The organism is Segatella copri, from assembly GCF_026015465.1.
Taxonomy (GTDB): domain Bacteria; phylum Bacteroidota; class Bacteroidia; order Bacteroidales; family Bacteroidaceae; genus Prevotella; species Prevotella copri_E.
Genome location: NZ_JAPDUQ010000006.1, coordinates 57,672 through 115,342 on the forward strand (window position 1 = coordinate 57,672; position 57,671 = coordinate 115,342).

The 57,671-nt window shown below is 44.8% G+C and carries 51 protein-coding genes (2 of these 51 cut by a window edge); 26 read left to right on the forward strand and 25 right to left on the reverse strand.

All coding sequences use genetic code 11. The features are described from left to right. The 5 genes from ONT08_RS15760 to ONT08_RS15780 form a co-directional block, all read left to right on the forward strand. A protein-coding gene (locus ONT08_RS15760) for an amidophosphoribosyltransferase (RefSeq protein ID WP_153082001.1) crosses the window boundary here: on the forward strand, nt 1–1,164 show its 3' portion. 276 nt of this gene lie to the left of the window's left edge; 1,164 of the gene's 1,440 nt are visible here — the last part of the coding sequence; its start codon lies beyond the left edge, outside the window; the stop codon is at nt 1,162–1,164. Between the two features lie 324 nt (nt 1,165–1,488). Then, nucleotides 1,489–2,031, forward strand: coding sequence for a hypothetical protein (locus ONT08_RS15765; RefSeq protein ID WP_153137666.1), 543 nt, complete (start codon nt 1,489–1,491; stop codon nt 2,029–2,031). Beyond that, nucleotides 2,024–2,467, forward strand: a complete 444-nt coding sequence (locus ONT08_RS15770) for a hypothetical protein (RefSeq protein WP_118141808.1) — start codon at nt 2,024–2,026, stop codon at nt 2,465–2,467. Before ONT08_RS15765 ends, ONT08_RS15770 begins: the two co-directional genes overlap by 8 nt. Nucleotides 2,468–2,828: 361 nt before the next feature. Beyond that, the gene (locus tag ONT08_RS15775) at nt 2,829–3,119 is read left to right on the forward strand and encodes a hypothetical protein (RefSeq protein WP_264960422.1); all 291 of its coding nucleotides are present in this window, start codon (nt 2,829–2,831) and stop codon (nt 3,117–3,119) included. Nucleotides 3,120–3,168: 49 nt separating this feature from the next. Beyond that, complete coding sequence (locus tag ONT08_RS15780) at nt 3,169–3,387, forward strand: hypothetical protein (RefSeq protein WP_117587204.1); 219 nt, start codon at nt 3,169–3,171, stop codon at nt 3,385–3,387. 54 nt (nt 3,388–3,441) lie between these two features. Here the strand turns inward: ONT08_RS15780 and ONT08_RS15785 are convergent, their stop codons facing one another. Further along, nucleotides 3,442–3,918, reverse strand: a complete 477-nt coding sequence (locus tag ONT08_RS15785; RefSeq protein ID WP_264960423.1) for a hypothetical protein — start codon at nt 3,916–3,918, stop codon at nt 3,442–3,444. 288 nt (nt 3,919–4,206) lie between these two features. Between ONT08_RS15785 and ONT08_RS15790 the strand changes: the two genes are divergently transcribed. From ONT08_RS15790 to istB, 3 genes are all read left to right on the forward strand, one after another. After that, nucleotides 4,207–5,124, forward strand: a complete 918-nt coding sequence (locus ONT08_RS15790; protein WP_118142112.1) for an IS982 family transposase — start codon at nt 4,207–4,209, stop codon at nt 5,122–5,124. 136 nt (nt 5,125–5,260) lie between these two features. Beyond that, nucleotides 5,261–6,796 carry an IS21 family transposase gene (istA, locus tag ONT08_RS15795; protein WP_264960424.1) on the forward strand — a complete coding sequence of 512 codons (1,536 nt, stop codon included), beginning with the start codon at nt 5,261–5,263 and terminating at the stop codon, nt 6,794–6,796. A gap of 14 nt (nt 6,797–6,810) precedes the next feature. After that, nucleotides 6,811–7,542 carry an IS21-like element helper ATPase IstB gene (istB, locus tag ONT08_RS15800; RefSeq protein WP_264959427.1) on the forward strand — a complete coding sequence of 244 codons (732 nt, stop codon included), beginning with the start codon at nt 6,811–6,813 and terminating at the stop codon, nt 7,540–7,542. Between the two features lie 100 nt (nt 7,543–7,642). On the opposite strand, the gene ONT08_RS15805 is transcribed toward istB, so the two are convergent. Both ONT08_RS15805 and ONT08_RS15810 read right to left on the reverse strand, forming a co-directional pair. Further along, the gene (locus ONT08_RS15805) at nt 7,643–9,139 is read right to left on the reverse strand and encodes a hypothetical protein (RefSeq protein ID WP_264960425.1); all 1,497 of its coding nucleotides are present in this window, start codon (nt 9,137–9,139) and stop codon (nt 7,643–7,645) included. Between the two features lie 27 nt (nt 9,140–9,166). Next, the gene (locus tag ONT08_RS15810) at nt 9,167–10,474 is read right to left on the reverse strand and encodes a carcinine hydrolase/isopenicillin-N N-acyltransferase family protein (RefSeq protein WP_264960426.1); all 1,308 of its coding nucleotides are present in this window, start codon (nt 10,472–10,474) and stop codon (nt 9,167–9,169) included. Nucleotides 10,475–10,746: 272 nt separating this feature from the next. Here ONT08_RS15810 and ONT08_RS15815 point away from each other — a divergent pair, with 272 nt between their 5' ends. The 5 genes from ONT08_RS15815 (at nt 10,747) to ONT08_RS15835 (ending at nt 17,144) form a co-directional block, all read left to right on the forward strand. Continuing rightward, nucleotides 10,747–11,760 carry a helix-turn-helix transcriptional regulator gene (locus ONT08_RS15815; protein ID WP_147337020.1) on the forward strand — a complete coding sequence of 338 codons (1,014 nt, stop codon included), beginning with the start codon at nt 10,747–10,749 and terminating at the stop codon, nt 11,758–11,760. Nucleotides 11,761–11,913: 153 nt separating this feature from the next. Then, the gene (locus ONT08_RS15820) at nt 11,914–13,242 is read left to right on the forward strand and encodes a TolC family protein (RefSeq protein WP_022120934.1); all 1,329 of its coding nucleotides are present in this window, start codon (nt 11,914–11,916) and stop codon (nt 13,240–13,242) included. A gap of 98 nt (nt 13,243–13,340) precedes the next feature. Beyond that, nucleotides 13,341–14,453, forward strand: coding sequence for an HlyD family secretion protein (locus ONT08_RS15825; RefSeq protein ID WP_118200689.1), 1,113 nt, complete (start codon nt 13,341–13,343; stop codon nt 14,451–14,453). Nucleotides 14,454–14,482: 29 nt separating this feature from the next. After that, a complete protein-coding gene (locus tag ONT08_RS15830) occupies nt 14,483–16,177 on the forward strand; it encodes an MFS transporter (RefSeq protein WP_264960427.1) in 1,695 nt (564 codons plus the stop codon). A 103-nt stretch (nt 16,178–16,280) separates the two neighbouring features. Further along, nucleotides 16,281–17,144, forward strand: coding sequence for a helix-turn-helix domain-containing protein (locus ONT08_RS15835; protein ID WP_181985822.1), 864 nt, complete (start codon nt 16,281–16,283; stop codon nt 17,142–17,144). 76 nt (nt 17,145–17,220) lie between these two features. On the opposite strand, the gene ONT08_RS15840 is transcribed toward ONT08_RS15835, so the two are convergent. The 3 genes from ONT08_RS15840 to proS all read right to left on the reverse strand — a co-directional run bounded on the left by ONT08_RS15840 (nt 17,221) and on the right by proS (nt 19,721). Beyond that, nucleotides 17,221–17,613 carry a hypothetical protein gene (locus ONT08_RS15840; RefSeq protein WP_254973816.1) on the reverse strand — a complete coding sequence of 131 codons (393 nt, stop codon included), beginning with the start codon at nt 17,611–17,613 and terminating at the stop codon, nt 17,221–17,223. 156 nt (nt 17,614–17,769) lie between these two features. Next, nucleotides 17,770–18,192, reverse strand: coding sequence for a hypothetical protein (locus tag ONT08_RS15845; RefSeq protein ID WP_151200591.1), 423 nt, complete (start codon nt 18,190–18,192; stop codon nt 17,770–17,772). 47 nt (nt 18,193–18,239) lie between these two features. Next, nucleotides 18,240–19,721, reverse strand: a complete 1,482-nt coding sequence (gene proS / locus ONT08_RS15850) for a proline--tRNA ligase (protein WP_118085547.1) — start codon at nt 19,719–19,721, stop codon at nt 18,240–18,242. Between the two features lie 284 nt (nt 19,722–20,005). On the opposite strand from proS, the gene ONT08_RS15855 reads away from it, so the two are divergent. The 4 genes from ONT08_RS15855 (at nt 20,006) to ONT08_RS15870 (ending at nt 25,100) form a co-directional block, all read left to right on the forward strand. Beyond that, nucleotides 20,006–20,695: an OmpA family protein gene (locus tag ONT08_RS15855; protein ID WP_117587216.1), complete on the forward strand. Its 690-nt coding sequence runs from the start codon at nt 20,006–20,008 to the stop codon at nt 20,693–20,695. 36 nt (nt 20,696–20,731) lie between these two features. Further along, nucleotides 20,732–21,466, forward strand: coding sequence for a monofunctional biosynthetic peptidoglycan transglycosylase (gene mtgA, locus ONT08_RS15860; protein WP_022120926.1), 735 nt, complete (start codon nt 20,732–20,734; stop codon nt 21,464–21,466). Nucleotides 21,467–21,516: 50 nt separating this feature from the next. Further along, entirely contained in the window at nt 21,517–24,054 is a 2,538-nt protein-coding gene (locus ONT08_RS15865) for an ATP-dependent helicase (protein ID WP_264960428.1), read from the forward strand. 248 nt (nt 24,055–24,302) lie between these two features. Further along, nucleotides 24,303–25,100 carry a hypothetical protein gene (locus ONT08_RS15870; protein WP_264960429.1) on the forward strand — a complete coding sequence of 266 codons (798 nt, stop codon included), beginning with the start codon at nt 24,303–24,305 and terminating at the stop codon, nt 25,098–25,100. Nucleotides 25,101–25,654: 554 nt separating this feature from the next. Here the strand turns inward: ONT08_RS15870 and ONT08_RS15875 are convergent. Genes ONT08_RS15875 through ONT08_RS15885 form a run of 3 tightly spaced genes read right to left on the reverse strand, consistent with a single transcriptional unit; the run spans nt 25,655 to nt 28,199 of the window. Then, complete coding sequence (locus ONT08_RS15875; protein WP_117586251.1) at nt 25,655–25,801, reverse strand: dehydrogenase; 147 nt, start codon at nt 25,799–25,801, stop codon at nt 25,655–25,657. Between the two features lie 35 nt (nt 25,802–25,836). After that, nucleotides 25,837–27,351 (reverse strand): DUF4270 domain-containing protein, encoded by a 1,515-nt coding sequence (locus ONT08_RS15880; protein WP_264960430.1) that lies wholly within the window; start codon nt 27,349–27,351, stop codon nt 25,837–25,839. Between the two features lie 35 nt (nt 27,352–27,386). After that, nucleotides 27,387–28,199, reverse strand: a complete 813-nt coding sequence (locus ONT08_RS15885; RefSeq protein WP_118200680.1) for a glycogen/starch synthase — start codon at nt 28,197–28,199, stop codon at nt 27,387–27,389. 174 nt (nt 28,200–28,373) lie between these two features. Here ONT08_RS15885 and panC point away from each other — a divergent pair, with 174 nt between their 5' ends. Further along, on the forward strand, nt 28,374–29,225 hold the full coding sequence (panC, locus tag ONT08_RS15890; RefSeq protein WP_022120920.1) for a pantoate--beta-alanine ligase: 852 nt from the start codon (nt 28,374–28,376) through the stop codon (nt 29,223–29,225). Nucleotides 29,226–29,285: 60 nt separating this feature from the next. Beyond that, nucleotides 29,286–29,630 (forward strand): aspartate 1-decarboxylase, encoded by a 345-nt coding sequence (gene panD, locus ONT08_RS15895; protein ID WP_117692769.1) that lies wholly within the window; start codon nt 29,286–29,288, stop codon nt 29,628–29,630. A gap of 251 nt (nt 29,631–29,881) precedes the next feature. Here the strand turns inward: panD and ONT08_RS15900 are convergent, their stop codons facing one another. Further along, the gene (locus tag ONT08_RS15900) at nt 29,882–33,337 is read right to left on the reverse strand and encodes an AAA family ATPase (RefSeq protein ID WP_264960431.1); all 3,456 of its coding nucleotides are present in this window, start codon (nt 33,335–33,337) and stop codon (nt 29,882–29,884) included. Then, nucleotides 33,334–34,680 (reverse strand): exonuclease SbcCD subunit D, encoded by a 1,347-nt coding sequence (locus ONT08_RS15905; protein WP_264960432.1) that lies wholly within the window; start codon nt 34,678–34,680, stop codon nt 33,334–33,336. Before ONT08_RS15905 ends, ONT08_RS15900 begins: the two co-directional genes overlap by 4 nt. A gap of 504 nt (nt 34,681–35,184) precedes the next feature. Between ONT08_RS15905 and ONT08_RS15910 the strand changes: the two genes are divergently transcribed. After that, nucleotides 35,185–35,823, forward strand: a complete 639-nt coding sequence (locus ONT08_RS15910) for an HU family DNA-binding protein (protein ID WP_234563753.1) — start codon at nt 35,185–35,187, stop codon at nt 35,821–35,823. A gap of 578 nt (nt 35,824–36,401) precedes the next feature. Here the strand turns inward: ONT08_RS15910 and ONT08_RS15915 are convergent. Continuing rightward, a complete protein-coding gene (locus ONT08_RS15915; protein ID WP_264960433.1) occupies nt 36,402–36,731 on the reverse strand; it encodes a hypothetical protein in 330 nt (109 codons plus the stop codon). A 372-nt stretch (nt 36,732–37,103) separates the two neighbouring features. Here ONT08_RS15915 and ONT08_RS15920 point away from each other — a divergent pair, with 372 nt between their 5' ends. Beyond that, a complete protein-coding gene (locus ONT08_RS15920) occupies nt 37,104–40,436 on the forward strand; it encodes a helicase-related protein (protein ID WP_264960434.1) in 3,333 nt (1,110 codons plus the stop codon). 47 nt (nt 40,437–40,483) lie between these two features. Next, the gene (locus tag ONT08_RS15925) at nt 40,484–43,789 is read left to right on the forward strand and encodes an Eco57I restriction-modification methylase domain-containing protein (protein ID WP_264960435.1); all 3,306 of its coding nucleotides are present in this window, start codon (nt 40,484–40,486) and stop codon (nt 43,787–43,789) included. A gap of 246 nt (nt 43,790–44,035) precedes the next feature. Here the strand turns inward: ONT08_RS15925 and ONT08_RS15930 are convergent, their stop codons facing one another. The 10 genes from ONT08_RS15930 to pheS all read right to left on the reverse strand — a co-directional run bounded on the left by ONT08_RS15930 (nt 44,036) and on the right by pheS (nt 53,134). Continuing rightward, a complete protein-coding gene (locus ONT08_RS15930) occupies nt 44,036–44,158 on the reverse strand; it encodes a hypothetical protein (protein WP_264960436.1) in 123 nt (40 codons plus the stop codon). 12 nt (nt 44,159–44,170) lie between these two features. Beyond that, nucleotides 44,171–44,500: a type II toxin-antitoxin system RelE/ParE family toxin gene (locus tag ONT08_RS15935; protein ID WP_117692777.1), complete on the reverse strand. Its 330-nt coding sequence runs from the start codon at nt 44,498–44,500 to the stop codon at nt 44,171–44,173. Beyond that, complete coding sequence (locus ONT08_RS15940; RefSeq protein ID WP_264911934.1) at nt 44,488–44,775, reverse strand: hypothetical protein; 288 nt, start codon at nt 44,773–44,775, stop codon at nt 44,488–44,490. The genes ONT08_RS15935 and ONT08_RS15940 overlap by 13 nt, the downstream gene beginning before the upstream one ends. Nucleotides 44,776–44,978: 203 nt before the next feature. After that, complete coding sequence (locus ONT08_RS15945; RefSeq protein WP_264960437.1) at nt 44,979–45,746, reverse strand: HesA/MoeB/ThiF family protein; 768 nt, start codon at nt 45,744–45,746, stop codon at nt 44,979–44,981. Nucleotides 45,747–45,932: 186 nt separating this feature from the next. Continuing rightward, the gene (locus tag ONT08_RS15950) at nt 45,933–46,358 is read right to left on the reverse strand and encodes a biotin/lipoyl-containing protein (RefSeq protein ID WP_022120280.1); all 426 of its coding nucleotides are present in this window, start codon (nt 46,356–46,358) and stop codon (nt 45,933–45,935) included. A gap of 10 nt (nt 46,359–46,368) precedes the next feature. Further along, nucleotides 46,369–46,518 (reverse strand): hypothetical protein, encoded by a 150-nt coding sequence (locus ONT08_RS15955; protein ID WP_176425588.1) that lies wholly within the window; start codon nt 46,516–46,518, stop codon nt 46,369–46,371. A 24-nt stretch (nt 46,519–46,542) separates the two neighbouring features. Continuing rightward, the gene (locus tag ONT08_RS15960; RefSeq protein WP_117586267.1) at nt 46,543–48,108 is read right to left on the reverse strand and encodes an acyl-CoA carboxylase subunit beta; all 1,566 of its coding nucleotides are present in this window, start codon (nt 48,106–48,108) and stop codon (nt 46,543–46,545) included. A 177-nt stretch (nt 48,109–48,285) separates the two neighbouring features. Continuing rightward, a complete protein-coding gene (locus tag ONT08_RS15965; RefSeq protein ID WP_118140723.1) occupies nt 48,286–50,697 on the reverse strand; it encodes a TonB-dependent receptor in 2,412 nt (803 codons plus the stop codon). Between the two features lie 812 nt (nt 50,698–51,509). Beyond that, nucleotides 51,510–52,061 (reverse strand): DUF3332 domain-containing protein, encoded by a 552-nt coding sequence (locus ONT08_RS15970; RefSeq protein WP_371833717.1) that lies wholly within the window; start codon nt 52,059–52,061, stop codon nt 51,510–51,512. 32 nt (nt 52,062–52,093) lie between these two features. Beyond that, the gene (gene pheS / locus ONT08_RS15975; RefSeq protein WP_117586270.1) at nt 52,094–53,134 is read right to left on the reverse strand and encodes a phenylalanine--tRNA ligase subunit alpha; all 1,041 of its coding nucleotides are present in this window, start codon (nt 53,132–53,134) and stop codon (nt 52,094–52,096) included. Between the two features lie 114 nt (nt 53,135–53,248). On the opposite strand from pheS, the gene ONT08_RS15980 reads away from it, so the two are divergent. From ONT08_RS15980 to ONT08_RS15990, 3 genes are all read left to right on the forward strand, one after another. Then, on the forward strand, nt 53,249–54,106 hold the full coding sequence (locus tag ONT08_RS15980) for a DUF4348 domain-containing protein (protein ID WP_119236505.1): 858 nt from the start codon (nt 53,249–53,251) through the stop codon (nt 54,104–54,106). 32 nt (nt 54,107–54,138) lie between these two features. Beyond that, nucleotides 54,139–55,194, forward strand: a complete 1,056-nt coding sequence (murB, locus tag ONT08_RS15985; RefSeq protein WP_119236504.1) for a UDP-N-acetylmuramate dehydrogenase — start codon at nt 54,139–54,141, stop codon at nt 55,192–55,194. Nucleotides 55,195–55,321: 127 nt separating this feature from the next. Next, the gene (locus ONT08_RS15990) at nt 55,322–56,104 is read left to right on the forward strand and encodes an MBL fold metallo-hydrolase (protein WP_118085539.1); all 783 of its coding nucleotides are present in this window, start codon (nt 55,322–55,324) and stop codon (nt 56,102–56,104) included. A 256-nt stretch (nt 56,105–56,360) separates the two neighbouring features. On the opposite strand, the gene ONT08_RS15995 is transcribed toward ONT08_RS15990, so the two are convergent. Genes ONT08_RS15995 through ONT08_RS16005 form a run of 3 tightly spaced genes read right to left on the reverse strand, consistent with a single transcriptional unit; the run spans nt 56,361 to nt 57,221 of the window. Further along, nucleotides 56,361–56,624 carry a hypothetical protein gene (locus ONT08_RS15995; RefSeq protein ID WP_022121618.1) on the reverse strand — a complete coding sequence of 88 codons (264 nt, stop codon included), beginning with the start codon at nt 56,622–56,624 and terminating at the stop codon, nt 56,361–56,363. A 15-nt stretch (nt 56,625–56,639) separates the two neighbouring features. Then, nucleotides 56,640–56,993 (reverse strand): phage holin family protein, encoded by a 354-nt coding sequence (locus ONT08_RS16000; RefSeq protein ID WP_118065445.1) that lies wholly within the window; start codon nt 56,991–56,993, stop codon nt 56,640–56,642. 15 nt (nt 56,994–57,008) lie between these two features. After that, complete coding sequence (locus tag ONT08_RS16005; protein ID WP_006846877.1) at nt 57,009–57,221, reverse strand: YtxH domain-containing protein; 213 nt, start codon at nt 57,219–57,221, stop codon at nt 57,009–57,011. A gap of 263 nt (nt 57,222–57,484) precedes the next feature. Here ONT08_RS16005 and ONT08_RS16010 point away from each other — a divergent pair, with 263 nt between their 5' ends. Next, on the forward strand, nt 57,485–57,671 hold the beginning of the coding sequence (locus ONT08_RS16010) for an SPOR domain-containing protein (protein WP_006846876.1). Its footprint extends 299 nt past the window's final position; only the first 187 of its 486 coding nucleotides appear in the window; the start codon lies at nt 57,485–57,487; its stop codon lies beyond the right edge, outside the window.

Sequence of the window (57,671 nt, forward strand, 5' to 3'; positions counted from 1 at the left end):
TTTGCCATTTGCACTGTAGCTAAGATAGTAAACAAGGATGAACTTACTCAGCTTCTGCTCGAGAAGAACATGCACTTTGCAGAGATGTCTTCGGGTAGTACCAATCCTACTGAGTTGGTGGCTCTGCTCATTATTCAGGGTAAAACCTTCAGAGAAGGTATCGAAAACGTTTTCCATCACATCAAAGGTTCCTGCACCATGATGATCCTTACCGAGGATGGCATCATCTGTGCGCGTGACAGTTGGGGACGTACTCCAATCATCATCGGCAAGAAGGAAGGTGCTTATGCAGCTTCCAGCGAAACCACCTCGTTCCCTAACCTTGATTATGAAACAGCATATGAGGTAGGACCAGGCGAAATCGTGAAGATTAAAGCTGATGGCATGGAGCAAATCCGTCCTGCCAACAAGAAGATGCAGGTTTGCTCTTTCCTCTGGGTTTACTACGGATTCCCTACATCTACCTACGAGGGCAAGAATGTAGAGGAGGCGCGTTTTACCAACGGCTTTAATCTCGCCAAGACCGATGATGTGGAGGTAGACTGCTGCAGCGGTATTCCTGATTCGGGTACGGGTATGGCGATGGGTTATGCTGCCGGAAAGGGTGTACCTTACCAGCGCTGCATTGCCAAGTATACGCCTACATGGCCTCGCAGTTTTACTCCTAGCAACCAGAGCATGCGTTCACTGGTAGCTAAGATGAAGCTGATTCCTAACAAGGCGATGTTGAAGGGCAAGCGGGTATTGTTCTGCGATGACAGTATCGTGCGTGGTACCCAGCTTCGTGACAATGTGAAGGTGCTTTTCGACCAGGCTGGCTTGAAGGAGTGCCACATGCGCATAGCGTGTCCTCCATTGGTATACGGCTGTCCGTTCATCAACTTCACTTCTTCAAAGAGTGATATGGAGCTGATTACCCGTCGCATCATCGAGAAGTTTGAGGGCGATGCCAACAAGAATCTTGAGAAATACGCTACCACCGGTTCTCCTGAGTATCAGAAGATGGTAGATGAGATTGCCAGCCAGTTGGGCTTGACTTCCCTGAAGTTCAATACCATCGAGCAGCTGGTAGAGGCCATCGGTCTTCCAAAGTGTCAGGTATGTACCCATTGTTTCGATGGCAGCAGCGCATATACTCTGAATGAGTTTGCTGATGAAGACTAAAATAAGAATATAAGTTCTTGATAGATAAGAAGATAGGTCTAGCGGACCCGTGAAACGCGGTGTAGCCAGACCTATTTTATTTTCCTTTTATATGGTATCGTAATACCCCCTGCGAAATAAAACTGTCACAACTGTCATGTAACGCTTCTGGGGGGTAGGAATCGTGAGGGCTAGAATATATAGCTTTCAATCACTTGTGATATGATACGAATACAGACAGAATCGGAAAATAATGTGGTTTATATTGTTTTCTTCTCGAAAAATTTGGTAGTTACGAAAAAGCAACGTATCTTTGCAGCACATGTTTAGTAAAAAGAAAAAAGTATGAGTGAAGTAAAGCCATATAAATTACCCGAAGAAAAAACAAGTATAGTTTCTGATTCCATGGCAGTCCGTATTACTCCTGATACGGATATTGTTACTTTGCGCCATAATGTGATGGATGCGGTGTATGCTACAACAGATCAGAATGCTTTGTATAGTTGTTTGGTTTTCTTGTCAAGTCAAAAGCAAACTTTACAATCTTCAGTAAAGAAAGAACTTTTGAATCGTTTAGATGAATTGTCAAAGCTTCCAGATGGTTGGGATGGTGAAGGTAGTCTTGCCCTCTCAAGAAATATCGTGGATTTTGTGAAGCGAATTATTCTGCTAGCTGCTGATACTAGTCTGCAAAATTGGGTAGCTTTTCCTGATGCACGAGGTTGTATATATTTAGATTACACGGAAGACAATAATATAGCAGGTGTTACTATAACCAATCATCAGGTTGTAGCATTTATCAAACGGGATGGTCATTTGTCAAAATTCAGTTTTGATAAGTTGGATGAAAAGGAAGTATTGTCATTATTAGAAAAAGCTCATGGATAAACTGATTTCTGAAATAGCAGACGATGAAAAGGTTGCAAGAATCCTGTTCTCGCCTTCTCATATCTATAAAGGGCGTGTTTCGCCGAAGGCTTTTAAACTTGAAAAGTTGAAGAGTGGTGCTGAAGACTATATTTCTGTATTAAGATATAATGCAGATCAATTAGATTCTGTATCAGCTGTTTTTCGTCCTAGAACGAAAGGAGACTCTCGATATGGATTTACATTTTTAAATGTTTTGGATGTTCGAAACCTGGATTATGAATTTAACAACAGAAGAGTGGAGCTATTGCCAAAACCAAGCAAGCGATTACCGTTACATGCTGGAATCTTTTTATCAATTGATGGAAGATTGCAGACTGCCGATGATGTTTCTCCTGATATAGATTTTTTCCAAAAAGAACTTGCCATGCTTTGTGATGGGGTGCATAAATTTTAATCTGCCCCGAACGTTGGAAAAGCAGCCTAGTTTTTCATCCGGGTGAAATCTTTACATCTTCGCCTTTTGAGGCTATCGGTCTTCCAAAGTGCCAGGTATGTACCCATTGTTTCGATGGCAGCAGCGCCTACACTCTTGATGAGTTTGCTGATGAAGACTAATTCATCTTTTTGCGAGATAAATAAATATGTAAGTGGCGAAATGAGTAGGCTGACAGTCTGCTGGTTTCGCCATTCTTTGTTTGTCCTCTTCTGTTAAGCAAATACTTTGTGATACATTTTTGTGTTAAAATATCGAATATTCTTTGAATTATCAGATAATTACCGTATTTTTGCAGAAAGGTTTTAAAATAGAGATGATTATGAAACTATCAGATTATAGCAATATAACATCGACTCCTGTTTGGAATGAAGTGAAAAACTGGAGTGACGATGACAAGAATGAGCTTATCACATTGCTTTATACAACAATGGATAAGGTAAATCCTTATGTCGTTCCTGAGTCTGATGAGATAGAAGCTTTTGTGAACGAGATTCCTCGTGAAGCCTTGGCAGCTAGTGTGGAGATGGCATTAAAGGATCATGAAAATGGTAAAACCATTTCCCATTCAGAATTAATGAGTCGTATAAAAGCGGAACGAGGATGGAAATAGAATGGTCACTGCTTGCCATTAAATTTGTTGAATCAGAAATCATACAGTTATGAGTGCAAAAATAACACAAGACAATCTTTATATGTTGTTGCCATTGAAGATTGGATGGCTTGCTCCTTGGCTCTCGGAAGACAAGGGTATAAGTCTTACAGATGCCATCAATCGTATATATCATTCACAACTATATAAAAAGCTGTCTACAGAAAGTACCAAATATTGGCACTTAGGTCCTGTGGACTTGTATAATGAACTGAAGAAAGAACTATAAGAAGATAGGTCTAGCGACCCCGCTTAGCGCGGTGTAGCTAGACCTGTTTTTATATTATTTCTCGGCAAAATCTTCTTTTGCATAAATCTTGTTACAATCGATGTTGGAGATATCCCACTGGAGAGACAATACCTGATTGTACTTCTTGTATTTATAGGTTTTGTCATTTACTGTGGTAAACTCAACCTCGTAATTATCTGCTATTCTCAATGGTGGAGTTGTAATGCTGGAACCATTCTGCAGGGTAGATTTATAGCTCCAGATAGCTTTCTGTTCTCCCTTCTTGTAAATCTCAACCTTTGAGATGGCAACTTTGTCGTTCAGATTGTTTGTGAACTGAAGCGGTGCATAGCGATCTCGTGTGAAAGGTTGCAGGTCGAAGATGTGATTAACATTTCCTATGTCTGTAAAGGTTAATGTATGAAGATCTGCTCCTGTTGAGATAAAACTCATGGCACCATAGGTTGGCCTAGCGATAAACCTGATGGCTATAGGTGACAGTATCGGCGAATCGGTACCACTATAGCGCATGAATCGGTACCATCATAGCACTGCATTCGGTACCATCGTATCACTTGAATCGGTACCATCATAGCGCCCCAATCGGTACCAAAAAGATGTAAAGTTCTGCTCATGTATAATAATAACCGCCTATCTTTGCAGAAGAATTTTTAAATCTGTATAGATATGGCACAAAGTAATGTAAACATACCTCAGTTCGGGATAAGAAATAGTGCCTAAAAAAGTTGGTAATCTCCGATATTTTTTGTATCTTTGTAGTTGAAATCCAATTAGTTACAAACATAAAAAGATATCATTATGGAGATTACCAAGGACAAAGTTACAGAATTATTTTGTATTATTGATGAATTTTACAAAGTTTTTGATGCTGAAAATGCAGGAAAATTGCTTTTGGGTGAAGATGGAGTAAAGCGCAGACGACGTAAAGCCTCTTTATCTGATAGTGAAATCATGACGATTTTGCTGTATTTCCATTTCGGCTCGTTCCGAAACTTCAAGCATTATTACCTATTCTTTATTAGAGGAACTTTGAAGTCATATTTTCCAAATGCGGTGTCTTATAACCGTTTTGTAGAACTTGAAAGTCGCGTATTCTTCCCTCTCATGTTCTTCCTGAATCTCCGTGCTTTTGGCAGATGTACAGGTATAACCTTTGTTGATTCAACCATGATACCAATATGCCACAATCTCAGGCGTTATGCCAACAAAGTGTTCAAAGGCATTGCCACAAACGGAAAGGGAACAATGGGATGGTGTCATGGGTTCAAGCTACATCTGGCTTGTAATGATAGAGGTGAGATAATTGCTTTTGTTCTCACTGGTGCAAACGTTAGCGACAAAGATCCAACGGTATTCGATGTGTTGGCTAAACGTCTGTATGGCAAGCTGTTTGCAGATAAAGGCTATATCTCGCAAAAACTCTTCGATTCGCTTTTTGAGGAAGGCATCCAGTTGGTAACAGGACTGAGAGTGAACATGAAGAACAAACTAATGCCGTTCTATGACAAGATGATGCTACGCAAAAGATACATCATTGAAACGATTAATGACCTGTTGAAAAATACGGCTCAGATAGTACATTCACGTCACAGGTCTGTTGCGAATTTCATCATAAATATTATTTCTGCATTAGGGGCATACTGTTTCTTTGACAACAAGCCCAAGGCACTTACTGGATACGTTATCGAAGATACGAAACAGCTTAGTCTTTTCTAACATTGCATATTTTACAGGAGGATTTTGTCTCAGCAACCATCCAAGATATATAGATGGTTGCCAAGCCTCTGTATCCCTTATATAAAAACATTATAAAGCCTTTAGATAGAGTTCATTATCCCGAACTGAGGTAAACATGAGCAAATTAAAACGTTCATTTCAAATGCTAGCGGCAAAAATACCGCAACGCACCATTTGCGAGCAACTACACATGGGACGTGGCGTACTGAACCGTTACAAGACCTTGGCGGATTCCCAAGGTTTGTCCTATGGCGTGATAGGCCGCATGAGTGACGGGGAAATAGAATCTTTCCTCCAGTTGTCCAAACCCACAGCAGCCCCATCTTCCCAACGTCAGGTGCTGGATGGGCTGTTGCCTGAATATGTGTCAGACTTGTCGCATAACCGCTACCTCACCATTCAAGCCCTGCACGAGTCATACAAGAAGGAGCATCCCGACGGATATGGATACACCCAGTTCAAGAAGTCAATCCGTGAGTATCAGTACTCACACAACCTCAGCTTCCATAACACCTATATTCCTGGGGAAGAGATGCAGATTGACTTCGCCGGCGATGCCCTGTGGCTTACCGACCCGAAGACAGGTAAACTAACCAAGGTTGTCGTTTTGGTCTGTATCCTGCCATACAGCGGCTTGGGATTTGCCAAGGCTATGTACAACGCTTCCATGGAGAACTTCTTCGGCGGTATATCCGATGCCTTCTCTTACTTCGGCGGAACAACTCGCATAGCCAAGAGTGACAACATGAAGCAGTGGGTGAAGAAATACGACCGCTACGAGCCAGCGTTCAATGATGCTGCCGTGGAATGGGCTGCCTACTACGATACATCCCTCCAAACCTGCAGGGTTCGCACTCCCAGGGACAAAGGTCCAGTCGAGGGACTCGTCCAAAAGACATACAATGCCGTCTACGCTCTGCTACATGACGAGGTGTTTTACAATCTTCTGAGTATGAATACCCGTATCTATGAGTTGATGGACGGCTTCAATGAAAAGCCGTCCAGAACGACAGGGAGAAGCAGACGTGACATCTTCGAGGCGGAAGAGCAACCAACGTTGGGTAAGCTGCCCATGACTCCATACCGCTTCAGATATCGCAAGGAGGTGAAACTGTCCGGTACCTATCACGTCATGGTTGATAAGCACAACTATAGCGTGCCATACCAGTATGTCGGGCAAAAGGTGAGCGTACTGTGGGACTTAGATACCGTGGAGGTTTACTCCGGGAGTTCTCGCATAGCCATCCATCAGCGTCGCCAAGGATCTGGATACAGCACGCATGACGAGCATATGCCAGACAAACATCTTGCCTACAAGCACGGACAGGGATATAACGCCGCCTATTTTCTGGAGGAGGCGGCATTGGTTGGCAGCAACACCACTTCCGCAGTCCAATCCATCCTCAATCGCACGAAGCATGTCGAGCAGTCGTACAAGTCTTGCCAAGGAGTCCTGTCTCTCAAGCGCAAGTATGGCAAGGAGCGTCTGGAGAAGGCCTGTAAGCGTCTAGCAGGTTGTTCATCCATCACCTACACGACCATCCGCAACGTGTTGGAAAAGAACCTTGACCAAGTTGACGGGGAAGAAACAGTCTCAAACGTGCCACAGAACGACTATGTGAGAGGCGCGGAGGCATTTATGAACATTTAAATATGCATAGTAACATGAACTTACAAGAAACCATCATACAACTCAACGAGTTGAAACTCAGAGGTATGTCATCCTCCTTCGAGGCCATGACCAGCCTTCCTGTACAGAACCGCCCATCCCTGGAAGTCGCCATCTCCAAGATGGTGGATGCAGAGGTGCAGGACAGACGAGATCGAAAGACCGCCATGTATCTAAAAATCAGCAAGCTTAGATATACGGCACTCTTAGAGGATGTCATCTGTGGAACAGACCGCAACTTCACCAAGGATGACTTTGCCGCCATTGCTGACTGTGCCTTTATACGCAGGCATGAGAACTTGCTCATACAAGGAAAGTGTGGCTGCGGAAAATCCTTTCTTGCCTGTGCCCTTGGAAGACAGGCTTGCATGCTAGGCTATAGAACTCTCTATCTCAACATGAACAGCTTTGTGGAGAAAGTTGCACTCAGCAAGCTGGATGGGTCGTACCTAAAGATGATAACCAATCTAGAAAAGTATGACTTGCTCATATGGGATGACTTCGGGTTGCAGCCAATGGATGACAAGACCAGACTCGCAATGCTCCAAATCCTAGAAGAGAGATACGAGAGAAAGTCCGTCATTATCGCCTCACAGCTTCCTATTGCCAAATGGTATGATTATATAGGTGATCCTACCTTGGCAGATGCCATTATGGACCGTTTGGTGGCAAATGCAAGTAAAATAGAGTTAAAAGGCGATTCTATGCGCCAGAAATTGAAAAAATAAATTACCTTTGCAAATTGAAAAGCAGAACTGAAATCTTGGTACCGCTTGCAGCGATACAAGCGGTACCGATTGCAGTGATAGCATGGTACCGATTACACCGCTACGCTTGGTACCGATACAGCGCTATCGTCACTATAGGCGATTCATCCGAATTGTCTGCCATTTTAGGCATATACCATGCCCATGCAGCATTCACTTCGGCAGTAGCTTTATATATGTTGGAATTTCCTTCCTCAAATCCATTCTTACTTTTCCATCTGAAATATGGCAGGTTCTTGAATACCAGCTCATAGGCTGCAATGTTCTTCCTCTGCGTATTCTTGATGTCCATGTCGTTAATGGTATAGGTCTTGGAGTGAGTCCATGACCATCCAGCCTTCATGGTGTATTTTGCTTCAGCATATGGGATGTCTCCCTTGGCTCCTGCTGCTACGGATAGCCCAGCTTCTACACCATGAGTATGAGAAGAGGTATAGGTAACCTGGTTAATCGTTGTTTGTGGACTAGGTGTTCCGCTCGCTGTAAAAAATATATCGTCTGTACCCAATTCCGTATATACCTTTTTGCCATCCTTTGTCTCACATTTCAACGGGATACATTCCATGGCGAATGCTTTGCCGTAGAAACCGCAAATACGTACATACGTACCTCCGTGTCTGTTCGACCATCTACCCTTGTACATGTCATTATTGCTTACGCTTGACGACATGTTCACTATATAGTAATCGCCCGAACCTGCCTGTCCCTCATAGCAATGAACCTGATAGATGTCAAACGAAACATTGATGGCTCCGCTGCCTTCGATATAATCCCGTTTCGACAATGCCAGATGGCGAACTTCCTTTTTGTCATTATAAGTAAAAGTCTTACCATAATGGTACTGGGTAAAATCCTTGCTGAGGTCATCATCACCATTTGAATTTTCTACTTTCTTTTCTTCGTATTTGTTCATATCTGCTACCCATCCGTTCAGATAGGTATAGATGTCGTTGTCACCAAGTTCTGGATCTACAGCATCCAGGTCGGCCATCTCATCACCGGAGCCGTCATTATTCAGGTTTTCTTCCTGCAGTTCTGGCTGATTCCATTCCACGTCATCAAACAGATTGGTATATGATTGGGTTTCAGCCGCTTCCTGGCTATTGTCAACGAATACCTCGTCCAGGCTAGGTTCATATACCTTGTAGCTATACCCCTGACCGTCCGTAGCCGATAGCAGAATATCATCAGAAGGCTGGTAGGTTGCTACAATTCCACCCTGCTCCATAACTTGCTCAGCTTCCTTCTGGTATTTATCCCCGGCAGGGATAATCAGCAGGTCGGTTGATTCCGAAACCGTAGCTTGTCTGTTAGGGAAGAGGAGTTCACAGGCTTTCGTCATTTCAGCCTTTTCGCCCAATCCCAGCATTACAGTATTGCCCTTATATTGAACACCAGTTATAGCGCTGTTGAAATGGGTTTCTTCATCTGATGGTGGAAAGTTTTCCGCTGAAGACGTTTTGTCATCATCCGAACAGCCTGTAAACATAGTCAGCGAAGCTATGAGAAGCATCACCAAGTAAGTAGCCTTGTTTAAAAATAATGTTACTTTTTTCATAATCTTGTCCATTTTTCAGTTAATGTATTATTTTGCATAGAACGTAAACTTGTTCTTGTAATCTCTGTTCACGCAGACGGTTGCCTTGCGCTGGGAGAGATTGTATACCACCGACCACTGGGTATGGCTCGTAGGATTGCCCGGAGTTTCTGCCTGACTCACACCATTGAGCAGATTCATGGCTCCTTCCTCTGACAACCGGTTACTGTTCTGCTTGATGACGAATTCCATCATGTCGTAGCGGGTCTTGCCGTGATTCGAGAGTTTCGGTCCTTTGTCAGAACATGCCATGGTTTCAGATACATAGAAGTTGCTGGCATAGCGCTTTTCTATCACCTCGCGGGTGTTTGGCAATACGTCAGGATATTTGAAATGAGTCTTTCCGTCTTCACCCGTATATTCATCGTCGATGTAAATCTTGCTTTGGTGATCCTTGTCATATACGAATTCTACGATGGCATAACGGCCCGTGGCATCTGCCATGTAGAAATGATAGTTGCCGTCGCCGTCCGGTATCCAGAGATCATATCCGTCCAGAATCTTGAGAGCTTCATCTACCGTCTTGGCATGATCCAGCATCATACGTAAGGCAACTGTTGTTGTCAACTTCTTTCCTGTGCTAGCCTGCTGGGTTGGTTTGCCGTCAAGATGAAGAACGGAAACGGCAAAGCCTGCCTCGTTCATGCCGTCCATCAGAAGATATGGGAATGCCATGATATAGGAAAGGTCTTGCGTCTTATGTTTCTCAAACTGTTCCTTGTTATATAGGATGTAATGCCAGAGATCCTGCCGGTAACCTATCCAGTAGGCATCCACCATGCTGATGGATTTCAGTCCACCTTCTGGAGCCGTGCGAACCAGGGCTGCTGCAATCGGTTCATTATCGTGAGAGTAGTCAAAGTTGCGCCCCATCAGATAATCACCAGTATCTGGTGTCGTAACAGCAAAGGCACTGCAGCCGGCATCCAGCTTGACTCTTGCCTTGAGCCAGGATGGTGTTTTGTCGCAGAGGGTTTTCAATACGGCACCAATCAGTTGGGTGTTGTCGGTAAGATTATAGCCTGATATGGTAGAGAGTTTGTAATCCTCCGTATAGTCAAGATAGAAGAATCTTCCGTCTTTCAAGTCCTGGATGGACCGGACCATCTCCAGTTTCTTGGCATCGGTCAGCAGACTGGCTGGTACGTCCTGATAGTGTGCCTGATTGTTTACTTCTTCATGGTCATCATCGCTGCATGAAGATAGCAGAAACATACAGAATGTGATGCTGAAACTTAAGCATAAAAACAGAAACCATTGTATGTGCTTACTGTTGAAAGTGATATTCTTTTTCATACGTAATTAGTATTAAATGATTGATAAATGATTTGAATTTTCAAATGCAAAAGTAATGGAAAACCATTCTCGGTAGGGAGAAAAGTACACTGAAAAATGCTGATTTTTCTGAAATTATAAAAAAATATCCCTCAAAATACATCAAAAGCAATCTTTTTTATTATTTTTGCAAGAAGAAAAAGCGATTCGTCTGTCTGTGCAAAATGATTCGTCAGTCAGGGCAAACCTGCCTCATCTGTTAATACGAAATAATTTATCTATCCATTATGAATATGAAAGAAAAGAACGCAAAGAAATCTAAGATACATCAGTTAGGGTTCTCTTTCCTGAAGAGAGAATCTAATTACTTGGACCGCCAACGTCAAGCTATCCTTGTGTGTTTCTCCGTGATGCTCTCTTTGGGCATCCTGTCAAATATCCTAGGCTTTTCTGGAGCCTTTGATCCGTTTTTTACCGTGTCTAACATCGTTTTTCTGATTGTCGTGTTATCCTCCTTCATGGCTTATCTCTTCGGGAAAATCCCAATGGTGAGGGCAATCGTTTGTATCGCTATCGCCACCCAGTGCTTTATCGGAGCTGATATCCTCTACAGTGCCTTTATGCCTACGCTGAAAGATAACAGAATGGTGATTCTCATCAATATGCTTATCCTTTCAGGCAACATGTTTTTCTCGCTGGCGGCTTATCAGGCGCGTCTCACACGCTGGCTGGTGGGAATAGCTTTGGGGGTTTATATATTGAGTGTGATTGTAACGGGGGATGAATCGCTCATGGATTATTTCTTCATGATGATGCTCATATTGCTTTTTATCAGCGTGCTGAGTCTGGCTGTTGCCAGAAACGGTGAGTATCTTGTCAATGCGAACAGAACGTTGCAGCGTGATGAGGAAGAACTGCTCCAGGTGCTGAAGATAAACAAAAAGCAGATTAAGGCATACGTGGCTCTGGTGAAGGAAAGGCATGATGTTAAACTTACCGCGCATTTGCTGGATCTTCTGGGTGAGGCTTCGCAGAAGAATGTCATAGACAATGTGATGCAATATCTCCAGACCCGCGAATTGAGCAAACAGAACATAGAACGCGTCTTTCCCGAGTTGAGTGCCTCTGAACAGGAAATCTGTTACCTTATCCTGCAGAACAGAAAGCTGAGTGAGATTTGCATGCTGCTCAACAAGTCGGAATCGAACATCACTACCCAGCGGGCCAACATCAGAAAGAAGTTGGGAATGGGCTCTGCTGATAACCTGAAGAAGGTTCTGGAGAAGCGCATAGCTGAAAGCCTGTAGGCCGATGAGGCTGATACTGAACCATATCCTGTTATTTTCGGAAATTTTGAACATATTGTGATAAGATGTGAATAGTCTTTTATCACCGAAAAGCCGTACCTTTGCACCCAGATAATAAATGAAACGTAAATCAATAGAAATCATTAAGAAGAAATGAAGAAAATAATCATCTTATGTTTTGCGCTCGGAGCTTTCCATACACTTGGCGCACAGGAGACGCTTACGCTCAGCCAGTGCCTGCAGATGGCAGTGGATAACAACCTGTCGCTCCAGAGCAGCCGAAACGAAATAGCTAAGGGAAAGTACGCTATCAGCGAAAATCAGGCTAAACTCTATCCGCAGATCAATGCGGTGGCACAGCTCAACGATAACTTTACGCCACCTGTTTCGGTTACCGACGGCTCGGCTTACGGCAAGCCTTATAATGTAACCAAGACGTTGCAGTATAATGCATCGGCGGGTGTACAATTGCAGATGCCACTGTATAACCAGATGATTCTTACCGCCATCGACATCACCAAGATTGCCGATAAACTCAACCAACTCTCTTATGAGAAGGCGCGTGAAGATCTCATCGTGCAGACTGCCAAGATGTATTACATGGCGCAGAACACATCTGAGCAGATTCGTCTGACGGATGACAATATCAAGCGACTGGTAGAACTCAGAAACATTACCCAGGCTTTCTATGACAACCAGATGAGTCTGGAGGTAGATCTGAAGCGAGTGAATCTCAATATCGAGAACCTCACCGTGCAGCGCGATAACGCCATCGCCATGCTCGAACAGCAGTATACCATGCTCAAGTATGTGATAGATTATCCTGCCGAGAAGGAGATGAAGGTGACAGCCGTAGATCCGGGAAAGATTGAGATGGTGAAGGCTGACGGATTGGATACGGGACTCTACGAACTCCAGTTGCTGGAACAGAAGAAACTGCTCACCCAGAAGCAGACCAAACTTGCCAAGGACGGCTATCTGCCATCGCTCTCGCTGACCGGAAACCTGATGTATTCTGCCTTTACCGATAGGATAGATCACTGGATTCATTCGGGCGAATCAAACCACTGGTATGGTTCCAACGGTCTGGGCATTCAGCTGCGAGTGCCTGTATTCGATGGTTTTGAAAAGCGTTCTAAAATCAGAAAGGCGAAGATAGAGGAGGAGAATGCACGCATCGGTTACGAGGACGCCCTGAAGGGACTGCAGGCAAACTATATGAATGCGGTGAGCGAGGTGAATAACAGTCAGCGCAACTACAAGAAGCAGTTTGATAATTATACCATGGCTCAGGATGTTTACAACGTAACAGCCGACCAGTATAAGGAGGGTGTGGCTTCGATGACAGCGGTGCTGCAGGACGAGATGCGTATGAGCGAGGCAATGAACAATTATCTCACAGCCTACTATCGCTACAAGGTTGCCAATCTCTCGCTGCTCAAGTTGACTGGACAGCTCAACCAGATTTCGGTTGCTAAATAACGGAGAAGAATAAATCATTAAAAAATAAAACATAAACAGGAAAACGGGATGTAAAAAACTTTACTTCATATTCCCTGATTCCAAATTACAATAAAACTATGGAACAGAACGAAAATAAAAATGTAGAAACAGCAGAGGCTACACAGGTATCTCACGAAGAAACCAGGAAAAAACTCAAGAAACAGCGCGTAAGACAGATTATCGCCAGTCTGATAGGTGTTGCTATCCTGGCTTTCGGACTCTGGAAGATCGTTTGCCTCTTCCTCGATTATAGCTCTAACGAAACGAGCAATGATGCTCAGATAGAGCAATATATCTCACCGGTTAATCTCCGTGCATCCGGCTATATCGCCAAGGTATGCTTCAGAGAACATCAGGAAGTACACAAGGGAGATACCCTCCTTGTGCTCGACGACCGGGAGTATCGCATCCGTCTGATGGAGGCTGAAGCAGCCCTCAAGGATGCCAAGGCAGGAGCCAATGTTATCAACGCTACAGAGCAGACCACCGAGACATCAGCTTCTATCTATCAGGCATCCATCGATGAAATAAATGTACGACTTGCCAAACTTGCCAAGGACTGCGAACGCTATCGCAACCTGGTAGAAAAGAAGGCGGCTACTCCTATCCAGCTCGAACAGTTGGAGGTGGAATATGCTGCTACCAGGAAGAAACTCGAAGGGGTAAAGAAGCAGCAGGCTGCTGCCTATAAGGGAGTAAACGAGGTAACTACCCGCAAGCAGAATGTGGCTGCCTCCATCGAGCGTGCCGAGGCTGCCGTAGAGATGGCAAAGCTGAATCTCTCTTACTGTGTGGTTGTGGCCCCTTGTGATGGTAAACTGGGTCGCCGCTCTATCGAGGAGGGACAGATGGTAAATGCAGGAACCACCATTACCTATATCATCCCAACCAACAACAAATGGGTGATTGCCAACTATAAGGAAACCCAGATAGAGAATCTCTATGTTGGACAGAAGGTGCGTATGACCGTAGATGCCATCAGCAACAAGGAGTTTGAGGGTACGGTGACTGCCATTTCTGGTGCTACCGGTTCGAAATATTCGCTGGTACCTACCGACAATTCTGCTGGCAACTTTGTCAAGATTCAGCAGCGTGTGCCTGTAAGAATCGATTTCAACAACCTCAGCAAAGAGGATAATGAGCATCTTGCTGCCGGCATGATGGTGGTTGTCAAGGCTGAGAGAAAGTAAAAAACAGCTAGATGGAAATGAAGTAATATATGGAAGAAGAATATAAGAATTATCCGTTTTATGATTGGGTGCCCAAACCGCTCGGAATCATCTTCATGATCATCCTCTTCGTGCCGATGATTACGATGAGTGGTGTCTATTCTGCCAACAGCGGCGAGATGATGAGCGGGCTTGGCATCCAGTCGGAATACATCGCCTTTGCGGGTTTCTGCACCTCGATAGGAATGGCGGCTTTCTCGCCGTTCTTCTATGAACTGGTGTGCATCCGTAGAGAGAAGATGATGTGTATCGTGGGCTTCTCCATTCTCTTTATCCTCAGTTTCGTGTGTGCCCAGACCGACTCGCTGTTCATACTCGGACTGTGCAGTCTGCTGATGGGTTTTGTCCGTCAGACGCTGCTGATGGCGCATCTCTTCGTGCTCATCAGATACGGTTTCGGAATAGAGGCTACGAGGAATATCACGCCGGGATGCGAGCCTACTACCGAGGAAGCATGGGATGCGGTAGATTCGGAGAAGATGGTTTCGCAGCCGGTCATCTATCTCTTCTTCATGATTATCGGACAGTTGGGAACCTGGCTAACGGCATGGCTTGCCTATGCCTATGAGTGGCAGTATGTTTATCATTTCATGATGGCATTCATGCTGGCAGGCATCATCATCGTGTTCTTCACCATGCCTTATCATAAGTATCCGATGCCTAAGTTCCCGATAACGCTGTCGAAGTTTGGCAATGTTACGGTGTTCAGTATCATGCTCTGTTCGTTTGCTTACGTCATGGTTTTCGGTAAGACGCTCGACTGGTTTGATGATCCAATCATCCGTTTCTCTTCGGTGGTCTGTCTTATCTTTACCGCTCTGTTCATCTATCTGGAGAAGACGCGGCGTTCACCTTATTTCATCATGGAGGTGTTCCAGCTCAGGGTCATCAACTACGGCATCCTGCTCTTCTTCCTGCTGATGGTTTGCAATTCGAGTGCCATGTTTGTCAACGTGTTCACCAATGTGAGCATGAAGATAGACAACTGGCAGAACGCCACCTTGGGCAACTGGGTGATGGTGGGCTACACCGTGGGACTGATATTCGCCGTCATCGCCCGAGCCAAGAATATTCACCTGAAGTGGATGTACTGTCTGGGCTTCCTCTTTATCGGAGCCTATGCGCTGTACATGTATTTCGAAGTACAGAACGACGGCATGTATGAACGTATGAAATGGCCTATCATCATCCGTTCTACGGGAATGATGCTGCTCTATTCGCTCATCTCCACGATAGCCAACCAGCGCATGCCTTACCGCTTCATGTCAACCTGGGTTTGCATCATGCTTACCGTTCGTATGGTCATTGCCCCTTGCATCGGCTCTGCGCTCTATACCAATGTGCTGCAGCACAGGCAGCAGTATTATGTAACCCGCTTTGCCCAGGATTACGACCGCACGAGCATCGAGACGGCGAAGACTTACGACCAGACGGTGAGAGGCATGCAATATCAGGGCAAGAGTGTAACCGAGGCACAGAACATGGCTGCCATGAGTACGAAGGGAAAGGTACAGGTACAGGCCACGCTGGTGAGCATCAAGGAGATGGCAGGCTGGACCTTCTACGGCTGTCTGCTGTGTGCCGGACTGATGCTCGTTCTCCCTTGGCGCAAGCGCAATATCGGGGAACTGACGCGTGAGTATCTGCTGAAGAATGTAGATGTGAAATCTCTGGGAAGAAGGTAGTGGAGTGCTAAAATATCATAAAAGATACAGGCTGCTCATCTGATGAATGGATATTTTTGTTATCTTCGCAGTTAAATCTGAAGATAACAGACCCATATTCATCATGAAAATAACAGATAATATCATCATATACGAGGCTCATGAGTTTCCTCAGCTGTTGATGCAGCCTTTCTACTCCGACTATGTCGGAATCGTAATCTGTCATCAGGGGATGTTCCGTTTCTGTGTAGACGGAACATCCTTTGTTGCATCTGAGGGTGAAACCGTTTTCCTCTCCAAAGGAGTGATGTTTCATGTGCAGGAAGCGGGCAAGAACCTTAAATATACCCTTCTTTTTTACCGTGCTGAACAGATTCGTCACATGTTGGGCAATACCGTGGTTACCATGCGTCTCTATGCTACGATTTATCCCAAACCCTGCCATGTCAGGACGACGGGCTATGAGGATATGCTTACTTCTTATGCCCTGATGCTGAGGAAACTGGAGTTGGAAAAAGAGAAGAGTGGTGAACTAGATGCCTATTGTGTGCATGAGCAGAAACTGTTGCTGATGGCTGTTACGTATCGGTTGTGCAGCATCTTCTCGGCATCGTTCAAGGCTGCCGGCAAGGAGATGGAACGGAAGATTGCCATCTTTGAGTCGCTGGTGCTGCTGATAGAGAAGAACTATATGCGTGAGCGCAGTGTGGCTTTCTATGCAGACGAACTCTGTCTTACACCGAAATACTTGTCGGTACTGGTCAAGTCGGTTTGCGGTCAGACGGTCCAGCAGTTGCTTTTCAAGGCGATGATCCGTCGCAGTATCTATCTGATGAAGAACACCACGAAGACGATACAGCAGATAGCCAATGAACTCAGTTTTCCCAATGCTTCAGCCTTCGGAACCTTCTTCAAGAAACATACCGGTCTGTCGCCTAAGCATTACCGTAATTGGGAAGAGGGGAATGAACCGCCTTCTTTCAAATAAAGATTTCATCCTATACCATAAAATAAAAAAGGGACAGAGGAATTGTGCTGTCCCCTGTCCCGAAACTGTGATATAACTAAAACAACTGAGCGAAAGCTTCGGCTGTCTTTCCTGTATAGGTCTTCATCTCTGTAACCGGCTTGTAACCGAAATCCTTGAAAGCAAGGAGCTGTGTGGCAACAAACTGGTGGTCGTCAGAGATGCAAGCCTGTAACTTCATATTACCCATGCTGATGGCAGAAACAGGGAATTTGCTGATCGCTGTTTCTACATCTTTAGGGGCTGCACTGAGGATATTCTCAAGCTTTCTTCCATCTTCTGCAGAATATTCCTTCTCTTTTATCTTAATCACGCTGTTGGTAGGTTGATAGATGAGCTTGACAGTCAAACCCATGAAACCTTTCTTTACCTGTACATCCTGGAGTGCCAAAACATCAGCACCCATCTCTAAATGATTAATCTTTGCCATAATTTTATACTGTTATTTGCTTATTCTTAATTCTTGAAAAATAATATATATTGAACTGTTTTTTGTTTTGAATAGGGGTGTAACCAGTCTTATCGCAAATCTTAGGAAAGATGCGATAAACCTATATGATATTTTAAAAAGAGAAAAGAATAAGCACTAACAGAGCAGACGCCGCAGGCAAATGACATAATACTTGCTGGCGACATCAAAGTGGATTGGGGCAGTTTCCTGTCGGAAAGGCTCCATGCCACCTTCTATAGCTGATAAAAGGGATGATAAATAACGGATTCTATTTGTAAGCAATCTACTGGCAGTCTGACTGTTGTGCATGTTGCCACTTGGCAATAAGCGCTGCGGACGGCTGCTACAGATGCGGTAAGCAAGCTGTGAGGCGTTTTCAAGTTGTGCCTCAGGCTGGCTCTTGTCATACTCAACCTTCGCCAAACCATCTTTCTTATGGCTTGCATCTTCGGTATAAGAATCCTCGGGTGTAAAAGAAATAGAGGCAGCAGATACCTCTCCATAGCCTGAGAAGACCATGGACACCAGAAAAAGGATGTATAGTATCAACTGCCTCATATTAAATATATTATGGTATCAGGAGAATTTCCTGACACCGGGGATGATTAATAACTTCTTGCGATGATGACACGGGCTACGGCTGGCTTGCCGCTTACCATATCTACACCTGGAGTCTGCTCGTAAGCGAAAGGCACGCAGCGGATGGTAGCCTGAGTCTCTTCCTTAATCTTAGCCTCGGTCTCGGCTGTACCGTCCCAATGGCAGAGGAAGAAACCACCGTCCTTCACACGCTCCTTGAACTCCTCGTAGTTGTCGCACTCGTAAACGTGAGCATCACGGTAAGCACGAGCCTTCTCGAAGATATTCTTCTGGATGTCTTCCAACATATCCTTTACGCGCTCAACGATACCGTCGAAGCTTACGTTCTCCTTCTCCAAGGTATCACGACGCATAATCTCGATGGTGTTGTTCTCCAAGTCACGGCCACCCATAGCGAGACGTACAGGAACACCCTTCAACTCATAGTCAGCGAACTTGAAGCCAGGACGCTTTGCAGGGTTATCATCATACTTTACGGTGATGCCCAACTCGCGGAGCTGGTCAATGACAGGCTGCAACTTAGCAGTAATCTGAGCCAACTGCTCGTCGCCCTTGTTGATAGGAACGATAACCACCTGGATAGGAGCCAGCTTTGGAGGCAATACCAGACCGTTGTCATCGCTGTGAACCATGATGAGGGCACCCATCAGTCGGGTAGAAACACCCCATGAAGTAGCCCATACGTACTCAGGCTTGTTCTCCTTGTTCAAGTAGGTTACATCGAAACTCTTTGCGAAGTTCTGACCCAGGAAGTGAGAAGTACCGCTCTGGAGAGCCTTGCCATCCTGCATCATTGCCTCGATGGTATAAGTGTTGAGAGCACCTGCGAAACGCTCAGTCTCACTCTTCACACCCTGCAATACAGGAACACCCATGTAGTTCTCTGCAAACTCAGCGTAAACCTTGAGCATCTCCTGAGCCTTTGCCTCTGCCTCTTCCTTGGTAGCGTGGGCTGTATGACCCTCCTGCCAGAGGAACTCAGAAGTACGGAGGAACGGACGGGTACGCATCTCCCAACGCATTACGTTGCACCACTGGTTGCAGAGGATAGGGAGATCACGCCATGAATGAATCCAGTTCTTATATGTGTTCCAGATGATAGTCTCAGAAGTAGGACGGATGATGAGTTCCTCATCGAGCTTTGCATTAGGATCCACCTCAACCTCTGTACCATCCTCTGTAGAACGGAGACGGTAGTGGGTAACAACGGCACACTCCTTGGCGAAACCTGCCACGTGCTCAGCCTCACGAGAGAAGAAACTCTTCGGGATGAGGAGAGGGAAGTATGCGTTCTGTACACCTGTCTGCTTAAACATCTTGTCGAGCTGCTGCTGCATCTTCTCCCAGATAGCGTAACCGTATGGTTTGATAATCATACAACCACGAACTGGTGACAACTCAGCGAGATCAGCCTTTACTACCAAATCATTGTACCACTGACTGTAGTTGTCAGCGCGCTTGGTTAAATTCTTGAGTTCTTTAGCCATATTGCTTTTTTCTATTTATTTTGTTTTTTATTTCTTCTGTTATATATATTAAGGTATAAGCTTGAACCTTCATCATCTGCTGCCGGCAGTTCATCGGCCAACAGGTGTCTGAAATTCTATTTTTAGGGATTTTCCACCCCCAAATAGGTGATTTCCTAGCTCTATTTCGACAAATACCCTTAAATTTGCATGCAAAAATACAAAAAAATATTAGAAAACTCTCCATTATGGAGAAAAAAGAGTTATCTTTGCAATTAAATAACATAAATATAGGAGATTTTAAAATGAAAAAGACTAATTTTGCTGTTGCAGGCCTCTCTTTGTGCTTGCTTTTCTCTAGTTGTGGAACCAATCAGAAAACTGGTACAGCAGTAGGTGCCGGTTCTGGTGCAGCTCTGGGTGCTCTCGTTGGTGGATTGCTCAATAATAGCCATCGTGGTACAGGTGCTCTCGTAGGTGCTGCTATCGGTGCAGCTGTTGGTGGCGGTGCTGGTAACCTCATAGGAAAGCACATGGATAAGGTAAAGGCTGAGGCTGAACAGGTGAAGAATGCACAGGTTGAGACTGTAACAGATGCCAATGGCTTGTCTGCCGTTAAGGTAACATTTGCTTCTGGTATCCTCTTCCCAACTAACGGTTCTACTCTCAGCAGCAGCGCAAAGACTGATTTGGCTCAGTTTGCCGGTGTATTGAAGAACAATACCGACTGCGAGGTTTCTATCCAGGGTTATACCGATGCTACAGGTAATGATGGTATCAACTTGCCTTTGAGCCAGAAGCGTGCTGAGGCAGTTTACAACTATCTTGCTTCTTGCGGTGTTACCAGTCGTCAGGTAAAGAATGTTCAGGGTTTTGGTTCTGCTAACCCTGTAGTGAATACTACTGCTGCTTGTGCCCAGAATCGTCGTGTAGAGGTTTACATGTATGCTAGCCAGGCTATGATTAACGCAGCCAACAACGGTACATTGAAGTAATAACTTTCATGATCCTGGAAGGGAAAAAGCAAATAGATGATTTTGAAGAAAATCAAGAATATAGTAAAATGGGTGGTGGTGCTGTTTTTCAGTACCACCATTCTTGCTGTAGTGGCATATAGGTTCATTCCTGTATATGTCACTCCTCTGATGTTTATCCGATGCTTCCAGCAAGTAGCTGATGGAGAGAGTATTACCCTGCATCATCATTGGGTTTCGATGGATAAGATTTCGCCTCACATGCCTGTGGCGGTGATGGCGAGCGAAGATGCGAGATTCCTGAAGCATCACGGTTTCGACTTCAATGCCATCGAGAGTGCGGCGAAGAATAATGCACGTGGCGGAAAGGTGCATGGAGCAAGTACCATCAGTCAGCAGACCGCTAAGAATGTCTTCCTGTGGCCTGGCCGTTCATGGACCCGCAAGGGATTTGAGGTCTACTTTACCTTCCTCATCGAAATGATGTGGAGCAAGCAGCGCATCATGGAGGTTTATCTCAACAGCATTGAGATGGGACCGGGTATCTATGGTGTGGATGCGGTTGCAGAATATCATTTCGACAAGAAAGCGAAAGATCTGTTTCGTGGCGAGTGTGCGCTGATAGCAGCTACACTTCCTAATCCGCGCAAATTCAGTTCGCTGCATCCTAGCGCTTATATGAAGAAGCGCCAGCGACAGATAGAACATCAGATGAGATTTATCCCTACCTTCCCTCGTGAGGGCGAAGATTTCGACCCGGGCACGGCTGTGGGAGGATATAGGGGGAAGTGAAGAATGAAGAGTGAAGAATGAAGAGTGAAAAATCTGGTAAATATTGATTAATGGATTTACTGAACGACTTGAACGAAGCGCAGCGTGCTGCGGTAGAATATATTGACGGACCTTCGCTGGTGATAGCCGGTGCAGGTTCGGGTAAAACGCGTGTGCTTACTTATAAGATAGCTTATCTCCTTAGCCAGGGCATGAAACCCTGGAGCATCATGGCGCTCACCTTTACCAACAAGGCGGCAAGGGAGATGAAGGAACGTATCGGAAAATTGGTGGGAAATGATCTTGCCCAGCATCTCTATATGGGTACCTTCCACAGCATCTTCTCCCGAATCCTGAGAGCGGAGGCTGAGCATATCGGCTTCAACAACAACTTTACCATTTATGATGAAAGTGACTCGCGCTCGCAGATCAAGGCGATTGTGAAGGAGATGGGACTGGATGATAAGAAGTATAAGCCTGCTGCCGTTCATGCCAAGATTTCGATGGCGAAGAACAACCTGATGAGTGCTGCGGCTTATGAGAGCGATGCGGCTATCTTCGAGCAGAACAAGCGTGCGCAGATCCCTGAGGTTGGTAAGATTTTCGTGGCTTACGTGCAGCGCTGCAAGCAGGCCAATGCCATGGATTTCGATGATTTGCTGACGCTTACCTATCAGCTCTTCAGGGAACATGAGGATATTCGCCACAAATATGCCGCCCGCTTCGATTATGTCCTGGTGGATGAGTATCAGGATACCAACCACGTTCAGATGTCTATCGTCATGCAACTCTGTCAGGAGAAGCAGCGTGTTTGTGCCGTGGGTGATGACTCGCAGAGTATCTATAGCTTCCGTGGTGCCAATATTGATAATATTCTCAACTATCAGCGCCAGTTTCAGGGTACGCGTCTCTTCAAACTGGAACAGAACTACCGCTCTACCCAGACCATCGTTGAGGCGGCTAACAGTCTGATCAAGCATAACCGCAACCAGATTCCTAAGGATGTGTTCAGCGAGAATGCGAAGGGTGAGAAGATTCAGTATAAGCCTGCTTACAGCGACAAGGAAGAGGCGGCGATTGTGGCGAAGGACGTGAAGCGTATCCGGCGCGAGGATGGCTGCCAGTATAGTGATTTTGCCATTCTCTATCGTACCAATGCCCAGAGCCGCAGCTTCGAGGAGGAGTTCAGAAAGCAGGGTATTCCTTATCGCATCTATGGCGGACTGAGTTTCTACCAGCGCAAGGAAATCAAGGACATCATAGCCTATTTCCGTCTGGTGGCGAATCCGGATGATGAAGAGGCTATCAAGCGTATCATCAACTATCCGGCACGAGGAATAGGGGCTACTACGGTGCTGAAGATTGCTGACTGTGCCCATCAGAACCAGGTGAGTTTCTGGGCGGTAATCGGTACCCCTGAGCAGTATGGACTGGCGGTTAACAAGGGTACGATGAACAAGCTGGAAACCTTCAGATTGCTGATTTCTTCGTTTATCGAACGGGCTCAAACTACGGATGTCTATGAATTGGGTGATGCCATTATCAAGGAGAGTGGTATCAGTCAGGATATCATGTCGGGCAAGGATGCCGATGATCTGGCACGTCAGGAGAACCTGGAGGAATTCTTGAGCGGTATGTTGGCTTTTGTGGAGGAACGCCGTGAAGAGGGTAGGTTTGATGAACTCTTCCTGCAGGATTATCTGCAGGATGTGGCGCTGCTTACCGATGCTGACAGCGATGGTGATAAGGATGAACCTCGTGTTTCTCTGATGACGGTTCATGCTGCCAAGGGTTTGGAGTTTCCTACGGTCTTCGTGGTAGGATTGGAAGAGAATATCTTCCCGAGTCCGCTTTCTGCTGCTTCGCTCAGAGAACTGGAGGAAGAACGGAGATTGCTTTATGTAGCCATTACGCGAGCTGAGAAACATTGTATTCTGACGAACGCCAAGAACCGCTGGAGATATGGCAAGATGGAGTTTGATAATCCGAGTCGGTTTATCGATGAGATTGACGGCAAGTTGATAGATAGTCAGGATGAGGCTGGTGGAAACTTGTTTGGCTTTAGAGCAGAATCAAGACTTGGTTCAAGGTCTGGTTCAAGAGCTGATTCGATGTCTGACCAGCCGGAGTGGGCGAGAGCGCAACGTCCTCGCAGACCGTGGGAGGATGCTGAGCAGCCTAGATACAGTAGCAGGTATCAGAATTCCAAACCGGTAGCATCGCAGTTTGTAGCAGATCCTAAGCCTTCTCTCTTTGATGATGAACCAGAGACTTTACGTACTTCCGGACGCCCATCTCTCTCTGAAGGTAATTTCAAGTCTGTTAGGGCGCTGAATGCAGCTAAGCGTTATATGGAGACGCATTCCTCTCATCCTGCTTCTCGCGGTACTGGATTTTCTACAGCATCCGTTTCTTCTACAGCTTCATCTGCTGGCAGTTCTTCTTGTGGTTTGCAGGAGGGAATGAAGATTGAGCATCAGCGTTTTGGACGGGGAACGGTATTGAAGATTGAGGGAACTGGTGAGAATACGAAGGCTACAGTAGAGTTCGTTCATTCTGGTACCAAACAGCTTCTGCTGAAATATGCCAAGTTTACGGTTGTAGATTAAGCCTCGTATTTTACATTAGTAAGTACGAAATACAGACATCTATTCTTATTTGCAACGAGTATGTCTTTTGTCTGTAATTTTAGTTTTTTTACAAGATGTTAGGCTCTTTAGTACGTAAAAGTATTAAAGAGCCTTAATTTTTGCCACTATTATTCGTTTTTCTTATAACTTTTCTTTACTTTTGCACTTGTGTTTAAGAACGATATGAAAAAAATAATTTGATATAAGAACTAAGAAACAGAACGATTATGAAAAAAATAATGATGGTGGCAGTAATTCTGCTTACTAGTGTAGGGAGTGTAATGGCGCAGAGCGATTACAAGCGCGGTATCTTTAACCATGTAGGTCTTAACGTGGGTGCAGGTACCGAGGGTATTAGTGTAGGTGTGGCTGCTCCTGTTACTAACTTCCTTGAGGTAGAAGCAGGTGTGAACATCATGCCATCTTTTAAACTGTCTGGCGATTTGGATGTAGATATCAATATGCCTCAAGAATCTGATATTCAGTACCCAACCAGTGGAACCGTTCATGCAGAAGGCTCATTCGACCGTACCACCTTTAATGTAAAGGCTAATCTGTATCCATTCGGTGGTGGCAGCAAGTTCTTTATTGCTGCTGGTTTGTCTATTGGTGGTGAGAAGATTGCTGAGGTTACCGGTTCTTGTGATGAACTTCGTAAGTTCTCTGAGAACAACTTGCATACTCCTGAATTGAAGGATCAGTTCCGTAAGGCTATATCAGCCAACTTGGGTGGTTATAACCTGGAGCTCGATGAGAACTATAACCTTCAGGGCGATATCCGTTGCAAGAATGTTCGTCCATACCTTGGTTTAGGTTTCGGTCGTCTGGTTCCTAAGAACCGTATCGGTTGCCGCTTAGAGTTGGGTTGCCAGTTCATGGGCAAGCTCAAGGTTTACCAGAATGGTAACGAGATAGATATCAATAAGGCATTGGAAGATGCTGGCGAGGATGATCTCTCTAAGTTCGTAAAAGACTTGAAGGTTTATCCTGTTTTGAAGTTCTCTCTTACAGGTAGAATCTTATAATATAGATAAAGAGTTATAAAAATAGATTGGGCAAGGCCAGAGATGGCCTTGCCCTTTTTGTTTCTATATACTATAAATTGAAAAAGCGTCCCCGCAGTAGCCTCACGGTCACTACGGGGACTTATATTACTAACATCTAACTTTAATTTAAAACAAATTCTTTAAGAGAGAGTATAGTCTCCATTATCTATAAACATAAACCAAGTATCTCATATATTGCAAGTAACTTGTATCCTGCAAATATCTTGTATCCTTAAATGCAAGTTCTTAGAAAAGTTAAACCCATAGACCAGTATCTCTACTAATATCTCGATTATTTTTATTTTATTGCTTTTTGTCTGTTTAATATTTAATACTTTTAAGTTCACAATGCAAAGATATATAAAAAATGGGTAAACTCCAAATTAATTTTGCTTGATTTTGTAATAAATGGCTTTTATTGTATTTATGCGGTGGTTTTTAAGAGTTAACCGGTAAAGCTAAGAGGGTGTATCATAAACATTCAAATGCTTTATGATACACCCTCTTTCTCAGGATTCTGAATATTTTCTTGTTTATAACGCTTCGTCTTCAGGACGTGGCATCTGTGTCTGGGGTTTCTGGTTCTTGCCTGACTTCATGAATAGTTTCTTTTTCTTGAGCCATGCAGCCTTTCGTATTTCGTATTCTTCGCGATGACGCTCCAAAAAATTATCTGCCATGTTTCGTTTCCTTTTTTACTTTGCGTTATGAATGCTTATTCTTCTTTAAACTTACTGTAAATCACCTTGATTCGGATCGGACCAGATGCTACCTTCTTACCAGTCTTCTCGTCTTTGGTATAATCCTTGTCAGGATCATTCGTACCCACGATGAGTCGGGTAGAAGCGAGTGACATATCGTGATTAATCTTGGAGATGACGGTAGTATATCCCTGTGTGGTTGTGATGACGTTTACAGGAACCAGCACTACTATATTCCAGTTAGGATGCTCATTCATCCAGTTGGCATTCTTCTTCTCGCCCTCAGCCTTGTTCTTATACATGGCAGAAACCAGGTTGGCGATATTCTGGAATGTATAGGCATTCTTGTAGGTGCCGGTTCTGCTGTAGCTTGCCGTATAAGAAGTACGATTGTCTGCCAACTTGCTCTTTTCGAAGAACGACTGCAAACTGTCTTTCTGTACCATCAGGATGGTGCTTGGTGTAGCAAAGTTATATGCGTTGTCTTCGTCTGCATTGTTGAGTCGTGGGAAGGAGATGGATGCTGTATTGAGCGTATCCTTCTCATGACCTCTCATGATGTCTTCGATAGGGAGGGTAACCTCGGTGAAGATACCTGCTGGTGACTTGAGGTAAGTACAGTTCGGCTGACTTGCCAACTGCTCCAGGTTTTTGGTATCATTCTCAATCTTGTTGAGCTGCAATACCTCTTCTGTACCATCAAAACGGTTGTATCCGATGCCTACAGCTGTACTGTCTGTAACGCCGTCCATTGCCTTGATGGTCTTGTGGCGGGTCCAGTAGAAGATAAGCTCTGTATTCCAGATTTTAGCCATGTTACCCGTACCGCCTACATTCTTGATGAAGAAGCCAGGGCAGACGTTGTGCAGGAACTTGTAATTGGTCTTGAAGTACTCAGGATGTTCTGCGTATGTTTGCATGATGTAAGAACCATAGTTCTTGTATCTCTTACCATCTTTCTTGTACTCCTTATTCAAGTAAATCTTGAAGTTCTTGACATCTGATGTATTGCTCAAGTTGTAATTACTGCTCCAATGCTGGTTGTTTTCGCTTACCCAGCCTTCCTTGAAGGCATCATAATCAGAGTAATACTCCTGATCTTCTGCCATCGGCTCTGTCATCTCATAAGCTGTCACCTTCATTGGGGCGATGGTATCACCATAGCTGGCATTGTATGAAATCAGGAGGTAGCATGAGTCTGCTTCGATAGAACCGTTGTTTGCCTGCTTGATGTAATCGAGTGTATCTACATCGAAAGTAGGCAATACGCTCAACTGGGTCATGTAGTCGCCCTTTACATAGTTGCCGGTTTCCGGGTCTTTCATCTTTCCGATGAGCCCCGTGTTGTTGCGGCTCAATACGGCACCTGCTACTATAGACTTTGTGGTAACATTGAACGCTGAGTCAGAAATGTTAATGTTGTCTATCTTATTAGTGATGCTACCACCGATTTCCTCGGTGGTATCATCACATGCAGCGAAAGTAAGCGCTGCTATTACTAATACTGTTAAGAGTCTAAAAATTTTCATTATCCTTGTATGTATGTGTCTCTGTTGTCGGAATTTTATTCTGCGTCAGGACAAACCTTGTTGATGAAGTCTGTGTATGGCTCCTGGATATCTTCTCCCGGATAAGCCAGTACAGGTTTGTTCTTCTCCTTCGCATAATCAAAGAGAATCTGGTTAGCTTCTTCTTCACCTTCTACCACACCGTCGCTATAGTCGATGGCGAGTTTGCCGAGCTCAATGAAGTCGAAGTCGTCCTGATAGCCGTCGAGCAGTTCAGACTTGGCATCGCGGAAGGCAACGCAACGTTTGAAGTTGGTACCCAGTTCACCCTTGAGTTCGTTGGTATAGAGAGCGGTAATTACCTTTGATTCTGCAAATGAAGGCTCTTCGCTGTAGGCTGTCTTTACATAGAATGGTACTACTGCGCTAGCCCAACCCTGGCAGACGATTACGTCAGGCTGCCAGCGGAGTTTCTTTACGGTTTCCAATACACCACGTGCAAAGAAGATAGCTCTTTCGCCGTTGTCGGCATATTCCTTTCCGTTTTCATCGGTGCCCATCTGACGGCTCTTGAAATAGTCATCATTATCGATGAAATAAATCTGCTGTCGTGTTGTTGGTATAGATGCAACCTTGATGATCAGCGGATGGTCTGTATCATCGATGATAAGGTTCATACCAGACAGGCGAATGACCTCGTGCAATTGTCCGCGACGTTCGTTGATGGTGCCCCACTTAGGCATGAAGGTGCGGATCTCAAAACCTGCTTCCTGCATCTTCTGAGGCAGTTCGCGTCCCATGATTGACATGTGAGACTCGGCTACGTATGGGTCGATCTCCTGATTGATAAATAATACTTTTTTTGCCATAAAATTTAAATTTTATTCTTACGAATTACGTGCAAAGGTACAAAAAAAACTTCAAATAGGGGCATTTTTTCTCCGAAATTCATTATTTTCGGCAATAATTCGCATATTTTTAGGTTTTTTCTTTCTCATTTGAGAAAAAAGTTGTTATTTTGCACCCGAAAACAGATTATGACGATGAAAGTATTCAATAAGATTGTTGACCTCCAGAACGAACTCTTCATGTGTCGTAAGGAGGGAAAGGAAATCGGCCTTGTGCCAACTATGGGTGCGCTGCATGAGGGTCACGCCTCTCTTGTTAAGCGCAGTGTGAAGGAAAATGGCGTGACTGTGGTTTCTGTGTTCCTGAATCCTACACAGTTTAATGATCAGGGTGACTTGGATCGCTATCCTCGTACCCTCGATGCTGACTGCAAGCTCTTGGAGGCTTGTGGTGCTGACTATGTGTTTGCACCATCGGTGAAGGAGATGTATCCTACACCAGATACACGCCACTTTGAGTTTCCACCTGTTTCTACCGTGATGGAGGGTGCCAAGCGCCCGGGTCATTTCAATGGTGTATGTCAGGTAGTGAGCCGTCTTTTCTATATCGTTCGACCAACCCGTGCTTATTTCGGTGAGAAGGATTGGCAGCAGATTGCTGTCATCAAGCAGCTCGTGAAGTACATCAACAGCGATGTGCAGATTGTGGAGTGTCCTATTGTCCGTGATGAGGATGGTTTGGCTAAGAGCAGCCGTAATACTTTGCTAGCTCCTGATGAGCGTGCCATTGCGCCAAACATCTATAAGGCCCTGAAGGAGAGTGTGGAGTATGCCAAGACTCATACCGTACAGGAAACTCACGATAAGGTGGTTGCCGACATCAATGCTGTAGAGGGTCTGGAGGTAGAGTATTTCCAGATTGTGGATGGCGACAGCCTGCAGGATGTTTCTTCATGGGAGGATAGTGCATACGTGGTAGGTTGCATCACCGTTTATTGCGGTAAGACTCCTATCCGTCTCATCGACCATATCAAGTATAAAGGATAATTCCTCGATAGATATTCTTTATTAAGTTTAATCCGTAACAGATCAAGTAATAACAGAACAATGCAGATAGAAGTATTGAAGAGTAAGCTCCATTGTGTGACCGTAACTGAGGCTAACCTGAATTATATGGGTAGCATCACCATCGATGAGGACTTGATGGACGCTGCTAATCTGATAGCAGGCGAGAAGGTTCAGATTGTAGACAACAACAATGGTGAGCGCTTGGAGACCTATATTATCAAGGGTGAGCGTGGCAGCGGTTGTATCTGCCTGAATGGTGCTGCAGCCCGCAAGGTGCAGGTGGGCGATACCGTCATCATCATCGCTTATGCCCTGATGGACTTTGAGGAGGCTAAGACCTTCAAGCCTACCGTGGTTTTCCCAAAAGAAGGAAATAAGGTTTAAATATCGTATGATGATATAGAATTGTATAAAGAATGATTATCTCGTATGATAAAATAAAGAATATGCGTTCCTGTGGATAGATGAATCCGTAGGAACGCATATTTGTTTTGTGACGATAAACTTGCGTTTCGGTGTGGCGAAATAGCGGTAAGCCACATCGATGGTGATGCCCTGTTCACGGATGGATAATGTATGTGTACCCTATATATAATGGTGTAATTACTATTTTATGAAGGTGTAATTACGATGGGTTAAGGATAGATCTCGATATGGCTGCTGCCGGAGTTGCCATTCTTGATAATCCTTATCTGAGTGGTGATGCGCTCGCTCATCGTGTCGGTATGACTGATGACGCCCACCTTCTTGCCTTGCGAACTTTGCAGCATGGCGAGGGAGTCGATGACGGTGGCTAGGGTATCGGGGTCGAGGGTTCCGAAGCCTTCATCGATGAACAGGTTCTCGAAGGAGATGTTGCGGGAAGACAATGCCGACAGGCCCAAGGCGAGACCCAGACTCACGATGAAGGTTTCGCCACCTGATAGGGAGGTGGTGTCTCGGATATCGTCGGCACGGTCGTGGTCGATGAGTCGGATGCCCAGCGAATGCTTTACCTGCTGCAGTTCGTAACGGCTGTTGAACTTTTTGATTTCCTGGTTGGCGTGCGCTATCAGGAAACTGAGCGTATAGCATTGGGCTATCTTGCGCAGCGTCTTGCCGTCTGCTCCGATGGCATCTGTGATGGCTGTCCAGTCGTCCTTTTCCTGTGTTACGAGATTCAGAGCCTCAGCCTTGTCGCCCAACAGTTTTACGGCTTCCTGATGGTTCTGCATCCTGGCGTTGGCAGCAATCAGTTCGTTGCGCTGGCTTCTTTCCTGATACTCCTGCTGAATGGCTAAGAGAGCATCACGGGTTTGGGCAGGCTGATGTTCCATGTGCTGCTGATGCGCCTTTTCTGCACTCTGGTAAAGAGCAGTTGTTGAAGCCACGGCTTTCTCCTTTTCGTCCTTTTCCCGTCGGATAGCATTCCAGTCTTCGGCAGAGTGAAGCATCTCTCGGATGATATTTCGGTTGATAAGGCTTGGTTCGATACTTCTTTCCTCGATGCCTTCCTCTTCGGAGACTTTTCCTTCGATACTCTTTTCTTCAAGCTGCTTGTTATATTCCTCAATCCAAAGGTCGAGTTCCTTTTCCTTCTCTTGCAGATTCTCTTTCATCGTTTTGTTCTGAGACAGCATGGTTTGATGCGAACCTTTACTGTTGGCGAGTTCAGCCTTCAGTTTGTTAATATTCTCGTTCTGAGTATCAGCTGCTTTCGTTGCCTCATCCTTTGCTGCTGTCAGTCTTTGTTCAGCCGCGTCTGGTTCTTCGCCATTCAGAATTTGCTTATATTTCTCCTGCCATTCCTCCATTTCCTTCTTGGTACTATTCCATGTCTGATGGGCTTTCCCGTAAGCCTCCTCCTTACTCTTCTGCTGTGAGGTGAGGTTGGTTGTAAGTGCTTTTTGGTCAGCTAGTTTTGTTGCGCAGGTTGAAGTGTTTTCTTGGGCTTTGTTCTGTATAGTAGAAGCCTTGCTTTCATACGCAGCTTCATCCTTTACAGCCTTATCCTTGAGTTGGGTCAGCCGTTCTATCTCTTTCTGAATCTTGTTAAAGAGGCTCAGTTTGCTGCTCGCATCTTTCGCCTTGTTTTCATAGATAGGCAAGAGCGATTTCAGTTCTGCCTCTGCCTTCGGAATCTTTGGATACTGGGCGATGAGCGCCTTCCAATCCTCTTCGTAAGTTGCGATTTCACCCGAGAGCTTTTCCTGTTGTTTCTGGAGCGTCTGTACTTCGCCGTCGTTCTGTTTTCTCTCGCCGGAAAGATCCTTCTCCTGTTTCTGCTGCAGTTTCAGCAGATCCTCCTTGACTTTCAGAAGTTGCGAGAGTTCCGTGGTGGCTTCCTCAAACTGTCTGTTGTCGGTATGATAAGGATGGGTCGTGCTGCCACAGAGCGGACAAGGTTTGCCTTCGGTCAGGTTGGCACGATGAATCTCCCATTTCTCACTCACCATGAGGGTATAGGCATTTCTCAGCGTCAGGGTCTCTTGGGTCAGCGCCTCGATGGTTAATTTGCCCAGCGCCTCATCTATCTCTGCGTTTCTCTTGCCCAAGACCAGGATGCGCTCCTCATTCTTCTGCTTTTCTGTTGTGGCAGTATCGAGATGAGCCACAACCTTGATGGCTTGCTGGACATCCTGCAGTTTCTTTTCGGCTGCCGATTTATGGCTCTGCAGTTCCTCTATATTCTGTCCGGCAGTCTTATTTCTTTCCTTCTCCCAAGCCTGTTCAGCGGCTTGCGTCGCTTCGTGCAGAACCTGTTTCTGCTTGGCAATCTCTTCTTGTGTCGTTTTGAGGGCAAGGTTCGCTTTCTCCGTTTCAGCTTCCCATTTTTGGATGTTTCGGGCGTTTTCCTCCACGTCTTTCTGGGCAGATTGATTCTCTTTCTGAGCCAACTCTAATGCCTCTTTCTTTTCTTTCAGATTCGGCATAGCCGCTTCCATTTTTGTTTTCAGCGCCCTTGCTTCAGCGATGACCGGCAGCGCCTTTTCCTGCTGTTCCTGTGCCTTGCTTACTGCTTCCTTCAGACTGGCGAGAGCTTTCTCGCTTTCGCTGATGGCAGACTCTTGACTTTTGATGTTTCCTTCCGCTTTCAGGATGTTTTCTTCCTGTTCGTGGATGCTTTGCGTCTGTCGCTCTACTTCCTGCAGCTGGTTGACGGCTGGCTGTACTTCATCGTGCAGCTGCAGATGGAGAATCTGGGCTTGCATCGCTTTAATGGCATCTGCTGCTTGTTTCATATCTGACTGGCAGATAGCGATTTGTTTGATTTGCTTATCGTTTTCCTTAAACCATTGCAGGTCTTTCGAGATGGCTTGCAACTGGCTGTCGAGTTCCTTCTCAGCCTTTTCCAGGCGGTCGATTTCCTCCTTCAGTTGGGTAAGTTCTTCATCGTTCAGCAGGTTCTGTTTTACGGCTTCCACCGATGCTGCCATCTGGTTGTAGGCATCCGTCGCCTGGTCTTTCGCCTTCTTGATTTCAGTAGCGATGTTCGTATAAGTTTCCTCACATCCGATGAGTTTTTCCAGGAGTTCGTACCGCTCGTTTTCCTTCGCCGTCAGGAAGTTGGCAAACGAGCCTTGGGCGATGAGTACGGTACGGAGAAACTGGTCGTAGTCGAGTCCGATGATGTTCGGCAGCTCATTCCAGTCGGCAGCTTCCTCTGTTATCTCTTCTCCGTTTCTCGTGATTTTATAAAGCGCAGTCTTGGCGTTCTCGTAGCGCACCCTTTGGAATCTGACGTGCCATTCTGCGCGGTAGATGCTGCCGTTGTTGGCAAGGAAGGTGAGTTTGCTGTAGCCCTCTTTCTTGCCACGTGTCAGGATGTTTCTACTGTCGGTAGGTGCCAGACGGTTGTTTTCGCTGGCATCGGCAGCTCCGAAAATCTCGATGCTCTGGTTCTTGTCTCCTTTCTTCCTGGGGTAGCGAGGGGCGCGGTTGTAGAGAGCCAGACAGATAGCATCGAGTAGGGTAGACTTGCCACTTCCCGTCGGCCCTACGATGCTGAAGATGGTGCTCTCGCCTAAGGCACCTTCTTCAAAGTTGATGACCTCGCCTCCCTGTTTGTCAAGCGAAGCGAGGTTGAGTATTTCGAGTTGTAGGAATTTCATAATGATGATGTCGTTAATAAATCGGATAACATTTTCTCCTGTCTTTCGTTCATCGGAGCGTTGTGTCTGATGGCGAAGGCTTCCTTCAGCGTATCGAGCGGAGGACGGTTGATGATGTCTTCTATGCTGGTGATGTGCTGGGAACCCTGGATGGTGGAGAGGTCCAGTTGTGGGATGATGCGCTGGATTTTGCAGAGCACGGCATCCTTTTCGTTGACGAGTTTCTCCAGTTCCTTGATGTCATCGCTGGTCAGTTTCTCCTGTTTCACTTTCAGCATCACGTAGTCGAAATGGTCGCTCAGTTCGCCGTCTGTTCTCTCTGAGAGTTCAGAATTGATGAGCTTCTGCCATTTCTTGAAGGTCAGCTCATCCTCATCTTCGGGCAGGATGCGGAGGGCGTGCTGAGGCTTGTATTCCAGGAAATCTACTTTCCATTCCTTGCTCTTGCCGGTTTCCTTTCCTTCCTCCTCTTCTCCGTGTTCTATGGTGATGAGGTCGATGCCGTGAGTGTAGTCTTTCTCGGCAAACGACATCGGGAGGATACTTCCCGTGTATCTTGCCCAGTCGGTGTTCCAGATATGTTGCCGTTTGTGGATGTGTCCGCAAGTCATATAGTCAGGATGGTCGTTCCATCCTTCCAGGTCCACTTCCTCCTGTCCGCCGATGATGATTTTCTCGCTCGCATCCTTTTTGGCGATATCCGAACCCTTGGCGTACATGTGTGCCATCATGATGCACTTCCTGCCCGGGTATTTCTGTCGAGCCTCAGCCGTCAGTTCTCTCAGAAAGTCGTTGACTCCCTGCGAGTAACTGGCGTTCTGCACCACATCGCTTCTTAGGAAAGGTACGGCGAGGATGATGACTTCTTCTCCTGCCTCGTTGGTTACGGGGATGATGAGGTCATCGAAGGAATAGATCCAATGTCCGCCGGTCTCATTGTTTCCTGCTTTCATTCCATTCTCCTCTTCTCCATTTCCGTCATTTCTGCTTTCTCCCTGCTGCCAGATTTTCCTTACGTTTCCTCTTATTTCCACGTGGTATCGGGTGAGCAGCGGACGGGGAGCCTCCAGTCGGCTGGCGGAATCGTGGTTGCCGGCGGTAATGATGACCTGCATGTTCGGGCACAGTTGGGTAGCATCGGCAAGAAACTCGTAATAAACGGTCTGTGCCGCTGCCGATGGATTTCCGTTATCAAAGATGTCTCCTGCGATGAGGAGAGCATCAGGTTTTTGTTCAGCGATTTGTTCCAGGAGCCATTTCAGGAAATGCTTGTGTTCTGGCAGACGGTCGTTGCCGTGAAACAGGTTGCCCAGGTGCCAGTCGCTGGTTGCTAATATCTTCATACTCATAAGAATGTCTAATCTTAGTCTTTTGCTTTGTCATTGGCTTGCAATCCTTTGACCTTTGGTTTGCAATCCTTTGACCTTTGGTTTGCAATCCTTTAGTCTTTGGTTTGCAATCCTTTAGTCTTTGGTTTGCAATCTGACTACAAAGTTAATACAATTATTTGGGATACGCAAAGAAATAAGCTCAAAAAACGAAGAATTATGGCCGGAAAAGTAAAGATATTCAGGAAAAGTCTTGTTTTATATCTGATAAAGTTGTATCTTTGCATAGTAGAAATCTTCGTTCATAAACATTGAATGTCCGTTCAGTGTCTTTGAACGGCGGTTCATAAACTTTGAATGTCGGTTCAGTGTCTATGAACGGAGATTTCTCCTAGGATTAAATACTTTTCTTCCTAGGTTTGTGGTCTTTTCTTCTTAAGTATAACAATAAATACTATAGGATGTAAAGGCTGTTGCAATAAGAAATACTAATAAACTAAAATAGGAAAGGAAACTGATATGGCTAAGTACAAATTGCAGGAAATGGGGGATATGCGCTATGATGGCAAGCGCAGAGTTTATCCCAAGATGGTGACCAACCGTACTCTATCCCGAAAAGAGTTCGTCAAGATGATGCAGAACTACCATCGCGGTATTTCGGAAAGTACCACGGAGGCTGTATTGACCGATGTGGTTGATATGCTGACAGACATGCTCTCCATGGGTTACAACGTGAATCTGGAAGGTTTCGGCACCTTCTCCCTCTCCCTCGCTTTCGAGGATGAGAAGCCTAGGGAAATTCTGAATCCAGATGATAAGATGACGTACCGCAAGGTGGGAGTGAAAGACATCAACTTCAAGGCGTCTCCTGAGTTTATCAAGGAGGTGAAGCGTGAAACCGACCGTGACCTGGAGCGTGATATGGGTGGTGTAAAGGTTATCCGTAAGCAGCTCTATTCCAAGGAAGAGCGCATCGCCCGAGCCCTGGAGGTGATAGAGAAGAACGGAGTCCTCACCCTAGGCGATTATGCCTCCATCAACAACCTGAGCCGTACTGCTGCCTCTATGGAACTGAAGGAGCTGACAAATGACAAGACTTCGCCGATAGATTCACTAGGCCGCGGCAGCCATAAGGTTTGGGTGAAGAGGAAAGAATAAAATACTAGAGTGTGGCAATAGGTGGCAATAGGTGATAATAAAAAATGCCCTTATTGCCACGCTTAAAACGCTAAATACCAGAGTGTTATCAGGAAGTGTGGCAATAGTGACATTAGTTTAGAGAAAAAAGATTTTTTCTTTATATAAAAAAATGACTCGCTTGCAGTTCTAATGGGATGCAAACGAGTTCTGTTGCTGCAAAGATACAAAGATTCTTTGATAAAACAAACTTTTTGAAAAGAAAAATCACAAAAAGTAGCTTCATTTATATAATTGAAGGGCATTTGCCGAAGGTGAGTCAAGTTTCGCATGTGGTTCAAGCACGGGCTGAAGCCCCAAAGCTCCTAGCCACCACACGCCCTGAACCAACGGTCACCGGCGCGTAGCGGAAAGGTAAAGGGTAGAAGCTCCTAGCCCAGGGCAACACCCCTGGGTATTAGGGTGTTGTAACCCTGCGCCCTGTAAGGGCAAAAGCCTTGAATATATGCTGCTTTATAACCAATTTTATTTGGGATTTGCAAGAAACTATTTCTCTTTTAAATCATTTGCCGACTTTTCGAAATCAGCTTTGATTTCATCTAATAGTGGATTTCTGTTTTAGCATAAATGTCAATGCCATCATATTGTTTTGCTCTTTCGAGCATCTCCTCTTTATGTTTTAGGAGTTGTTTAAACTTTCTGATGTTTTCCTCCTTTGTATTGTTCTTTGTTGCTTGCATAATAACCTCCTTTTTAATGTTATTGTTATTAATTTGGTGGCAAAGATAAGAAAAGTAAATGAGATATGCAAGAAAAAAGACCCAAAATTTTGTGAACCCAATTCTTTTTCGTACTTTTGCAGTTGTCTTGCCGTGGATGGCTGGCGATGAGTCGCTGGCTAGGTAAAAATCCATGGCTTGGCCTATCATAATTAAGAAAGACGTGTACTACGTTTTCTTCTGATTCGATTGAAACCTAGGAAATTTCAAAAGAGGCATTCAGATGAAGACAGCGGTAGGCGCCTTCGCTTTATGTGTGTATGTACACAGGCATAGGTGTGCCCTTTCCATTCGTTTGGATAGGGTACATCCTGTGCTATTATATATGCAAGTTTGGCGTAGGTTTCTGTTGCTTCTTACTCTTGTTGCCAAAGGTTTTCCTAGGACCTCAATCGAGCAAGGGTAATGCGAGTGATAGATTCCCTACGCCATTTCTGTTTTGGTAGCAACTATACAAACTAACAAGAATGTTTCTGCTTAGGGGAATGGCGGAAGTGCTAATACCCCTAGGAGATACAACAGATGAGCACTAAGTTTTTCAATAATACTCCAGATAATTCCTTGTTCGAGAAGTTCAAGGGAATAGCCCACAACATGCTTGATTTTCATACCTTTCAGGCAGTAGTAGGATATTTCCGAAGTTCGGGCTATTTCAAACTTCGTGAGGAATTTGAACAGGTAAAAAAGATACAGATATTGGTAGGTATCAATATCGACAACCTATTCCGTAAGCAATCCAAACTCTTTTTCGGACAGATTGATGAACAAGCCGTCATCGATGCCTATTCTCACGATTTCGTTGAGGAGGTGAAGAATGCAGGCTATGATGAGCAGACGGAGAGAGGTATCCTTCAGTTTTGCCAGGACATCATCGACAAAAAACTGGAGATGCGTATCCATCGAAGCAAAAACCTCCATGCCAAATTCTATCTTCTTCTCCCGGAAAACCATAATCCAAACTCTGATGGCTGGGTTATCATGGGGTCCTCTAATCTATCCGATTCCGGTATGGGAACCATGCCTAGCAACCAGTATGAGTTGAACGTGGCGATGAAAGATTATGATGATGTGGAATATTGCAAGCAGGAATTTGAGCAGCTTTGGGAGCAGGCCGTTCCTCTGAATCTGCAAGACATCGAACAGATGAAGGCGAAGACTCATCTTGCCCAGTTGCCTACACCATACGAACTCTACATGAAGGTGCTGATAGATACTTTCGGTTCGCAGGTGGAGGATGACTTTACGATGGAAATGCCTGAGGGTGTGAAGGATATCCGCTATCAGCACGATGCCGTGATTCAGGGTTATCAGATGCTGATGCAGCACAATGGCTTCTTCCTTGCCGATGTGGTGGGTTTGGGTAAGACCATTGTTGCCACGATGATTGCCAAGCGATTTGTAGAAGCAAATGGAAGATACACCAATATCCTGGTGGTTTATCCGCCAGCCTTGGAAAAGAACTGGACTGATACTTTCAAGCTTTTCGGTATCAAGCGCTACGCCCAGTTTGTGAGCAATGGCAGTCTGAATAAAATCATAGAGGGCGAGGGCAACTTCCGTGAAAAGGGAGAGTATGACCTGGTGATTGTTGATGAGGCGCATAACTTCCGTGGAGCCACCGCTGGCAGATACGATGATTTGCAGTTAATCTGCAAGACTCCTCGCATAAACGAAGGTTTGGTAAAAGGCCATCACAAGAAGGTGATGCTGCTTTCGGCTACTCCGCTCAATAATCGTCCAACCGATCTTCTGAATCTCTTGCTTCTCTTCCAGAATGCCCGCTATTCCACCATCGAAGGCATCCAGAATCTGCCTGTAACCTTCTCTCCATGGATAGAAGAATATGATAAGCTGATGCGTGAGCGTAAGTTAGACAAGAAGAACGAAAGAAATGCAGAATTTGCCAAGCGTACCGATGACCTCTACGAGAAGATAAGAACGCAAGTGATTGATAAGGTGACGGTTAGACGAACTAGAAACAATATCAAGAATGTGCCTGCCTACAAGAAAGATTTGGATGACCAGCACATCGTATTCCCGGATATTCTGCCTCCTAACGAATTGATGTATGAATTAAATGGCGGTTTGAACGATCTCTTCTATAGTACGATGGCGATTCTTACCGATACGCCTCATCCCGAAGATAATCCCACAGGCAAGGGCTTGCACTATGCCCGCTATCGTGCCGTGGAGTTCTTGCAGGGCGAGGCGCGCAAGAAGTATCCTACTGCCCTTCATATTTCCACCATGCTGACAGGTATCTATCGTGTTCACATGGTCAAGCGATTGGAGAGCAGTTTCTATGCCTTCCGCCGTTCGCTCCACACCTTCCTCCGCATTACCGAGGATATGATTAAGATGTTTGACCAGAACAAGGTGAATATTGCTCCCGATATCAACGTGAAGGATAAGCAAGCCAAGGGCTGGGAACTGGACCGCATCATAGAATATGCCGTAGAAAAAGGATTGAAAGAGGAAGATACGGTCTTTAAAGGTGAGGATTTCAGCGAGCGGTTCCTGGAGATGCTGAAAGAAGATGCTGAGAATTTGAAGGCGCTTTGCAGAAAATGGGATGAGATAAGCGAAGACCCAAAGCTGGAACTGTTTATCGATAAACTGAAACATGAATTCTTTGATAAGGAGATAAATCCTACAGGCAAACTAGTCATCTTCTCAGAGAGCGTAGATACCGTGAATTATCTGACGGAGCAGCTGCAGAATCGTCTGCATCGTCACGACATTCTGGATGTCTGTGCCAGCAATCGTACCAACAGGCAGGATGTTCTCCGTAAGTGCTTTGATGCCAACTATGCCGAGCAATCGGATGAATTTAACATCGTGATTACTTCTGATGTGCTTGCCGAAGGTGTCAATCTGCATCGTGCCAACGTCATCATCAACTACGATTCGCCATGGAATGCTACCCGATTGATGCAGCGCATCGGTCGTGTCAACCGTATCGGTTCGGTGGCAGACAAGATATACAACTACATGTTCTATCCGTCGATGCAGGGCAACCAGGAGATTCATCTCTATAGCAACGCCCTCATCAAGTTGCAGGGCTTCCATTCAGCCTTTGGCGAGGATGCGCAGATTTACTCTAGAGAGGAAATTGTGAAAGAGTTCCAGATGTTTAATCCTGATATTCAGGATGCAGTGGATAGAAACCTGAAGTTCCTGGAAGAAGCCCGTGAACTTTATCGCACCCATCGCAAGCTCTACAACAGCATCAAGGCTTTGCCGATGAAGAGCCGAACGGTAAGGGAAATCGGAAAACATCCTCATTCTACCATCGTCTATCTTTCTTCGCCTCAGAAGGTGGAGTATTATTGGGTTAAGACTGACGGCAAGGCTTTGTCTATCCCATTCTTGGATGCGATGGACATCATGAAGGCTGAGATGGAGGAGAAGCCGGGTGACTTTGCAAAGGTGATGGATTTCCATTACGAGCAGGTGAAACTGGCATTGGAATCCTACCAGAAGGTGGTAAGAAAGGTGGTGGATGCCGAAAGCATGGAGAACAGGAAGAAAGATAAATCGACCAATGCCGTGCTGAGCATTCTCCGTACGATGAACCGAGCCTTGAATGCTGTGAATGCGGAGAAGACTGTGGCGCAAATCAAGAAGTTGGAGCAGATTGTGGAACTGGGTGTCTTCATCGGACTCAATTCCAGCATCAACAGTTTCAATCGCCAGGTAAAGAAGCAGAAACCATCCACCGAAGACCTCGTAGCGCAAATCATAGACAAGATAGATGAACTCTTTGATCGCTACAACATTCCGCTGGATACCGATGAGGAAAGAAACGAGGAAATCTTGGAACCGCAGATTGTGGTATCTGAGTCATTCATCTAAGTCTCTCTATATAATAAGGTGTAAGAACAGAAAAAATAAAGATAGTTATGGCAACATATAATAAAGAAACATTTAAGCGACTCTTTCAGTCGAAGTTCAATCTTTCAAAGTGGCAGATGTTGCTGCAGGATTACTTTCATGCCGACAAGGTGCGTGTGAATGCTGAGGTTTTGGACGAGGATGCCGAAGACCGCAAGGGATATTTCCTGGGCAGCATGACAACGCAAGATAATTATGAGTTAGGATTCTTCTATTATGAAATGGAGGATGGTTCGGTGCTGCGCCGCAAGGTGGGGCTTCGCAATCTGATTCGTCCTTATCTGGGCTATGGCTTTGATGCTGCCTTGGCGGTATTTAATGATGGAACCAACTGGCGTCTGTCTTTGATTTGCGACTTGAAGGAAGATGCTACTAGCACCAAGCGGTTCACCTATGTGTTTGGTGATGAGAAGGCGTATTATAAGACCCCTGTTTCGCGTTTTGTGGATTTACAGAAGAAGGCAAATGAGTTTTTGGAAATCAAGAAGGCCTTCTCTGTTGAGGCTCTTTCAGATGATTTCTTTGCTGCTTACCGCAAGCAGTATGCTGAATTTGTGAAGTTCCTCACAGGTAAGGAATACGTAAAGAAGGGAAACAAATGGGTGGAGCAGGAAACAGGAGAGCCAGATGTTCAATACTTTACATCCTTTAAGGAAGATGATAAACTGGTGCGCGATTATATCAAGAAGATGATGGGTCGTATCGTGTTCCTTTATTTCCTGCAGAGTAAGGGATGGCTTGCTGGCAATCTGCATTACATGCACGATTTGTTCTATGATGCCTCTGATGAGGTAAAGGAAGATTTCCTGGACAAGGTGCTTGAACCGATGTTCTTTGGCTTGCTCAATACCAAGCCAGAGGACCGAAGTAGTGCGCCTTTGGTTAACGGAGTAGGGGTGAAGTATATTCCGAATGCCGATGAAATTCCTTATCTTAATGGTGGACTTTTCCAGCAGGAGAAGATAGATGAAGTAGAATCAGTTTTCCCTGCCGGAATGTTCCAGTCGCTTTTTGATTTCTTTGATAGTTACAACTTTACGATTGATGAGAACGATCCGAATGATGCCGAGGTGGGAGTTGATCCGGAGATGCTTGGCAAGATTTTCGAGAATCTTTTGGAGGACAACAAGGACAAGGGAGCCTTCTATACCCCAAAGGAAATCGTTCGTTACATGTGTCAGGAGTCGTTGACGGCGTATCTGCAAACTGGCATAGATGGTGCAGAGGTTAAGGAACATATTGCTAACTTTGTGAAAACTAATGATGTGGAGGAGCTGGGTGGAGCTTCTTCAGAACTTGCCATGTCTATCGACCGGAAGTTGATAAACGTGAAGATTTGTGACCCTGCCATCGGTTCGGGAGCTTTCCCTATGGGCTTACTCCGTGAACTCTATGCATGCCGCAAGTCTCTCGAAATCTTCGAGGAGGATAATGCTGCCGACATCAAGCGCCATATCATTCAGAACAACATTTATGGTGTTGATATAGAGAAGGGAGCCGTAGATATCGCCCGTCTCCGTTTCTGGCTTGCTCTTATCATCGATGAAAAGGAGCCGATGCCTTTGCCTAATCTCGACTTTAAGATTATGCAGGGCAACTCGTTGCTGGAGAGTTATAAAGGGGTAGACTTGGATGTTACTTCCAAGAAGCTGAAGACAGGTAAGGATACCAAGAAAACTCGTGGTGTTCTCTCGTTGGGTTTTGAGGAAACAGATGTACAGAAAATCATCCAGGATTTAGTAAAATCATATTTTAGTATCACCGATCATACCTTGCGTGCTCAGCGTCGCCAGCAAATAGATAAGTATGTGAAGGATTACATCAAGGTTTGTGCCGAGGGAAACCATGAAGTGCAGGATGCTGTAGATGAATTGGAGATTCCAAATGACCAGTTCTTCCTTTGGCATACATATTTTGCGGATGTATTCGAGCAGGGCGGATTTGATATTGTGATTGGTAATCCGCCGTATGTTGAAGCGAAGAAATTAAAGAATATTGCTAGTACTTTGAAAAAGGATTATACTGTGTATAGTGGTACTGCGGATTTGAGTATATACTTTATAGAACATGGTATGAATTTGTTGGCAAAAGATGGAATCCTTAGTTACATAACAACTAACAAGTTCTTTTATACAGGCTACGGAAAAGCAGTTAGAAAATTTCTGGTGGGTAATCTGATTAATGCTCTTATTAATTTTGAACAGGTCGAGGTATTTGAGAATATTCTGGTTTCAAGTGTTGTTATTAATGTTCGTAAATCATTGCCTGTTACGAATAATAGATTCGTGTATGAGCGATTTTATAAATTGGATGCGAAGCAATTTCGTATGGAATTTGCTGAAAAGCTAGAACTCTTTGGTTTCTATCCACAGGAGTTCTTAGATGAAAATGAATGGTCTTTTTCAGATGTGGCAGGGCTTCTTTTAAAACGCAAAATAGAAAAGGATAGCTATAGTCTTGCTTCTTTAAAAGGAGTGAACATTTATCGTGGTGTTACCACTGGCTATAATCCTGCTTTCATTATTACTGATGAGCAAAAAGATAGTCTCATAGCTCAAGATGCAAGAAACAAAGAGGTAATCAAGAATATGCTTCAAGGAAGAAATATAAGAAAATGGTATTATAATGAGAGTGATGAAAATTTACTCTTTTTGCCATGGCATTTCCCATTACATGAAGATATGGAGTTAAAAGGGGCTTCTGAAAAAGCAGAGTCTCTTTTGAAAGAAGATTTTCCTGCGATTTATCAGCATTTACTTATTCATAAAGAGGCTTTGTTGGATAGAAATCAAGAAGAAACTGGAAAACGTTATGAATGGTATGCTTTACAAAGATGTGCTGCTAGTTATTATCCTGAATTTGAAAAAAATGAAAAGGTAATTTGGGGCTTAACAGCAAACAACTGGGCTTTTGCTTATGATGATAAGCAACACTATTTGCCAAGTAATGGCTATATTTTGACCTCTACAGATATTCCTATAAGATATTTGTTGGGATGGCTAAATAGTAAATTGATGCACCATTATTTTCATTATATAGGTGTTATGACTGCTGGTGGTGCATATACTCTGAAAGCGGCTACAATATCTGCATTGCCTTTTAAAATACCTGAGGAATATATGGCTATTGAAGAAAAGGTAGATGCCATCTTGATGGTAAAAAATAAAGATAAACAAGCCGACACCACCGCTTGGGAGAATCAAATCGACTTCCTCGTCTATCATCTCTATGGCTTGACCTATGATGAAGTGTTGATTGTTGACCCAGAGACTCCAATCTCTCGTGAGGAGTATGAGGCATATAAAGAGGAATAAAGACGGAATTTGGAAGTGAGATTGGTTTATTACGAGATTGATATTCTATATTTAGTTCTAGCGCCCCCGTGAAACGCGGGGTCGCTAGAATCCTATTCCGAGTGTCAGAGCTGGGGAAAATATATTATAGGTGGAACTCTTTTTAAAGCTTTTGCCCAGAAAGAATCTTTATCCCCGAAGAGCATTATAGGTTAAATTCCATTCTTTGTCAAGAACAGCGATTTCAGCTTCTTCTTGCAGTTCTTTCTAAAATCTTCTATATTGATAGAACGCTTCCAATCTTCTAGCCACGGCTTCTTCTTCATTAGCCGGATGCCAGTCAATAGGAGTCGGCTGCTCTTCTTGTAATGTATATCTTTTCTCCTTCATAAGCTTTTTCCTTTATAGTTTTCTTTTGAATTGTCTAATCAGATATCTAGGGCTTCTTCTCATATCCCATAAATCTACGAAAATGACGAGGTCGTTGGCTTCGTCGTAGCGATAGATAATCTTCCAATTCTCCTTGATAATCGCACTATGGTAAGGGCGGTGGAATCGCTTAAGCAATGGCTCTTTGGGTGAAGAAAGAGGATGTTTGCAAAGTCTGTTTATTATTGCTTGCAAGCTTTCGTCAAATCTTTGAACGCAAAGTCGACCAAAGTTTTGATAACTATAGTCGGTTGTTTCTTTATAAATTTGAAGAAAGCTATTGCGTAGTGTTACTTTAGCCATGTTCGTTCTTCGTTTAGTTTATTGAAAAACTCTTCTACACTATAGCTAATGCCTGTCCTTTCATACTCCGCCTCAATAGCTTCTATCCTAGCCATGGCTTCTTCTTCATTAGCCGGATGCCAGCCAACAGGAATCTTGTTCCAGTCAATATCTTCTTCTGCACATTCATCCTCGGGAAGTGCTATGGCGGCATTTCCGTGATAGGCTGGTGCTGGCTCTGCTGCGAAAGCTGCATCTTTCTGTTCTTCTGGCAATGTATATCTTTTCTCTTTCATAAGCTTGCGTATTTTATCTGCTGCAAATTTACGATTATTATCTGAATCATGCAAGAAAAATGGGAGAAATGTTTTTAAAGTATCTTATAATCAAGGTTTTTGCTCTTTATTGGGCTTGGGACGGTTCTACAAAAAAAGTCACAATATCCGGCAGATGGTGCTGAGTATTGTGACTTTACTTTCTTGTTATACAAATCTTTTCTTCATTCTTGCTTCTGTTTCCTGGTCCCACAGATTTCGCAGGATGCACGCTTCTTTACCTTGATGGTGCGGAAGTTCATCGTCTTGGCGTCGAAGGTGAGCAATCGGTCGGTAAGCAGATCGCCTACACCGAGGAAGTACTTCAAAGCCTCTGCTGCCTGGATGGTTCCGAGCATTCCGGCGATGGCACCCAAAACGCCTGCCTGGCTACTGGTAGGAACAGCGCCTGCTGGAGGTGGCTCCTTGAAGAAGCAACGGTAACATGCTGTGCCTGGGAGATGGGTAAAGGTCTGTCCCTGGAATCTCAGGATGCCGCCATGCGAGAATGCCTTGTCCAGGCGCACGCAGGCATCATTGATGAGGAACTTCACCGGGAAGTTATCGGTGCAATCGATGATGAAATCCCATGGCTTGATGATTTCCTCGGCATTGTCTGAGGCGAGGAAGGTATGGTAGGTTTTTACCTCCACATCAGGATTGATGGCAATCATCTTCTCCTTGGCGCTTTTCACCTTAGGGGTGTTCAAGTCCTTGGTCTGGTGAATGACTTGTCGTTGCAGGTTGCTGAGGTCAACCACATCGGCATCTACGATACCGATATGTCCCACGCCAGCCGCAGCGAGGTAGAGGGCAACTGGGGAACCCAATCCTCCGGCACCAATGATGAGCACCTTGGCATTGAGGAGCTTTTCCTGCCCCTCGAGGCCTACATCCTGAAGGAGGATGTGGCGGCTGTATCTTTCTATCTGTTCTTCTGTTAAATCTATCATTTTATAGTACTTTATGTCTTTTTTCTTTAGTAAAAAAAATACTTTGTATAGCAGTTTATGCTCATACAGCAGTATAGAAAAAGGTCGCAAACAATTAACAGCTTGCGACCTTTGATATTCTTTATAAGAACCCGAATTATAATCCCGATTCTGGAAGTATAATTCTCTCATTCTCAAATTCTTGATTTACTCGATAACTACGAGTGCATCCTCTTCGAGCACAGCCTGACCAGGCTTAACGCAGATAGCTGTAACCTTGCCATCCTTCTCTGCCTCGATGTTGTTCTGCATCTTCATAGCCTCGAGAACGACAACAGTATCACCTGCCTTTACCTCCTGACCAACAGCTACCTCGATGCTGGTGATAGTACCAGGGAGAGGAGCCTTTACAGCATTGGCTGTATTTACGTTGGCAGCTGGAGTAGCCTCAGCATCATCAGATGCTGCAGCTGGCTGACCAAGCACAACCTTCTTCTTCTCTGGCTCAGCCTCCTGTTCCATCTCAACCTTGTAAGCTTCGCCATTCACGTTCACGCTTGCGATGTTACCCTCAACAGCGTCAATCTGAACCTTGTATTCTTTTCCGTCAATTGTATATTTAAACTCTTTCATTTCTATTACATTATGGTTTAGCTGTTAAACTCAAGAACTTGGCGTTCCACATCGTCTGACGTGGCTTGATAGTGATGATGCCAGGCTCCTTGTCGTGTACGTTATTGCCCTGATACTCATAGAGTGCCATGGCAATCGCAGCATAAATATTCTTATCCATTTATTCTAATGTTTAATTATATCATTACATTGGCATACAGCCATGCTTCTTAGCTGGCAAGCTCTGACGCTTGGTAGCGAGCTGAGCCAAACCACGGCAGATGCGGAAACGGGTGTTACGTGGCTCGATGACGTCATCGATGTAACCATACTGAGCTGCCTGATATGGATTAGCAAACTTGTCAGTATACTCCTGCTCCTTCTCAGCCAGGAATGCCTTTACATCCTCGCCAGCTTCCTTCTTAGCCTTAGCTTCCTTACCACAGAGAACGGCAACGGCACCGCTGGCACCCATTACAGCAATCTCTGAAGATGGCCAAGCGAAGTTCAGGTCGGCACGCAACTGCTTGCAACCCATCACGATGTGGCTACCACCATAGCTCTTACGCAATGTGATAGTAATCTTTGGCACGGTAGCCTCGCCGTAAGCGTAGAGCAACTGTGCACCGTGGAGGATGACAGCGTTGTACTCCTGACCTGTACCTGGCAAGAATCCTGGTACGTCTACGAGAGATACGATAGGAATATTGAAGGCATCGCAGAAACGAACGAAGCGTGCTGCCTTGCGGCTAGCGTTTACATCGAGTACACCTGCGTAAGCTGATGGCTGGTTGGCTACGATACCAACGCTCTGACCATTGAAGCGGGCGAAACCAGTGATGATGTTCTTGGCGAACTTAGGCTGAACCTCGAAGAACTCACCGTTATCGGTTACTGCACCAATCACCTTATACATATCGTAAGCCTGGTTTGGATCGTCTGGGATAATCTCGTTCAGAGTATCGTCCATACGGTCGATTGGGTCTGTGCACTCAACGCGTGGAGCTTCTTCTGTATTGTTGCTAGGGATGTAAGAGAGCAGGCTCTTGATCATCTCGATAGCCTCTTCCTCAGTCTTAGCAGCGAAGTGGGTTACACCACTCTTGGTTGCATGAACAGATGCACCACCGAGGTGCTCTGCATCGATGTCCTCACCGGTTACGGTCTTTACTACCTTAGGACCAGTCAGGAACATGTAAGAAGTCTGCTCCTTCATGATGATGAAGTCGGTCAAACCTGGAGAGTAAACAGCACCACCGGCGCAAGGGCCCATGATAGCAGAAATCTGTGGGATGACACCAGAAGCGAGGATGTTGCGCTCGAAGATCTCACCGTAACCAGCGAGGGCGCAGATACCTTCCTGAATGCGGGCACCACCTGAGTCGTTCATGCAGATAACAGGTGCACCCATAGTCATAGCCATATCCATTACCTTGCAGATTTTCTGTGCCATAGTCTCAGAGAGTGAACCACCATTTACGGTGAAGTCCTGAGCATATACGTAAACCAGACGGCCGGCTACAGTAGCGCTACCAGCTACTACACCATCACCGAGGTACTGCTTCTTCTCCATGCCAAAGTTAGTGCAACGATGCAACTTGAACATATCATACTCCTCGAAACTGCCAGCATCTACCAACATTTCGATACGCTCACGAGCGGTATATTTGCCACGTGCATGCTGCTTCTCGATGGCCTTCTCGCCACCGCCAAGACGAGCCTGTTCGCGCTTAGCGATCAGCTCCTTAATCTTTTCTACTTGTTTGCTCATAATTGATTATTATGTATTATTTCTTTATTCTTTATAGAATGGTTTCTTGAATCCATGGGATGAGCGGACGAACAATCATCGCATAATTCGGGCGCAAAGATACGAAAAAAACCGCAGATAGCGAACTATCTACGGTTAAATATTTAGAATAATGTAAAAAATCACTATTATTTGGTTCTAAAATTCCAAAAGAATACGGGCATTGAGCTGTCTGCCGGTAAGATAATTAGGTACGGCGTATTGTTGGCTGGTTACATCTGTCACCCAGTAATAGCTGTTTACGTTGTCTATGCCGAAGAGGTTGAGACAATCTACCCCCAGCATCACATTCTTCAGGAAGGTCTTCTTCTCACGGCGGCTGTTGTCGAGCAACTGATAGCTCATACCGATATCTGCACGGCGATAGGCGGTGGCACGGAAACTGTTGGTCTCCAGCTCTCTGTGGGGTGCTGCAAAAGGAAGGCCATCGGCAAAGGCGAGTTTCAAAGACATGCGCCATTTCTTGCTGCCAGGGAAATAATCGGTGAAGAAGAGGTTTACGGCATAGCGCTGGTCGGTAGGCAAAGGGATGCTCTTGCCACCCAGTTTCATCTTTGTATCCATGAGCGAAAGACTGAGCCAGGAATCTGTACCCGGAACAAATTCTCCGTAGAGTTTGAAATCGAGTCCTGCCGCATGACCGCTGCATTCGTTCTGTCCGTAATAAACAACCTTCACGTTGCTAACCGAATAAGGAACCAGATTGCTCAAAGCCTTGTAATAGGCTTCGGCAGAGAATTTATAGCGTTGGTCTCCTAGCTTGAACCTATAGTCGTAGCCGGCGATGAAGTGGATGCTTCGCTGACTCTTGATTTTCTCGTTCAGCGATGCGATGGTTATGCCGTTCACCGTAGATGTATCTCTCAATTCCTTGAAGAATGGAGCCTGATAATACAGACCTGCCGCAAAACGGAGAGTTGTATTCTCATGGTTGGCTGGTATGATGGCGAGCGACAGACGAGGACTCACGATGGTTTCTCTGTTGAAATTCCAATGACTCATTCTGATACCATAGTTCAGGGTGTAATGAGTCTGTCCGTTCCCGGTACTGTCGGCTGTTCCTCCCGAAAAACGGTAGGTGTCCTGGATGTAAGCCTCCATTCGGTTGGCATTCAGTTCGTTGCGAGCCTTCAGTGAATAAACCATATAGAGGTCTTTGCCATTGTGAGGAATACTGTATCCTGCAGAATCGCGCATCTCATATTCTACTGAATTCTCCTCGATATGTTCACGCTTCAGACTTACTGCGGCCTCCATCTGATGTTTCTTCACCTTGTGCTTGAGCATCAGCTTGGCACTCATCACGCGAGCCGTAAGATAGTTTCGGGCATGTTCGAAATAGGTACCTACACCCAGGTTTTCTGAGGTCTCGGTCTCATCGAGCCAATATTGTCCCTGAATGTCATATTTCTCCTGTTCCTTGGTATAGAAAGCACTGCCCAGAAGCGAGAGACTGGTGTTGGCTGTAAACTGTCGGGTAATGCCGAGTGTACCGAAGTAGGTGAGGAAACGGTCTTTCTCCTGACCGTCAAAATATACTCTGAAGCTCTTTACATTTTCCATTGTTCCGAACTTCGTTTCTCGGTCTTCCGGTTCGAAGTTGTAGTGATTATCAGAGATGTAGCCTATGAAGTCAAGCTTCCAGCGTTTGTTGGGCTGGTAACTCAGATAAGTCTGATAGTCCAGATAGTTTGGCTTGTATTCGCCTTTGGTTTCCATCGAACCGAGCAGGTAAGAGGTAGTTTTGTAGCGCACGCTGTTGAGCCATGAAAGTTTCTGGGTTCCCAGACCGATGTATGCGTCAGCACCCAGCAGACTGGCAGCCAGACTGCCTTCAACCACCGGCTTCTTGCTTTTTGCTTTCAGGGTTTTGTAGGTGATGTCGAGAGCCGAACTCATCTTGTCTCCGTATTTGGCAGCATATCCTCCGGTTGAGAAACCGATTTTATCTACCATATAAGGGTTGATGACGGAGAGGCCTTCCTGCTGTCCGCTGCGAACCAGGAATGGGCGGAATACTTCTACGTTGTTGATGTATACTGAGTTCTCATCGAAGGCTCCGCCACGCACATTGTATTGCGAAGAGAGTTCGTTGTGGGTACTCACGCCAGCCTGTTGCTGAACCAGACTTTCCACCCCATTTCCGTTGGCAGATGGCGTCATCTTCATGTCCTTAGTCTTCAGCTCCTGTATCTGGTCCGACTGTATTTTCTCTCCCTTGATATTCACCTCATCGAGGGTGGTGGATGCTTCGCGAAGTACCACCTGTAGGGTTTGTTTTCCTCGCGGTCTTCTCAGCACTTTTGTTTTTGTCTTGAAACCGATATATGAGAATTTGACTACCACGCTGTCTGCAGAATGCAGTTTGAGGCTATAGTCTCCCTTGAGCGAAGTAACGGCAGTCTTTCCTTGGCTAGCCACCGAAACGATGGCAAACTCCAGTGGCTGGTTGTTCTCGTCTACCACTTTGCCGTGAAGGGTAAACTCCTGCGCCATCATCTTTATGGTTGCGATGAGGCATATTGTGAGTATCAATAATCTATTTTTCATACTTTTATTAACGAGAAAAACTGAAAAATATTGTAGATGGTTGCAAGTTTTGATGAATGTCACTGGTTGTAATGCATTTGCGTCAGCCAGATTTGGCAGTCATGACGAGACCATAACTACATCAACCTTTATGATTGATGCAGCAAAGATACATTCTTTTCTGTTTCATAGCTATGCGATTTGTGACAATTGTGTGGATTCGGGAAATAAAGTTGGCAAAAATTATATTTTTATGCCTTCTCCTTCTTGAAATTCGAAGAAATATTTCCGAAGAATAGAAAATTATCTCCGAAGGATAAAATAATATCTCCGATAAATAGGAAAATATCTCCGAAGGATAAAATGATATCTCCGAAAGAGAATTGTCTCCTGATTATATATCCCGGCACAGATTGCTGCAGATGATTTTCTGTTGAATGCAGAACAGAATTTTGGATGTGATTTTTGGGAGGTGAAGGTGAAGGGTGTATTTTTAATCTTTATATTATATTCTTTTTTTTAGGGTTTTCCCGATTTTTGACCCTAGGGTCTTTTTCGGTTTTTACCCTAATCCTTCACGCGTATATATAAAAAAGAGTTTTCAAACCTTCACCCTTCAACTTTTTGGCGATTCTTTTGATGATCAGAGAGTTACGGGTGAAGGGTGGTGAAGGCACTTCTTTGCTTTCTTTAATCACTTTTTTGCATTTGGGCATTCTAAGGAGAGTTTGGTTGGGAACGGAGAAATATGAACTTGCTTAGGAAAAGAGAAAGGAGATTATAAAAAAGCCCGATAAAAGTCACTTTTATCGGGCTGGAATTGTTATGATTATTTACTTGTTAAATGCATAGAACAAACCATCATTCATAGCCATGCGGACCTGGTATAAACCATTGGCATCTGCTGGGACGTTGATCTTCTCGCCACTTGGCAAGCAAGCCTGGATGCTGCCATCCTCGTTGAAGCTGAAAAGCTCACGGATATCGCCATCCTTGCTGTATGACCAACTCTTGTGCTTCTTGTCGAACACAAAGTATGATTTCTCACCATCTGGGTCGGTAATCTCGTAGCCATTCTTCAATGTCTTGATGGCATACATGCGACCATCCTTACCCATTACGTCCTTAGTAGTTCCTACCTGGCCAATCACCTTGTTGCCTGTCCAGAACTCGATAGAGTTGAGAACGAGAAGGTCTGCAAATGAACATACTGCGTAAGCTGGAGAGATAAGCACGAAGATAATCTCGTTTACAAACTTGTTGTCTGTTGCTCTCTTGTTCCAGTCAAGTACGGAATTTGTCAGACCAAATGAGCCGATGCAAGAACTGAATGTCAAGGCGCCCAACAGGACTGCGATGACAGGTTTAGTTAAATTTTTCTTCATAGCCATAAATTAATTTATATGTTGAGTATCTTTTACTTCGCAGACTCAAACTCGCGCAAGAAACGAGTATCGTTCTCAGAGAAGAGACGAAGGTCGCTCACGCGATATTTCAAGTTGGTGATACGCTCAACACCCATACCGAAGGCATAACCCGTATAGACATTGCTGTCGATACCGCAAGCCTCAAGATCATGAGGGTCAACCATACCGCAACCTAAAATCTCAACCCATCCGGTATGCTTGCAGAAGTTGCAACCCTTACCGCCACAGATGTTGCAGGAGATATCCATCTCGGCACTAGGCTCTGTGAATGGGAAGTAGCTAGGACGGAGACGAATCTTGGTATCTGCACCAAACATCTCACGGGCAAAGGTAAGGAGCACCTGCTTGAGGTCGGTGAAACTTACATTCTTATCTACATAGAGACCTTCTACCTGATGGAAGAAACAGTGAGCGCGGGCGCTGATAGCTTCGTTACGGTAAACGCGGCCTGGGCAGAGCACACGGATAGGTGGCTCATGAGTTTCCATATAGTGAGCCTCGTCGTTAGATGTATGGCTGCGGAGGAGCACATTCTTGGTAACGTCGTCGCTGTTGGTCTTCTCTATAAAGAAGGTGTCCTGCATATCGCGGGCTGGGTGGTCGGCAGCAAAGTTGAGCATCGTAAATACGTGCTTGTCGTCATCTACCTCAGGACCCTGGAAAAGGGTAAAGCCCATGCGAGCGAAAATGTCGATAATCTGATTCTTCACTACGGTCAGTGGATGGCGGGTTCCGAGTGCTACAGGGTAGGCGGTACGGGTCAAGTCGATATCATCGCTTGATGCCTCGGCTTCTTCCATCTGCTCCTTCAGTCCGTTGATCTTCTCAAGGGCTGCGTTCTTCAGTTCGTTGATTTTTACACCAACCTCTTTCTTTTGGTCGGCTGGCACTGTGCGGAAGTCGGCCATGAGGGCATTAATCTCGCCCTTCTTGCTCAGATACTTGATTCGAAGCTGTTCTACTTCTTCTGCGTTTTGGGCAGTCAAAGTGCTCACTTCTTTCAAGAGTTCGTCTATTTTTTCTAATAACATATCTATATTTTTATCTTTTTTGACTGCAAAGATAACATTTTTTGCTTAAAAGATGAAATAATTCAAAAGAAAGTTGTACTTTTGCATGGAAAATTTGAGAAATTTAATAGGTTTATGAAAAAACTCTGTTTATTAACGGTGTTAATGGCGGTGCTTACCATCGTTTGTTTCACGTCTGTGGGATGCACAGACAAGAAGCCTGCGCCTGCCATTGATTCGGCTTCATCTGATACGGTAATTGCCGACACCCAAGCGATGGACTCTACAGAACAGCTGATAGAGGAGACTCCGATGCCAAAGGCGGCTGACGAGCTTTTTGATGATTTTGTGTTTAATTTTGCAGCTAACAGAAAGTTGCAGAAAAGTCGTATTGTCTTCCCGTTGCCGGTATATCACGGTAAGAAACTGACCAAGAAGATAGAAAAAAAACATTGGAAGATGGAGCATTTCTTCATGCGCCAGGATTATTACACGCTGATTTTTGATAATCAGAAACAGATGAAACTGATGAAGGATACTACTATCGATCATGTAGTAATAGAAAAGGTGTTCTATAGTAGAAAGACAGTTCAGCAGTTTGTGTTTAATCGCATCAATGGTCAGTGGATGATGACTAGCATCTGCTACAAGCCTATGTATCAGAATAATAATGCCAGTTTCCTGAAGTTTTACGGCCATTTTGCTACTGATACTGCTTTCCAGGCTCGCCACATCCATAATCCGGTGAAGTTTACCGGCCCTGATCCTGATGATGATTTCAGTACGATGACAGGCGATATAGAACCGGAATCATGGCCTGCCTTTGCGCCAGAACTACCTCATGGCATGATTTACAATGTTATCTATGGTCAGAAATATACCGAAAGCAACCAGAAAATCTTCGTGATTCGTGGTATCGCCAATGGTATGGAAACCTCTCTTACTTTCAAAAAAAATGGAGGAAAATGGGAACTGATCAAACTGAATATGTAGCTTTTTAGTTAGTAGTAATAGTTTAACCAGATATGAAGGATATTCGTAACTATGGCCTTTTGGCTCACAATACGTTTGGCATTGATGCCAAATGCAGCAGGTTTCTGGAGTATGAATCGGTTGAGGAAGCCCGGCAAATTGTGGGCTTGCTGACAGAGGCAGATCAGCCGCTGCTCATTCTGGGTGGTGGCAGCAATCTCTTGCTGACCGGTGATTATGCAGGTACGGTGCTCCATTCGGCTATTATGGGTATTGAGGTTCTAGACAACAAGACCTTGGCAGCTGCAGAGGCGGATGATGCTTTGTGCAATCCGGATTGGGTATTCCTTTCCTGTGGTAGTGGTGAGGTGTTTGATGATGTGGTAGCTTATGCCGTAGAGCATGGCTATCATGGAGTTGAAAATCTGAGTATTATTCCGGGTGAAGTAGGTGCCAGTGCGGTTCAGAATATTGGTGCCTATGGTGTGGAAGCCAAGGATATTATATATAAGGTGGAAGCGGTTGAGATAGCTACGGGCAGGGTAGTGGTGTTTGATAATGCTGACTGCGAGTATAGTTACCGTCAGAGTAAATTTAAGCATGAGTGGAAGGATAAGTATCTGGTGACGCATGTGATTTACCGTTTGCAGAAGACCTTCCGTCCGGATCTGGATTATGGTAATATCCGTTCTGCGCTCGAGGCTAAGCGTATTGCTGAGCCTACAGCCCAGCAACTTCGTGATGTCATCATAGAAATTAGAGAGGCAAAATTGCCTGATCCTAAGGTATTGGGTAATGCAGGCAGTTTCTTTATGAATCCTATTGTAGAGAAGGCTAAGTACCAAGAACTGGCTGCTCTTTATCCGGGTATGCCTCATTATACAATCGATGATTCTCATGAAAAGATTCCGGCTGGCTGGATGATTGATCAGTGTGGATGGAAGGGAAAGAGTCTGGGACGGGCCGGTGTGCATGATAAGCAGGCACTGGTGCTAGTGAATCGTGGCGGCGCTACGGGCGAGGAAATCGTAAAACTCTGTGAGACCATCCAGGAGGATGTGAAGCAGAAGTTTGGCATAGAGATTCATCCGGAAGTGAATGTGAAGTAACATTGAACTTTGAACATTGAGTTTTGAACTTTATGTTTAGTATATCGTTACTAGATTTGGCTCTTTGGTTTAAGTATAAAGCTCAGTGTTCAAAGTAATATATTCATATAATAAAGTTCAAATTTCAATGTTCAAAGTAATATTGTTAGGTACAGGCACATCGGGCGGTGTGCCTTCATTGGGGTGTAACTGTGAGGTGTGCCGAAGTACGGATCCGCATGATAAAAGATTGCGTAGTGCAGCAATGATAGAAACGGAGAATACCCGTATTCTGATAGATGCCGGACCTGATATCCGACAGCAGTTGTTGCGTGTGCCTTTCAGGAAGATAGATGGCGTCCTGATTACGCATATCCATTACGACCATGTTGGTGGCATAGATGATTTGCGCCCTTTCTGTATCTTTGGTGATATTAATATCTATGGCGATGAAATCGTTACTGCGGGGCTGCCTCATACGATGCCTTACTGCTTTCCGAAGGCTGCAGAAAAGCTATATCCTGGAGCTCCGAAACTTAAATTGCATACCATTCATCCGCATGAGCATTATCAGATAGGTGACATTGAGTTTGTTCCTATTCGTGTGATGCACGATAAGATGCCTATTCTCGGCTATCGGTTTGGTAAGTTTGCCTATATTACTGATATGAAATCTATGGGTGATGAAGAGTATGCTTATTTGGATGGTGTGGAAACACTCGTAATTAACGCACTCAGATTTGAGAAAACACATCACAGCCATCAGCTTGTATCTGATGCTATTGAGGTGTCGCGCAGGATAGGAGCAAAACATACTTATTTTATCCATGTGACTCATCAGATAGGTTTTCACGATGAGGCGAATAAAAGGCTGCCCGAAGGCTTTAAATTTGGCTTCGATGGAATGGAGATATATGTAGAAAATAGATGAACTTTTATTGAAAAAGGCCTAAAAATAGGTCGGTAAAAGTTAATTAAATTAAAATAATAGATCTTTTGCTAAGAAAAATTTGCGAGTATCATAGATTATTTCTATATTTGCATGTGTGTTTTTCATAGTATTAGATTTAAGGTTAACAAGGTATTGGGGTCGCAGCGGCGACCCTTTTTTGTTTTTATCCCCTTTTGGGTGACTAAAAAATACCTTTTTTCAAGGCATCTTTCCTTTCCCCAAAACGGTATATGGTTCATCTCTTCCGAGGTTTGAATCTCCGGTAAAGTTTCCAAGCCAACAGTGCACCGTCGAATGCTCCTGCTCCCACCTGCAGCAAACTCTGCAGTCGCTTGCTAGGACTCGCATTGCGTGACAGGATTTCAGGTTTTGTGAAAAGCGAGTTCCATAAAGTCTGAATCTTGGCATCATCGGCATCAATTTCCTTGCGTATCGCCTCTTTTTTGAGTCGGATATCGTTTAAGGAATTATATTCTGTGATTTCTGAATGATTTGTCATGTTGCGAAAAGGAGGTTATTTTTCCATTAAGAGGCTTGCCAGAAATCTGACCAATGGTCTCTCGATCCACTTATGGCGGAAAATTACAAATAATATTAATATAAATAGGTATACTGCAGCAACAATGCAGAATCCGAAAGTCAGACTACCTATTAAGTCTGCCAATGCAAAAGCAGCGCCAAAGGATAGGTAAATGAGGGTAAGCGTAAGTAAGCCCAGGAGTACCACCGTCATGGTGATGACTGTAAGCAGGCGTACCACCTTATCCACAACATCGAGCTTCAGATATTCGCTCTGAAGCCCGATGTAATGTTTAAGCACCTCAATGAGCTGCCCGATAGTTTCTACATTTTTATCGTTAGAGAACATCATGATAGGTGATGATTAAACCTCAGGAGCTGCGTCCTTGATATCGTCAACCAGATCATCAACGTCCTTACGGCTCAACTTGATGTCGTGCTTCTTGCAGAAATCGTCTACTGCACCTGCAATCTTACTACGTGTATCCTCACCCTTCTCAGGAGCGAAAATCAAACCGAGTGCTGTACCGGCGATAGCACCGCCGAGGAAAGCACCAATGTAACCTAATGTTTTCATATGCTATAAATTTTAAACGTTAAACGATTATCTTCTTGTCATTTTCATTTGACAATGCAAATATACTAAATTCTCTTTAAAAAACAAGCCTTTTAGCCTTAATTTTTCATTAAAAATGTTTTAATAGCCTTATTTAACAAACTTTAGGCGGCATATTCTTCGTTTTTCGGGCATTTTTTTGTATTTTCGCAGAGTAAAAAACGCATAATGCGAAATTTATATTGAATGAACAACAATAATAAGCAATAAAACGAATAAGAATTATGAAGAAAATTACAGTATTAAGCATGGGAATGTGCGCAGTTTTGGCGCTCGCAAGTTGTGGTACATCTAAGGAAAGTGCATACAAGAAGGCATATGAGAAGGCTCAGCAGCAGGAACAGCAGGCAGCTCAGGCTCCTGTTGCTCAGGAACCAGTTGTAGCTCCTCTCGAGACTCAGGCTCCTTCTG

What these genes read in the sequence shown, in the direction of transcription:
- ONT08_RS15970 (WP_371833717.1), bottom strand. Translation starts at nt 52,061, where the DNA reads ATGAAGAAAAATTTAACTAAACCTGTCATCGCAGTCCTGTTGGGCGCC.
- ONT08_RS15935 (WP_117692777.1), bottom strand. Translation starts at nt 44,500, where the DNA reads ATGGCTAAAGTAACACTACGCAATAGCTTTCTTCAAATTTATAAAGAA.
- proS (WP_118085547.1), bottom strand. Translation starts at nt 19,721, where the DNA reads ATGGCTAAAGAACTCAAGAATTTAACCAAGCGCGCTGACAACTACAGT.
- ONT08_RS15765 (WP_153137666.1), top strand. Translation starts at nt 1,489, where the DNA reads ATGAGTGAAGTAAAGCCATATAAATTACCCGAAGAAAAAACAAGTATA.
- ONT08_RS15955 (WP_176425588.1), bottom strand. Translation starts at nt 46,518, where the DNA reads ATGGATAAGAATATTTATGCTGCGATTGCCATGGCACTCTATGAGTAT.
- ONT08_RS15885 (WP_118200680.1), bottom strand. Translation starts at nt 28,199, where the DNA reads ATGGCAAAAAAAGTATTATTTATCAATCAGGAGATCGACCCATACGTA.
- mtgA (WP_022120926.1), top strand. Translation starts at nt 20,732, where the DNA reads ATGATTTTGAAGAAAATCAAGAATATAGTAAAATGGGTGGTGGTGCTG.
- ONT08_RS15845 (WP_151200591.1), bottom strand. Translation starts at nt 18,192, where the DNA reads ATGAGGCAGTTGATACTATACATCCTTTTTCTGGTGTCCATGGTCTTC.
- ONT08_RS15865 (WP_264960428.1), top strand. Translation starts at nt 21,517, where the DNA reads ATGGATTTACTGAACGACTTGAACGAAGCGCAGCGTGCTGCGGTAGAA.
- murB (WP_119236504.1), top strand. Translation starts at nt 54,139, where the DNA reads ATGAAGGATATTCGTAACTATGGCCTTTTGGCTCACAATACGTTTGGC.
- ONT08_RS15950 (WP_022120280.1), bottom strand. Translation starts at nt 46,358, where the DNA reads ATGAAAGAGTTTAAATATACAATTGACGGAAAAGAATACAAGGTTCAG.
- ONT08_RS15835 (WP_181985822.1), top strand. Translation starts at nt 16,281, where the DNA reads ATGAAAATAACAGATAATATCATCATATACGAGGCTCATGAGTTTCCT.
- ONT08_RS15945 (WP_264960437.1), bottom strand. Translation starts at nt 45,746, where the DNA reads ATGATAGATTTAACAGAAGAACAGATAGAAAGATACAGCCGCCACATC.
- ONT08_RS15905 (WP_264960432.1), bottom strand. Translation starts at nt 34,680, where the DNA reads ATGAAGATATTAGCAACCAGCGACTGGCACCTGGGCAACCTGTTTCAC.
- panD (WP_117692769.1), top strand. Translation starts at nt 29,286, where the DNA reads ATGCAGATAGAAGTATTGAAGAGTAAGCTCCATTGTGTGACCGTAACT.
- ONT08_RS15915 (WP_264960433.1), bottom strand. Translation starts at nt 36,731, where the DNA reads ATGATAGGCCAAGCCATGGATTTTTACCTAGCCAGCGACTCATCGCCA.
- ONT08_RS15840 (WP_254973816.1), bottom strand. Translation starts at nt 17,613, where the DNA reads ATGGCAAAGATTAATCATTTAGAGATGGGTGCTGATGTTTTGGCACTC.
- ONT08_RS15960 (WP_117586267.1), bottom strand. Translation starts at nt 48,108, where the DNA reads ATGAGCAAACAAGTAGAAAAGATTAAGGAGCTGATCGCTAAGCGCGAA.
- panC (WP_022120920.1), top strand. Translation starts at nt 28,374, where the DNA reads ATGAAAGTATTCAATAAGATTGTTGACCTCCAGAACGAACTCTTCATG.
- ONT08_RS15910 (WP_234563753.1), top strand. Translation starts at nt 35,185, where the DNA reads ATGGCTAAGTACAAATTGCAGGAAATGGGGGATATGCGCTATGATGGC.
- ONT08_RS15925 (WP_264960435.1), top strand. Translation starts at nt 40,484, where the DNA reads ATGGCAACATATAATAAAGAAACATTTAAGCGACTCTTTCAGTCGAAG.
- ONT08_RS15880 (WP_264960430.1), bottom strand. Translation starts at nt 27,351, where the DNA reads ATGAAAATTTTTAGACTCTTAACAGTATTAGTAATAGCAGCGCTTACT.
- istA (WP_264960424.1), top strand. Translation starts at nt 5,261, where the DNA reads ATGAGCAAATTAAAACGTTCATTTCAAATGCTAGCGGCAAAAATACCG.
- ONT08_RS15825 (WP_118200689.1), top strand. Translation starts at nt 13,341, where the DNA reads ATGGAACAGAACGAAAATAAAAATGTAGAAACAGCAGAGGCTACACAG.
- ONT08_RS15815 (WP_147337020.1), top strand. Translation starts at nt 10,747, where the DNA reads ATGAAAGAAAAGAACGCAAAGAAATCTAAGATACATCAGTTAGGGTTC.
- ONT08_RS15805 (WP_264960425.1), bottom strand. Translation starts at nt 9,139, where the DNA reads ATGAAAAAAGTAACATTATTTTTAAACAAGGCTACTTACTTGGTGATG.
- ONT08_RS15995 (WP_022121618.1), bottom strand. Translation starts at nt 56,624, where the DNA reads ATGACAAATCATTCAGAAATCACAGAATATAATTCCTTAAACGATATC.
- ONT08_RS15990 (WP_118085539.1), top strand. Translation starts at nt 55,322, where the DNA reads ATGTTCAAAGTAATATTGTTAGGTACAGGCACATCGGGCGGTGTGCCT.
- ONT08_RS15875 (WP_117586251.1), bottom strand. Translation starts at nt 25,801, where the DNA reads ATGGCAGATAATTTTTTGGAGCGTCATCGCGAAGAATACGAAATACGA.
- ONT08_RS15980 (WP_119236505.1), top strand. Translation starts at nt 53,249, where the DNA reads ATGAAAAAACTCTGTTTATTAACGGTGTTAATGGCGGTGCTTACCATC.
- ONT08_RS15790 (WP_118142112.1), top strand. Translation starts at nt 4,207, where the DNA reads ATGGAGATTACCAAGGACAAAGTTACAGAATTATTTTGTATTATTGAT.
- ONT08_RS15775 (WP_264960422.1), top strand. Translation starts at nt 2,829, where the DNA reads ATGAAACTATCAGATTATAGCAATATAACATCGACTCCTGTTTGGAAT.
- ONT08_RS15820 (WP_022120934.1), top strand. Translation starts at nt 11,914, where the DNA reads ATGAAGAAAATAATCATCTTATGTTTTGCGCTCGGAGCTTTCCATACA.
- ONT08_RS15770 (WP_118141808.1), top strand. Translation starts at nt 2,024, where the DNA reads ATGGATAAACTGATTTCTGAAATAGCAGACGATGAAAAGGTTGCAAGA.
- pheS (WP_117586270.1), bottom strand. Translation starts at nt 53,134, where the DNA reads ATGTTATTAGAAAAAATAGACGAACTCTTGAAAGAAGTGAGCACTTTG.
- ONT08_RS15900 (WP_264960431.1), bottom strand. Translation starts at nt 33,337, where the DNA reads ATGAAATTCCTACAACTCGAAATACTCAACCTCGCTTCGCTTGACAAA.
- ONT08_RS15855 (WP_117587216.1), top strand. Translation starts at nt 20,006, where the DNA reads ATGAAAAAGACTAATTTTGCTGTTGCAGGCCTCTCTTTGTGCTTGCTT.
- ONT08_RS15785 (WP_264960423.1), bottom strand. Translation starts at nt 3,918, where the DNA reads ATGCGCTATAGTGGTACCGATTCGCCGATACTGTCACCTATAGCCATC.
- ONT08_RS15810 (WP_264960426.1), bottom strand. Translation starts at nt 10,474, where the DNA reads ATGAAAAAGAATATCACTTTCAACAGTAAGCACATACAATGGTTTCTG.
- ONT08_RS16000 (WP_118065445.1), bottom strand. Translation starts at nt 56,993, where the DNA reads ATGTTCTCTAACGATAAAAATGTAGAAACTATCGGGCAGCTCATTGAG.
- istB (WP_264959427.1), top strand. Translation starts at nt 6,811, where the DNA reads ATGAACTTACAAGAAACCATCATACAACTCAACGAGTTGAAACTCAGA.
- ONT08_RS15920 (WP_264960434.1), top strand. Translation starts at nt 37,104, where the DNA reads ATGAGCACTAAGTTTTTCAATAATACTCCAGATAATTCCTTGTTCGAG.
- ONT08_RS15780 (WP_117587204.1), top strand. Translation starts at nt 3,169, where the DNA reads ATGAGTGCAAAAATAACACAAGACAATCTTTATATGTTGTTGCCATTG.
- ONT08_RS15870 (WP_264960429.1), top strand. Translation starts at nt 24,303, where the DNA reads ATGAAAAAAATAATGATGGTGGCAGTAATTCTGCTTACTAGTGTAGGG.
- ONT08_RS15940 (WP_264911934.1), bottom strand. Translation starts at nt 44,775, where the DNA reads ATGAAAGAGAAAAGATATACATTGCCAGAAGAACAGAAAGATGCAGCT.
- ONT08_RS15830 (WP_264960427.1), top strand. Translation starts at nt 14,483, where the DNA reads ATGGAAGAAGAATATAAGAATTATCCGTTTTATGATTGGGTGCCCAAA.
- ONT08_RS16005 (WP_006846877.1), bottom strand. Translation starts at nt 57,221, where the DNA reads ATGAAAACATTAGGTTACATTGGTGCTTTCCTCGGCGGTGCTATCGCC.
- ONT08_RS15930 (WP_264960436.1), bottom strand. Translation starts at nt 44,158, where the DNA reads ATGAAGGAGAAAAGATATACATTACAAGAAGAGCAGCCGACTCCTATT.
- ONT08_RS15965 (WP_118140723.1), bottom strand. Translation starts at nt 50,697, where the DNA reads ATGAAAAATAGATTATTGATACTCACAATATGCCTCATCGCAACCATA.